Origin of the sequence: Enterobacter genomosp. O (assembly GCF_001022965.1) — a bacterium.
Classification (GTDB): Bacteria; Pseudomonadota; Gammaproteobacteria; order Enterobacterales; family Enterobacteriaceae; genus Enterobacter; species Enterobacter cloacae_L.
On the sequence record NZ_LECZ01000026.1, the window covers coordinates 283,846 to 340,694 of the forward strand.

Here is a 56,849-nt window from a genome sequence, read left to right on the forward strand (position 1 = left end):
GAAGGTTTTGATGATGACTTCACCCGTCTGGTATTCGTACTCCCCTGCAATCTCGGCCGTGGTCATCAGGCGCGTGCAGGGAATTGGCCCGTAGAAATAGTCGGCGTGCGTAGTGCCCCACGCCGGTAAATCCAGCCCCGCCTGCGACCAGATGGTGGCGTGGCGGGAATGGGTGTGTACGATGCCGCCAATCTCCGGGTAACGGCGGTACAGCGCAAGGTGGGTCGGCGTGTCTGACGAGGGTTTCTTGCTGCCTTCGACCACCTCACCGGTGGCGATATTCACCACCACCATATCCTTTGCCGTCATCACCTCGTATTCCACGCCGGAGGGCTTGATGACCATCATGCCGCTTTCCCGGTCGACCGCGCTGACGTTGCCCCAGGTAAACGTCACCAGCTGGTGGGCAGGCAGCGCCAGGTTTGCCGTCAGCACCTCGTCTTTGAGTTCTTCTAACATGCCATGCCTCCTTCCTGCATACGGGCTTCAATCCAGCGGCGCGCCTGGATGATTTCCAGCACCGGCTCTTTTGCTTTTTCAGTCCACATTTCAATCAGAAACGCGCCGCGATAGTTCAGTTGATTGAGCGTGTTAAACACGCCAACAAAATCGACGCAGCCCTCGCCAAACGGCACATCGCGGAATTGGCCGGGGCTTTGCTCGGTCACGGGTTGGGTATCTTTCAGGTGGATCGCGGCGATGCGGTCAATGCCCAGCGTCAGCTCGGCGGCCACATCGTTGCCCCACGCGCTCAGGTTGCCGACGTCCGGGTAAACGCTGAACCACGGCGAGGCGAGCATGTCGTCCCACTTTTTCCATTTGCTGATGGAGTTCATAAACGCCGTGTCCATTATCTCCACCGCCAGCATCACCTGCGCGGCAGCGGCTTGCTCTACGGCCCACGCCAGCCCTTCGGCAAAGCGCTGCTGCGTGCCCTCGTCGTGCTCTTCGTAGTACACGTCATAACCCGCAAGCTGAATGGTGCGAATACCTAAGTCACGCGCCAGCTTAATGGCCTTCGTCATGATCTCGCGGGCGCGTTCGCGCACGGTTTCATCGCGGCTGCCAAACGGGAAGCGACGGTGAGCAGACAAACACATGGAGGGGATCGCCACCCCGGTTTCCAGCATCGCTTCAACCAGGGAGGCGCGCTGCGTGGTGCTCCACTCAAGGCGCGATAAGCGTTCGTCGGTCTCGTCGACAGACATCTCAACAAAATCGAACCCGCAGCTTTTCGCCAGAACCAGGCGCTCGGGCCAGGAGAGATCTTTCGGCAGCGCTTTTTCGTAGATACCTAACGGATGCTGACGCATGATTACGCTCCCCAGATGTCGCAGATTTGCGCGTGGAATGCCTGTGCCACCTGCGGTGGATTGGCGGCTCCTGCCAGCGCGCGCCCGGCAATGAGGGCCTTAACGTTGATCTGCTTAAACAGCGGCAGGTCGGCGGGAGTGATGCCACCGGTCACCGAGAGCTGCAAACCGATGTCGGAGAGCGCTTTCATTTTCGCGAGATCCGCTTCACCCCACTGCTGACCGCTGGCCTGCGCGTCACGCCCGCGGTGATAAATGGCCTGCTTCACGCCGATGCGGTGCCAGGCGCGCGCGTCGTCCAGCGTCCAGTTGCCAAAGAGCTCCATCTGGATTTCCCCCCCGCAGCGCAGCGCCACCTCGTGGCCTCGTTCAACGGTGGCCAGCGGCGCGGCGCAGATGATGGTCATCCAGTTCGCGCCCGCGCCAAATGCCTGTTCAGCCAGCGTTTCTCCGGCGTCGGCGACTTTCCAGTCCGCCACGACGATCTTATCCGGGCACTGCTCGCGCAGGGCGCGCACGGCGTTCAGCCCTTCGGTCAGGCACAAAATGGTGCCCGCTTCGACGATATCGACGTGTTCTGAAAGCGTCGCGACATCGCGCTGGGCGGCCTGAAGCGAGGTGTGGTCGAGCGCCAGCTGCAGTAATGGTCGGCTCATAGGTCGTACTCCTTAATTCGGGCGTGGTAGCCCTGTAATGCTGAAATCAGTAACTGGTAGCGGTGATATTTGCGCTGGTAGGCCGCATGGGCGCGCATGTCGGGCTCGATGACCCGGATCTCATGCTTAAGCGCACGCTGCGCCGCGTGGAAGTCGGTGAAAACGCCGGTGCCAACCATCGCGGCCAGCGCGGCGCCGGAACAGCCGGTCTCTTCCACCTGCGGCAGCTCAATCGCCAGCCCGCTGACGTCGGCGAGCATTTGCATCCACACGTCAGAATGGGTTGGGCCACCCGTCACGCGCAGGGCATGAACGTGGGTAAAACGTTCAAGCATGCGGTTGAGGTGGGTCATGTGGCTAAATACCACGCCCTCATAAACCGCCTGCAGCAGGTGCGCGCGGGTATGCAGCGCCTGCATGCCGTAGAAACCGCTGGTCATCTCCAGCCCGGCGTTGCTGCCGTAGAGGAACGGTAGGAAGAGCAGATCGCTTTCGGCTTTCGGCTGGCTGGCCACGGCATGGTTGATCTCATCGAATGACATGTCGCCCCATTGCGCGGTCAGCCACTCAAGGTTGCCGGATGAGGTGGGGCTGGCTTCGTGAACGATGTACTGCTGCGGGTGAACGTAACGTCCATAGACATACGGAAACGGTTCGTTGTCCCGAAGCGCATTGGCAATCCCGCTGGTGACGGCCCAGGTGCCCATCACGGCGTTCAGCGTGTGTTCGTCGTGCAGTCCGGCACAGATCGCGGTGGAAACCACATCAAACAGTCCGCCAACGACAGGCGTTCCCGCCGCGAGACCGGTAAGCGCGGCTGCCTGATCGGTGATTTCCCCGCAGATTTCTGATGAACCGACAATCGGCGGCAGAGCGCCGTCAATTTCGCTGATACCGAGCCAGCGCGTAAGCTGCGGGTCATACTTGCCGGTATTCATGTTGTAGAGATTGGACTCGGAGATGTTGCTCTCTTCGCAGCCTTTCACGCCGGTCAGACACCAGCGCAGATAGTCGTGCGCCATCATCACGCAGCCAATGTGCTGATACCGCTGCGGCTCGTTCTCTTTGACCCAGCGCAGAAGCGAGGCCGGATGCCCGGTCCACAGCGTCTGGCGCGTGTGCGGGTAGAGTTTTTCGGGGATACCGTCCTGCTGCCAGCGCTGCACAATGTCCAGTGCCCGGCGGTCAGAGGAGAGGATGGCATTGCCCAGCGGTTCGTCCTGTTTATCGAGCAGAAACAGTCCTTTGCCCTGAGCAGAAATACCGACACCTTTGATCTGTTTTCCATTCACCCCTGAATTTTTGAGCAGCAAGGCGACGGTCGCGTGGCAGTGCTGCCATAGCTGATGCATATCCCGCTCGGCGTAGCCCGCTCGCGGGCTGAGCGTGGCAACGGAGCGGCGTTCGATACTGACCTCTTTGCCCTGGCTGTTGTATAAACCGGCTTTCAGATAAGTACCGCCACAATCGATACCCAGCCAGTAGGGCTCTTTTTCACTCATCTTCATCTCACTTATTCGCCGGGTGGCGCTTCGCTTACCCGGCCTACGGTTCGGTGCGCTTACTTGCCGGGTGGCGTGTTGCTTACCCGGCCTACGGTTCGGTTTTCTCCCTCTCCCCGTGGGAGAGGGCTGGGGTGAGGGCATCAGGCCGCACGCTTGTGTGGAGTCACCGTGGGATTAGGCTCTGCGCCGGCATCGCATTTCGCCGGCAACAGCAGGGCCAGCAGCGACGCCAGCGCCAGAGAAACCGCCAGGCAGTAAACACCCGCATCTTTGCTGTACAGGGTGATCAGCACGCCTACGGCATAAGGACCACAGAACCCACCGAGGTTCCCCAGGGCGTTGATCACGCCACGCGCGCCGCCCGCCATTTCGGCACTGAACAGACGCGCCGGAATGGTCCAGAACACACCTGCGGCGGACTGCAGAAAGAAGCCGCAGCCCACCAGTGCGGCATAGGCCAGCCAGGTGTTGGCTTTCAGCGCCACGGAGAGGAACATGCAGAGCGCGAAGCCAATCAACGGCAGGGAGACAAACAGCTTGCGCTTGCCGGTGCGGTCAGAGAGCGTGGAGAACAGGAACATGCCCGCAATAGCGCCGATGTAAGGCAGAATGGCGAGCATCCCCACCTGGCCGATGCTGGTGTGCGTCAGCTCCTTCAGAATGGTGGGCAGCCAAAGGGTGTAACCGTAAATGCCGGTCTGATAGAAGAAGTTCAGGGCGATCAGCTGCCACATGGTTTTGTCAGACAGCACCGCGCTGAGCGAGGCATTTTTCACCTCTTTTCCGGCGATGGCCTGCTGTTCCGCCGCCAGCGTTTGCACCAGATAGTTTTTCTCGGCGTCTGAGATCCAGCGGGCTTCCTGCGGACGGTCGTAAACGGTGAACGCCCAGAGCACCAGCACCACAACGGACATCAGCCCTTCAATAATGAACAGCCAGCGCCAGTCGAGTGCGGTAATAATCCAGCCCGACAGCGGGGCGGTGATGATCCCGGCGATGGGCACAAACATGATCACGATGGCGTTGGCGCGGCCGCGCTCGGCGTCCGGGAACCAGTTGCTGATCATCGTGAGCACAACGGGCAGCATCCCGCCTTCCGCCACGCCGAGCAAGAAGCGCAGCACCAGAAGCTGATACTGGTTAGTGACAAGCCCGGTCAGAACCGAGATCACCGCCCAGGCGACCAGCGACCAGCCGATAAACTTCTTGCCGCTGCCGTGCACGGCAATCTTGCCGCCGGGAACCTGCAGGAAAAGATAGCCAATAAAGAATATCCCACCCGCCAGGCCTGCCATCGTCGCGGTAATACCTAATTCCTCATCCATACCACCCGGCATCGCAAACGCGATATTCACGCGGTCCATATATGAAATAATGCAGGCGATAAGAATGGGAGGAATGATTCTTAGCCAGCGCTGACGCGGAATATCCGCATGTAGGGCTTGAGTAGACGTATTCATATTTAATCTCTCAGTGTGTTAACCGGAATAAGATTTTTTTATTGTTATTGTGTTGCTTTTTTCATGGCGCTAATGCCGTCGCGCAAAATAGCGATGCGGTGGCTGACGTCAGCATTAGCATTTATTTCCAGTAACTTAATACCGGAGAATTTCAATGTTGCGGCGCTCGCCGCAGTAAAGAGTGATTTTGCGTGTTCAGTGGACATCAAACTGTCAGTGCAGAACGAAGAAAACGGCGCGTGCAGATCCTGCCATTCTCCGTACTCGCCGCTGGTGGTCGTACCGGAGAACATCAAGGCCCCCAGTTTCCCGGCATCGAGCGCGGCCTGAACATGTTCAAGCGGTAGGGTCGTATTACGGCCTTCAATGGCCGAGCGCGCCCAGTTGATACAGACGCTGATATCCGTTCCTTTCACCACCTCCAGCACCTGCTCCAGGGGTAAAAATCCCTTGCGCGGTGCGGGTCCCGTCATGGCGTCGCAGTGTTCCAGTACCAGATCGCAGGACCAGTCCCAGCCCGCGATTTCACGGATGGACCGGGCGAACGCCTCGGTAGCTTGCTCAACTGAAGCATTGCCCGCCTGCGGCGCGGCCTGCATCTCCAGGGCAATGACTTTCCCGGGAAAACGGGCGTTAACGGCAGCAATCTTCTGATGCAGATGCCGGTAAAATTCGACGCTGGCTTTACGCTGATCTTCATCGGCGGAGGCCAGGCCAAACGCACCGTTTGTGCCACGGCGGCGCATGGTTTCCATCACGGCGGTCACCACGATTTGCCATTCACCCGGTGTATGGCGGAACAACCATTCATCCCCATAAGGATGGAGATGTTCAAGGCAGGGTTGTTCCAGCCCGCGAATGTGAGGTGTGTCAGAAAGTTCCCGCCAGAAGGTTTGTTCTTCTTGTTCCCCTTTCTGGTGAAACGAGGGTGCGCAGGGGTACGCACCAATAATAAAACCGGTATTGGTCATTTGGCGTTCCTGTATTTATCAGAAAATTAATCTAATTCGCTGATTGCCACTTTCACCACAATTTTACGAATTGCAGTTTCCTTGTTTTTAATACAGGCAGGACGGTGTACATCCTGCGGGAAAAATATGGCATAACTGCCGGGTATCATTTCGATAAACGATTCGCGTTCGCTGTCGTGATAAAAAATAATATCCCGCTGTTCCAGTAATGATTCGCTGATTTCGTTATTGCCGGTATCAATGGCGATACCGATTTTCTCTTCACCCCAGGCCAGGAACTGTATATCCAGATAACGGCGATGCACTTCCGGGCGATTCTCGTGCTGTTCCCGGGTGGTGAGATCCAGCACCTGGGCAAAGATATTGCGTCCCTCAATTTCAACGACACCCGGCTTGAGCATGCTGAAATCCGTGGTACGCAGAAAATCTAACGCTTTTTCAATCGCCCGCGGCAGGCGACACGGATTTGGCTGTGAAATATGTCCGAATATCATGGTCCACTCCTTACAGAGACTGGATTTTTGCCCACACGCTGTCGTCAACCGTGATGCCGTTGCGGCGGTTCTCTTCAAGTAAACGGGTGAATTCATGCCCCGGCAGGCGAACGGCGACATTGTCATCAGCGCGTTCGGCGGTGGTGATGAAGTCCATGATGCGCTGCAGCTTGGCATCGCGGGTCGGGGCATCGATCAGGCGATCGACCTCGATGGCGATAAAGATCTGAGACACGCCGTATTCGTCACTGTTGTCCTGCGTGACTTCCGCAACGGAAGCGCCGTTGGAGAGCAGGGTGGCGATCATGTCGAGCACGATGGATAAGCCTGAACCTTTCCAGTAACCCATTGGCAGAATCCGGCGGTTTTTCTCAATCACGCCGGGCTCTCTGGTGAGATTGCCTTCGTCGTCAAAGCCGCCGTCTACCGGCAGCTCGCGCCCGGCCAGGCGATTCACTTCCAGCATGCCGTAGGAGAACATCGACATCGACATATCGACCATGGTGATCGGGCTGGTGGGAATGGCGACGATCAGCGGGTTGGTGCCGATGCAGCACTCTTTTGATCCCCACGCGGGCATGACGGCAATGGAGTTGGTCCAGCAAATGCCGATGTAGCCCTTCTCCGCCGCCTGCCAGCCGTAGCTGCCGCCGCGCATCCAGTGGTTAGCGTTACGCAGTGCTACCAGCCCAATGCCGTGATCGGAGGCCAGTTCGGTGGCGCGGTCCATCATCTTTTTCGCCGTCAGGTTGCCAATGGATCGCTGGGCGTCCCACTGTTCGATAGCCCCTAATGTCGTCACCCGTTTGGGCTGGGCGTCGGGAATGATATCGCCGGCATCAAGCTGCTGAATAAAGCGCGGGAAGCGGTTGACGCCATGTGAATAGACGCCGGATTCCGTGGTGCGGGCAAACATTTCCGCGCAGGCATCTGCAGTATCCGCGTTGACACCGCGATCGAGCAGAACCCGATTGAATGCCGCTTTCAACTCTTCGAAGGTCACTTTCATCCCTGTTCTCCTGTTCTTTTAAGGGCAAGTGCGAGTGCTTTTTTATCGCTAAATTTCACTATGCGAAATCTGATTTCAAATATAGCGATCAAATTTTGCCAGATCAACGACATTCATGTTTTTCAAAATCGATTAAAATCAATCAGTTGTGTTTTTTCTGTTGAGATCGTGAACTGAACCACACTTTGCGCTACCATCAGGGCGCGATAAAAAGGAGCCATTTAATGAGCATGAAAGAGAGCGAAATGACGCAAGAAAAAGAGAGGCCAGCAGGTAGCCAGAGCTTGTTTCGTGGCCTGATGCTGATTGAGATCCTCAGTAACTATCCGAACGGGTGTCCGCTTGCGCATTTATCGGAACTGGCGGGGCTGAATAAGAGCACCGTGCACCGGCTGTTGCAGGGATTGCAGTCGTGCGGGTACGTTACGCCGGCACCCGCGGCGGGTAGCTATCGCCTGACCACCAAATTTATCGCCGTCGGGCAAAAGGCGCTGTCGTCGCTCAATATCATCCACGTGGCGGCGCCGCACCTTGAAGCGCTGAATATTGCCACTGGCGAAACGGTGAACTTTTCCAGCCGGGAAGACGACCACGCGATCCTGATTTATAAGCTTGAACCGACAACCGGTATGCTGCGCACGCGTGCTTATATCGGTCAGCATATGCCGCTCTACTGCTCTGCGATGGGCAAAATTTACATGGCGTTTGGTCATCAGGATTATGTGGCGAGCTACTGGGAAAGCCATCAGGAACAGATCCAACCTTTGACGCGCAACACCATCACCGAACTGAGTGCCATGTACGATGAGCTAGCGGAAATTCGCGATCGCAGCATGGCGATGGACAAAGAAGAGAACGAGCTGGGCGTCTCCTGCATTGCCGTGCCGGTGTTTGATATCCACGGCCGCGTCCCGTACGCGATCTCTATATCGCTATCGACGTCGCGCATGAAGCAGGTGGGTGAGAAGAACTTACTCAAGCCGCTGCGCGAAACGGCAGAGGCTATCTCAAAAGAGCTGGGTTTTAACGTGCGCGAGGCGTAACACATGAACCGATTTATCACGGCGGATGCGGAAAAATGCATAGGGTGCCGCACCTGTGAAGTGGCCTGTGCGGTGTCGCATCAGGACGCCGTCTTCGCAAATGCCTTTACACCCCGCATTCGGGTGGTTAAGGGAAGTTCATACACGACGGCAGTGGGTTGCCATCAGTGTGAGGACGCGCCGTGTGCCAACGTCTGCCCAACCCATGCCATTCGCCGCACGGCAGGGGCCTGGCTCGTTGAGCAGACGCGCTGTATTGGGTGCAAAAGCTGTGTGGTGGCGTGTCCGTTTGGGGCGATGCAGGTTCGGCTGGAGGGAAACAGGGCGCAAGCGCTGAAATGTGATTTGTGCATGCATCGCGAAGGCGGACCGGCCTGCGTGGAGGCCTGTCCAACCCACGCGCTGCGCAGTGTTGATCCCGCCAGACTACGCGTCGAGCGGCAACGTCATCTGGCGTAAGGCTTTACTAACCGTCTTCACGCCAGGCTTTCTCGATTTCTTCAGCCAGAATTTTGACGCCCGCTTCGATTTTTTCCGGATCGGGCACGTAGTTCATGCGCATGCACTGGTGTGTATGCGGCCACGGCTTGTCCAGACCCGGGAAGAAGTAGTCGCCCGGCACCATCAGCACGCCGCGCTTTTTCAGGCGCTGGTAGAGCAGTTCGGTGGTGATAGGCAAATCCTTAAACCACAGCCACAGGAAAATCGCCCCTTCAGGTTTGTGGATCAGGCAGCGTTCTTCCGGTAAGTAGCGGCGAAGTGTCGCAATCGTCTCCTGAACGCGCTGGTAATAGAACGGTTTAATCACGTCATTCGACAGACGCAGCAGGTCGTTGCGTTTGATCATTTCGCACATCATCGCCGGGCCAATGCCGCCCGGTGAAAGGCTGATAATGCCGTTCATGTTGGTAATCGCGGTAATGATTTTCTCATTGGCGATGATGATGCCGCAGCGGCTGCCCGGCAGACCCAGCTTAGAAAGGCTCATGCACAGGACAATGTTCGGGTTCCACAGCGGGCGTGCTTCGCTAAAAATAATGCCCGGGAACGGCACGCCGTAGGCGTTATCGATCACCAGAGGAATGCCGTGCTGATTCGCCAGCGCATCCAGCTTCATCAGCTCGTCGTCGGTGATCACGTTGCCCGTTGGGTTCGTCGGGCGTGATACGCAGATCATGCCCGTCTCTTCACCAATATGCAGGTGTTCAAAATCGACGTGATATTTGAACTGGCCTTCCGGCAGCAGCTCAATGTTCGGGCGCGCGGAGACGAACAGATCCTCTTCCAGGCCGGAATCGGCATAGCCGATATACTCCGGTGCCAGCGGGAACAGCACTTTTTTGGTGGTGCCGTCGGCGCGACGTCCAGCGAACAGATTAAACAAGTAGAAAAACGCGCTCTGGCTGCCGTTTGTTAGTGCAATATTCTGTGGTTCGATATCCCAGCCCAGCTCTTTACGCAGCATTTCGGCGAGGAGTGCCAGCAGTTCGGTTTTACCCTGCGGGCCGTCGTAATTGCAAAGCGCATCGGTTGCTTTGCCGCTTTCCAGCATCTGAGCGAGCAGGGTCTGGAAATAGGTATTCATCTCCGGGATTTGAGCCGGGTTTCCGCCGCCGAGCATGATTGCGCCCGGTGTGCGCAGCCCGTCGTTGAGGTCCTCCATCAGGCGAGTAATGCCTGAATGGCGGGTAAATTTGTCGCCGAAAAGTGAAAACGTCATAGCAGGTGATCTGTCGAGCTTATTTTGAAAGTGGGTAACCATAACGCTAGCACCGTGTTGGTGCAAATCGGGTGGTGTGGTCGGATTTGTTGTTTTATAGGGTGGGCAAGGGTTTATTCAGTGAATTGTTCTGGTGTATTTTCTCCTCACCCTAACCCTCTCCCCACAGGGGAGAGGGGACCGCACTGAGCCGTCTTTTCTCCCTCGCCCCTTTGGGGTGTACGGCCCGGGGTGAGGGGTGTGGTCTACTGATTACCTGCCCATACCACCATCACCTTATCGCCATTGTGCTCGCGCACGAAGCCATACCCTTCTTTCAGCGACAGCGTAGTTTGTTTGCCTTCACCTATTGCGGGATGTCGGGCGCGGAACTGACCTAGCGTCTGCCAGTGGGCGACGGTTAATGCCTGTTTGCCCGTCACGTCCTGCCAGTTCATATCCGAGCGGGTGCCCTGAAGCGGGTCGGAACCCGTCGGGCCGAACGGACGTTCAGATTCATCCCCGTAAAAGATTTGTACGCTACCCGGCGCTAACAGAAGCAGCTCGGCCGCGCGCTGGCCGCCTTCACGGAACAGGCGCGTGTCATGTGAAGAGAGATAGCTCAGAACGTTGAAGCTTTGCAGCTTTTCCGCCATCTGCTGCCACGTGAGGTCAATATCGGCCAGGCAATTGACCGCTTTTGCCGCCTGCTCCTGATAGTCAAAGTTGATCATCGCATCAAAACCGTGGCGGTAATAATCGCTCTGCATGACCCCGTGGCCCCAGGATTCGCCGGTCATCCAGAATGGCGCGTTGTCGAGCTTTTTGTCCGGATTCGCGCCTTTCCAGGCGGCCAGCGCCTGGCTTGCCTGGTCTTTCAGCTGCTGCCAGGCCGCAAGCTCAACGTGCTTCGCGGTATCTACCCGGAAACCGTCGATGCCATAGTCACGTACCCACTGGCTGAGCCAGTGGGTCAGGTAGTCGCGCGGGGTATATCCCGGAATGGCTTTCGCATGGGTATCAGGCTTGTGTTGATAGAAGTTGGGTAGCCCGGAAGACGCGGTGGATTCCGTTTTGAGGTCGGGTAAGAATGCCAGCGACATGGTTAAATCATCAAAGCCCGGGTTGTCGTAATCGCCAATGTCGGTGCGGATCCACTTTTTACCCCACCATTTTTCCCATGCGGCTTTGTCGCTAAAGTTAATGTAGTCGTTAAAGCTGTGCCAGCTTTGGCCCGTGCCCGGCTTCCAGTCCGTCCAGCGTTCTCCCAGCGTTTTTTTAAGCTCATCGCCCTGCAGGTACAAGGCGCCAAACTGATACTCCTGCATGTCCGCAAGCGTTGCGTAGCCCGTGTGGTTCATCACGATGTCAAACAGGATGCGGATGCCGCGTTTATGCGCTTCGTCAACAAGATGGCGTAAATCCGCTTCGGTCCCCATATTGGCGTCGAGCGTCGTCCAGTCCTGAGTGTAGTAGCCGTGATAGGCGTAGTGCGGGAAATCACCTTTGGTTCCACCACCAACCCAGCCGTGGATCTGCTCAAGCGGAGAGCTTATCCAGAGGGCGTTCACGCCCAGCTGCTGTAAATAATCGAGCTTGCCGGTAAGTCCCTTAAGGTCGCCACCGTGGAATGTGCCGATCTCCTGCATGCCATCTTTATGACGGCCATAGCTGTTGTCGTTGCCAGGATCGCCATTGACATAACGGTCGGTCAGCACGAAATAGACAGTGGCGTTTTGCCAGCTAAACGGCGCAGGTTTGTCGGTTTCGGCGCGTTCAAGCAGCAGCAGGCCGTTACTGTTGGCGGCTGGCTGCAGGGTGATTTTTCCATTCTGCACCGTCGCCGTCTGTTTACTGTAGTAGTCGCGCACCGCGGAGCCTTCCGGGAAGGTATGGCTGACGTCCAGCGTCAGCGGTTTACCGTCCCATTTCGGGCACTGGCGGATAACGTTTGCTACCGGCTGTTCTGTGGCGCTCTGGATGGTCAGCAGCAGGGTGGGCGTGCCGGATCGCGTATCAATCCGCATCTGGTATTCGCCGTCGCGGAACAGGCGCCACTGCGGCGGCGTGCCGTCACAGGGTTTAAGCGACAGCATCTCATTGAGTTTTATCGCTTCTGAGGGCTGCCAGCACGTGTTGTCAAAACTCACGGTCAAAGGACGCGTACCCTTCGCAAGCTTTGCCTGGCTGGTGAAAATCCCTGTGCCTTCGGGGCTGAATGCAGTAAATCCTGGTGATGACCAGTCTGCATGTGCCAGTGCGGGTAACATCAGAAAGGCTATTGCGGTGCGTTTCATTCCATTTTCCTGTCGCGGCATTTTTAACCAGTGTGCCATCAGGCGAAGGTTAAAAACTCATCCCCCATCGCTTTCCGCCAGGAGGATGCGTGAGGATGAGTGATCTCGCGCAAAATTAAGCAGTTAACTGCGATACCGCACACATTTTTTCGGAAATGGTGTTTTTGTGAGCAAGTTTTAGATGACATAGTTTCGGAATTGGACTATTTCTATACGTGCTCTTGAAGTCTATTTTTGTTATGATTTGAGATTCCGCTCTCAAATTTGTGAAAAAAATAAGGTGTTGGGATGATTACATCCGACCAGGAGACCTAATGATATCGACTCCCATTCGACGATATGGGGCTGCGATACTCATGTTACTCACCACGGCATTTTCGGGTGAGGTGCTTGCGAAGACGCACACGGATACAACGAGTAAGAAAGCCCACGTAATAAAGACGACAAGTAGTAAGGTTAGCAGTAAACAAGAGTATTCTCGCAATAGTGCAAAGAGTAGTTCACTTCCTGATTTGCGAAAATACCCTTCCGGAACACCAAGGAAAAAAGCGTTTCTCCGGACGGTAATGCCTTACATCACGAGTCAAAATGCCGCGATTACTGCGGATCGTAACTGGCTGATTTCCAAACAGTACGATAGCCGCTGGTCGCCGTCAGAACGCGCACGTCTGAAAGATATCACGAAGCGCTACAAGCTGAGCTGGAACGGTAACACGCGTCGTGTGCCGTGGAATTCTCTCCTCGAGCGTGTGGATATCATCCCGGGTAGCATGGTTGCGACCATGGCTGCTGCCGAAAGCGGCTGGGGTACTTCAAAGCTGGCGCGCAGCAACAACAACCTTTTCGGTATGAAGTGTGGGAAAGGTCGTTGTAATAATGCGCCTGGCAAGGTGAAAGGCTATTCTCAGTTTGAATCAGTGAAAGATTCCGTGAGTGCCTACGTGGTGAACCTGAACACGCACCCGGCCTACTCCTCATTCCGTAAATCACGCGCGCAGTTGCGTAAAGCGGATCAGGAAGTGACGGCCAGCACGATGATCCACAAGCTGAAAGGTTATTCGACGAAGGGACAGAGCTATAACAACTATCTGTTCGCCATGTACCAGGATAACCAGCGCTTAATTGCCGCCCACATGTAATCTCAAAAAAACGCCTTCCTTCGGAAGGCGTTTTCTTTTCTATATCAGCACCTCGCTGTGGCGATCCCGGTACTCTTTTGGCGTGGTGTCATACTCTTTGCGAAACACCGAATAAAAATATTGCAGGGACGGGTAACCGCACATCTGAGAGATTTCGTTGATCGACAGTGACGTGGAGATGAGCAGGCTGCGGGCTTTTTCCAGCTTCTCAGCGTGGATGACGGCATGAATGGTTTCGCCCACTTCTTCTTTGAACCGTTTCTCAAGATTCGAACGCGAAATGCCTACCGAATCCAGAACCTGATCGACCTTAATCCCTTTGCAGGCGTGGTTGCGAATATAGTGCATGGCCTGAATGACGGCAGGATCGCTTAAGGAGCGATAGTCGGTTGAGCGACGTTCTACGACGCGGACAGGGGGCACGAGCAGGCGCTGAAGCGCCAGGGATTCTTTATCCAGCAGACGATGCAGCAGCTTCGCGGCCTGGTAGCCCATCTGACGCGTTCCTTGCGCTACGGAGGAGAGCGCCACGCGAGACAGATAGCGGGTCAATTCTTCGTTATCAATGCCAATCACGCACAGTTTTTCAGGCACCGGGATGTGTAAATGTTCGCAGACCTGCAGCACGTGACGCGCTCGGGCATCCGTCACGGCGATAATTCCGGTTTGCGGCGGCAGCGTTTGCAGCCAGTCCGCCAGGCGGTTTTGCGCGTGCTGCCAGTTTTCCGGCGCGGTTTCCAGCCCCTGATAGACCACGCCGCGATACTTCTCCTGGGCGACCAGCTGGCAAAACGCGTGTTCGCGCTCCACGGCCCAGCGCTTGCCGCTGGTGGCGGGTAGGCCATAAAACGCGAAGCGATGAACGCCTTTCTCTTTTAAATGGAGAAAGGCGGCCTCGACCAGGGCATGGTTATCGGTGGCTATATAGTGGACCGGCGGGTAGTTTTCGGGCGAATGGTAGGAGCCGCCGACGCCCACTATCGGCACATCGACGTCGGTCAGCAGTTGCTCAATGACGGGATCGTCATAGTCGGCGATGACGCCATCGCCCAGCCAGTCTTTGATGTTCTCCAGACGGGTGCGGAAATCTTCTTCAATAAAGATATCCCACTCGGATTGCGACGCCTGCAAATATTCACCAACGCCCTCCACCACCTGACGGTCGTAGGCTTTATTGGCATTGAATAACAACGTAATGCGGTGACGCTTTTCAAACATGGCTCACTTCCCAATTAGTCACAATACCGTTATCAGGCCCGTCGCTTGGTTGCCGAGTCCATCCAGACTGCCAGTAAAAGAATGGCCCCCTTGACGATATACTGCCAAAACGTCGGGACGTCCATCATACTCATCCCGTTATCCAGCGAAGCCATAATAAACGCCCCCATGACCGCTCCCGCCACGCTGCCGATACCGCCTGCAAGGCTGGTGCCGCCAATCACGCAGGCGGCGATAGCATCCAGTTCGGCAATGTTACCGGCGGAAGGCGAACCGGCTCCCAGACGCGAGCTGAGGATCAACCCGGCGATGGCGACCATCAGGCCGTTAATGGCAAAGACCGCGAGTTTGGTGCGTTCGACGTTGATACCCGACAGACGGGCAGCCTCAAGGTTGCCGCCAATCGCATAAATACGTCGGCCAAACGCGGTGCGCGTGGCCATAAACATGCCGCCCAGCAGCAGAAGCGCCAGCAGCAGCACGGGTGTCGGGACGCCGCGATAGTCGTTAAGAAGCCAGATTGCGCCCAGCACAATGACTGCCGTGAGCGCCTGACGACCCACCACCGACGTTGATGCCGGAGAAGCCAGCCCCAGCGTCTGACGGCGCATACGGCCACGCCACTGCCACGCGACAAACGCCAGCAACCCAATCACACCGATCGTAAAGCCTATGCTATCTGAGAGGTAACTCTGACCAATCTGCGACATGGCCGCGCTGGTGGGGGAGACGGTGGTACCGTTGGTGATGCCGATTAAGATCCCACGGAAGGCCAGCATCCCCGCCAGGGTGACAATGAACGACGGCACTTTACGGTAGGCGACCCACCAGCCGTTCCAGGCTCCCAGGACCAACCCCAAAACCAGCGTGACTGCCACGGTCAGCGGCAGCGGCCAGCCGAGCCAGACGTCAAAAATGGCCGCCACGCCGCCGAGTAGCCCCATCATCGAACCGACCGACAGGTCGATTTCCGCAGAGATAATCACGAACACCATGCCCACGGCCAGAATGCCGGTGATAGCAGTCTGGCGGAGCAGGTTAGAGACGTTACGCGCGCTTAGGTAAGAGCCATCGGTCATCCAGGTAAAGAACAGCATGATGACGATAATTGCGGCGATCATCACGAAAACCTGCAGGTTCAGCGCTTTTAACCCCGCGAACGCACCGGGCGTCGGAACAGCGACTTTGATATCAGACGGATTGCTTTTCGACATGACGTTCGCTCCTTAAAGCGGCTTCCATCACCTGCTCCTGCGTCAGGTTCTGGTTAATCAGGTTGGCTTTGAGTTTTCCCTCGTGCATGACCAGCACGCGGTCGCTCAGGCCGAGCACTTCGGGTAACTCAGACGAGATGACAATGACGGCAATCCCTTGCTGTACAAGCTGATTAATCAGTTTGTAGATTTCATATTTGGCACCGATATCGATCCCGCGCGTTGGCTCATCAAGGATTAATATGCGTGGATTAATAAGCAGGCAGCGCGCCAGAATCGCCTTCTGCTGGTTGCCGCCGCTCAGACGGCCAATGGCCAGTTCCGGTGAGGATGTTTTTACCTTCAGTCTGGCAAGCGACTGAAGAATGCACTGCTGCTCTGCGGCATCGTCCAGGCTGCTCAGCGCGCCGGAGAACCGATCGAGTGCCGCAAGCGTAATGTTTTTACCTACCGCCATGACCGGCACGATGCCGTCTTTTTTACGATCTTCCGGCACCATGGCAATGCCGCGGGCTATTGCCTGCTGGCAGCTGTCGATTTTCACCGGCTGGCCGTCGATATAAATCGTGCCCTCCCAGCGCCCCGGCCACACGCCAAACAGGCACTGTACGGCTTCGGTACGCCCGGCGCCGACGAGTCCAGCAATGCCGAGGATTTCGCCGCTGTGAAGAGAAAACGAGACGTTATTGACGCGCTTGATGTGGCGGTTAACGGGGTGCCACGCCGTCAGGTTTTCCACGCGTAATACTTCATCACCCGTTTCGTGGGGCTCATTCGGGTAGAGCGCCGTCAGCTCGCGGCCTACCATCATGGTGATGATGTCATCTTCACTCATGCCTGCGGCTTCACGCGTGCCGATATGCTGCCCATCGCGGATCACGCAAATGGTGTCCGAAATGGCTTTAACCTCGTTCAGCTTGTGCGAAATGTAGATGCAGGCGATACCGTGGTTTTGCAGGTCGCGGATGATATTGAGCAGAACCGCGGTTTCCTGTTCGGTGAGCGAGGCCGTTGGCTCGTCAAGGATCAGCAGCCTGACCTGTTTATTAAGCGCTTTCGCTATTTCGACCAGCTGCTGTTGCCCGAGGCCCAGATCCCCCACGCGGGTATCCGGTGAAATGTTGAGGCTCACCTGCGCCAGCAGCTTTTCACAGCGGAGCGTCATGGTGTCGTAATCCAGTACGCCATGGCGGGAAATTTCGGCACCAAGGAAGATGTTTTCCAGCACGGTGAGATGCTTTACCAACGCCAGCTCCTGGTGGATGATGGCGATGCCTTTGCGTTCAGTATCGCGAATGTGTGTCGCCTGGATAACTTCACCGGCAAAGACGATTTCGCCTTCGTAGCTGCCGTGTGGGTAGATCCCGCACAGCACTTTCATCAGCGTTGACTTGCCCGAACCGTTTTCGCCACACAGCGAAACTACTTCGCCGGGGTTCAGCCGGAGACTGACGTTGTCGACGGCTTTCACCGTACCGAAGCGCTTGGTGATGCTTTTCATTTCAAGTAAATAAGGCATAACTGCTCCACATAACCCGAGGGAAGAACAGTACAACGTGATGCGCCCCCGCATTGCAGGGGCCGCGCCGGATTACAGTTCGCTCTTCTTGTGGAAACCATCTTTGATGACGGTGGCGTCAATGTTCTCTTTATTGACTTCAATTGGCGTGAGCAGGCGAGCCGGAACGTCTTTAAGCCCGTTATTCAGCGTCGCGTCTGCTTTAGGTTGCTTACCATTGCCCAGCTCCACGGCGATTTCCGCCGCCGTATTGGCAAGCTGGGTAATCGGTTTGTAGACCGTCATGGTTTGGGTGCCTGCAATGATGCGTTTTACCCCGGCCAGATCGGCGTCCTGCCCTGAGATGGCGACTTTCCCGGCCAGCCCCTGGGCGCTCAGAGCCTGAATCGCGCCGCCAGCGGTGGCATCGTTGGAGGCCACGACCGCATCAATTTTGTTGTTGTTGGCCGTCAGCGCGTTTTCCATAATCTTCAGCGCATTTTCTGGCAGCCAGCCGTCGGCCCATTGATCGCCAACCACTTTAATTTTCCCATTGTCGATGTACGGCTTAAGGACTTTCATTTGCCCTTCGCGGAACAGCTTGGCGTTGTTATCCACCGGCGAACCGCCCATCAGGAAATAATTGCCCTGAGGCACTTTGTCGATCAGGCTTTGCGCCTGTAATTCCCCAACTTTTTCATTGTCGAACGAAATATAATAATCAATATCCGCATTATTTATCATGCGGTCATAGGCCAGAACTTTTATGCCTTCTTGTTTGGCTTCTTTCACCACGTTACTTAATACCTGGCCGTTGTAGGGGATAATGACCAGAACATCAACGCCGCGGTTGATCATATTCTCAATTTGCGACATTTGTGTTTCTTCGTTGCCGTTAGCCGACTGAACAAACACGCTTGCGCCAAGTGATTCTGCTTTTTTAACAAAAATATCGCGATCTTTTTGCCAGCGCTCCAGGCGAAGGTCGTCAATCGCCATGCCAATTTTGACCTCTTTGGCATGACCGGCAAAACTGGCAAGGAGGAGCGTAGTGCAGAGCGTTAGGGTCAGGTTCTTTATCTTCATAATTATTAGGCCTTTTGTAGGGGTATGTGTTGCTGAGATAAAAGAAACATTCACTGCTGAGACGCAGCAAATTTTTAACGCGGAAAGGCGGGCTGGCAATTACAGATTTTTATCTTCCCATTATGATATTTGGTTTATTTCTGAATTTATGACCGCGATCGGATTTTAAAATACGTAACGTCTTAATTACATTTGATTCTGGAATGTACACCGAAAAATAGTTTGTCTGCGCATTATTTTGCGAGCCAGCGCACAGTTGCGCATTCTCTCAATAGCAGTGTGAAATAACGTAATTGAGCAACCCAAAATGTCTATTCACTATTACTCCTGTATCAACGACTCGCCGCATACCCTGATTATGGAGCTCAATATGCAAGCTTATTTCGACCAACTCGATCGTGTTCGTTACGAAGGTCCAAAAACGACCAATCCTTTAGCATTTCGTCACTACAACCCGGATGAGCTGGTGCTGGGTAAGCGCATGGAAGATCATTTGCGCTTTGCCGCCTGTTACTGGCATACCTTCTGCTGGAACGGCGCCGATATGTTCGGCGTGGGTTCCTTTGACCGTCCGTGGCAACAGCCGGGTGAGGCCATCGAGCTGGCGAAACGTAAAGCCGATGTTGCGTTTGAGTTCTTCCACAAGCTGAACGTGCCGTACTACTGCTTCCATGACGTTGACGTGTCGCCAGAAGGCGCGTCGCTGAAAGAGTACCTGAACAATTTCGCGCAGATGGTGGATGTGCTGGCGGCGAAACAGCAGCAGAGCGGCGTGAAGCTGCTGTGGGGCACGGCAAACTGCTTCACGAACCCTCGCTACGGCGCGGGAGCGGCAACCAACCCGGATCCAGAAGTGTTTAGCTGGGCGGCCACGCAGGTGGTGACGGCTATGAACGCCACGCATCAGCTGGGCGGCGAAAACTATGTCCTGTGGGGCGGCCGTGAAGGCTATGAAACCCTGCTGAACACCGACCTGCGTCAGGAGCGCGAGCAGATTGGCCGCTTTATGCAGATGGTTGTCGACCATAAGCACAAAATCGGTTTCCGCGGCACGCTGCTGATTGAGCCGAAACCGCAGGAACCGACGAAGCACCAGTATGATTACGACGTTGCGACGGTGTATGGCTTCCTGAAGCAGTTCGGCCTGGAAAAAGAGATTAAAGTTAACATTGAAGCCAACCACGCCACTCTGGCAGGCCACTCTTTCCATCACGAGATTGCGTCTGCGATTGCGCTGGGTATCTTCGGCTCCGTCGATGCTAACCGTGGTGATGCGCAGCTGGGCTGGGATACAGACCAGTTCCCGAACAGCGTGGAAGAGAATGCGCTGGTGATGTACGAAATCATCAAAGCGGGCGGCTTCACCACCGGCGGCCTGAACTTTGATGCCAAAGTGCGTCGCCAGAGCACCGATAAATACGATCTGTTCTACGGCCACATTGGCGCGATGGACACGATGGCGCTGGCGCTGAAAGTGGCCGCGCGCATGATTGAAGACGGTGAGCTGGATAAACGCGTAGCGAAGCGTTATAGCGGCTGGAACAGTGAGCTGGGCCAGCAAATCCTGAAAGGGCAGTTATCGCTGGCGGAAATTGCGAAGTACGCTGAACAACATCAGCTGGCACCGCAGCACCAGAGCGGGCACCAGGAACTGCTGGAAAATCTGGTCAATCACTACCTGTTCGATAAATAACGGCATGTAGGCCCGGTAAGCGCAGCGCCACCGGGCATTATCAGTTAAGGAATCCACTATATGTACATCGGGATCGATCTTGGCACATCGGGTGTGAAAGCCATCCTGTTAAGCGAGCAGGGCGACGTGTTAGCAACGCAGACGGAAAAGCTGCAGGTTTCACGTCCGCATCCGCTGTGGTCGGAACAGGATCCGGAACAGTGGTGGCAGGCGACGGATCGTGCAATACAGGCCTTAGGTGAACAACACAGCCTGCGTGGCGTTAAAGCGCTCGGGATTGCCGGCCAAATGCACGGCGCTACGCTGCTGGACAGTCAGTATCGTGTGCTGCGTCCCGCTATTCTCTGGAATGACGGCCGCTGTGCAGAAGAGTGTGCGCTGCTTGAGGCGCGTGTTCCTGCTTCTCGCGAGATTACCGGCAACCTGATGATGCCCGGCTTTACAGCGCCTAAATTACTGTGGGTTCAGCGCCACGAACCGGACATTTTCCGTCAGGTGGCGAAAGTCTTGCTGCCAAAAGATTATCTGCGTTTTCGCATGACGGGCGATTTTGCCAGTGATATGTCGGATGCCGCCGGCACGATGTGGCTGGACGTGGCGAAGCGTGACTGGAGCGAGGCAATGCTGGATGCCTGCCATCTGACCCGTGAGCATATGCCCGCGCTGTTCGAAGGCAGTGAGGTGACGGGCACATTGCTGCCGGCGGTTGCCGAACGCTGGAATATGCCTGCCGTACCGGTGGTTGCCGGGGGCGGTGACAACGCGGCGGGGGCTGTTGGTGTCGGCATGGTTGAGGCAGGGCAGGCCATGCTTTCGCTGGGAACGTCTGGCGTCTATTTCGCCGTTAGCGACGGGTATCGCAGCAATCCTGAAAGCGCCGTGCACAGCTTCTGTCATGCCCTTCCGGGGAAATGGCATTTGATGTCGGTGATGCTCAGCGCGGCGTCCTGCCTGGACTGGGCGGCAAAGCTCACCGGCATGGCTGACGTTCCGGCGCTCATTTCCGCGGCTCAGCAGGCGGATGACGATGCGGGTACCGTCTGGTTTTTACCGTATCTTTCTGGCGAGCGTACGCCGCATAACAACCCGGAAGCGAAAGGGGTGTTCTTTGGCTTAACCCATCAGCATGGCCCGGCAGAACTGGCGCGTGCGGTTCTGGAAGGCGTGGGGTATGCGCTGGCCGACGGGATGGACGTGGTGCATGACTGCGGCCTGAAACCGGCAAGCGTCACCCTGATTGGCGGCGGCGCGCGAAGCCCGTACTGGCGGCAGATGCTGGCCGATATCAGCGGATTGCAGCTGGATTTTCGCACCGGTGGCGATGTTGGGCCCGCGCTCGGCGCAGCGCGACTGGCGCAGATAGCCATGAACCCGGAACAACCGCTTTCGCAACTGTTGCCGCAGCTTACGCTTGAACAGGCGCATTTGCCTGACGCGGCACGCCATGCGCGTTACGCGGAAAGGCGCGACGTGTTCCGCAAAATCTATCAGCAGCTGCTGCCGCTGATGTCGTAAATACCCTTGTCCGACAGAGGCACGATGATGTCCTTTTTTGGTCTGTGCGTGCCTTCGTTTCCTTGCCAGTATGGTGTCACACCCACTGGCGAGGAGATCCATCATGTCACGCATTGCATTAATCAATATCGATACTCAGCAGTCATTTCATCATCGCAATTACTGGCAGGAAGACGATATTCCAGCCTTTCAGCAGGCAATGCTGGGGCTGATTGAAGGCTGCAAAGCGCGCGGTATTCCGGTTGTTGATATTTTTCATGTTGATGAAGATGGCCCTTTCACGCTGCAAAGCGGCTATGTCAAACCGATGGCCTTTTTGCGTCATCAGCCGGATGTGGTTTTCCAGAAACACGTCCATAATGCCTTCACGGATACCGGGCTTGATCGCTGGCTGCGCGAGCGTGATATCAACCAGCTGATCGTGTGCGGCATTCGCACTGAACAATGCTGTGAAACCACCGCACGGGTAGCATCCGATTTGGGTTATGCTGTGACCTTTGTGAGCGAGGCAACGCTGACGTTTCCCATGACGTACAAGGGCATTACCCTTAGCGCAGCGGAAATTCGCCACCGTACCGAAACAGTACTGGCCGGGCGTTTTGCCGAGATTAAAACGGTAGCGGAGACGCTGGAGTCATTGTAATGCGCATCGACGTCTGGTTCGTGATGTTGCCCGGGGTGCTGTCGTTAGATTTGACCGGCCCGGCAGAGACCTTTGTGCTGGCAGGCGACGCGTTTCGTCTGCACTACATTGGCCCGCAGCCTGAGGTTCCGACGTCGATAGGCCTGACGATGAGCGGCATTAAGCCGCTGCCAGAAAGCCTGCCTCCCGGCAGCCTGCTGGTGCTGCCGGGAGTGAGCGACTCCCGCTGTCAATTCTCCACGCCGCAGGCGCAGCAGATTCAGCACTGGCTGATGCGCCTGCAGCCGCAGATCCAGCGCCAGGATATCACCGTGATGTGCGTCTGTTCTGGGGCGCTGCTGGCGGCGAACTCGGGCCTGCTGAACAACAGACAGTGCACAACCCACCATGACGTTATTAGCCGTCTGCGCACCGCGGCTCCCACGGCGACGATTAAAGAAAACCGGATATTTGTGCAGGATGAGAATATCTGGACCAGCGCCGGGATCACGTCGGGCATCGATCTGGCGCTGCATATGATTAACCGCCTGTGCGGCCCCGAAAAGGCGCTGACCGTGGCGCGTGAGATGGTGGTCTGGTTCCGCCGTTCCGGTGACGATCCTCAGCTATCTCCGTGGCTACGCTATCGCAATCATCTTCATCCGGCCATCCATCGGGCGCAGGATGCGCTTACCGCCGAGCCGCAAAAAGCCTGGAGCGTGCCAGATATCGCCTCACTGGCGCACGTCAGCCCGCGTCATCTTACCCGGCTTTTCCAGCTACATTTAGGGATTAGCGTTCGCGATTACCTGGAGCAGCTGCGTCTGGCGGTGGCGGAGCAGTGGCTTTTGCAGGGGCGCGGCGTGGAACAGGCTTCACTGGCGGCAGGGTTTTCCTCCCCGCGCCAGTACCATCGCGCCCGGCAGCGAAGCGTTAGCTGACGAAGCGGCGCGTGTCTATTTTTTGCAGCAGCATCGACAGCAGCAGGCTGATAACCAGCGTGGCGGCAAAAATCCAGATGATATCCAGCACCGGCCAGCTTTTTAACTCAACGCCCCTCGTCCGTAGGACGTGGATCACCAGCGCGTGAAAACCGTAAATCCCGAGAGAGTGCCGCGAGATCATACTCAGTACGGGCAGGGGACGCGCGTTCAGGGTGTTTTTGGCGAGCGTGAGCAGCGAAACGGCACAGATAAAGACCATCGGCCCGCAATACAGATACCAGGTATCGGCAAAATTGCCTCGCCACTGCAGCTCATGCAGCGTCCCGCGCGCTATCACCGCCACGCCAGCGATAAACAGCGCCGCGCAGAGCCAGTTCAGACCGCGTTTTTGCGTGTCCATCATGCCGATGGCGCGCCCCAGCATGCCGTAAAGCACGTAGTAAAAGGTATCGCCGTTGATATAAAGGTTAACCGGCAACCATTCAAATCCGTCGATTTTCTGCGAGACCGTATTCGGGTTGGCAACAATGCCAATCACCACCATCAGGGCCAAAAGCATTTTTCCGCTGACGTTTTTCACCTGGATGAGGGGGGAGACCAGATAGATAACGATAATGGCGAAGAAGAACCACAGGTGATAGAACACCGGTTTTTGCAGCACGTATTTCAGCGATAGCCCGGCGTTAATTGAGGTGAACAGGGTAATATAGAGTAAAGCAATGGCGCTGTAGAATCCCAGGCAGGCCGCGATGCGAATGAAGTGCCTCGGCTGCGCGCTACGCTCGCCAAAAAAGAGAAAGCCGGAAATCATAAAGAACAGCGGCACGCTGACGCGTGAAGCAGAGTTGAGAATATTGGCGATATCCCAGTTAACGGGGCTGATGCTGTGCGCATTGGTGATATACCAGGTCGTCGTGTGGATCATGACCACCATCAGACACGCTATTCCTCGCAGGTTATCAATCCAGTTAATTTTTGACTGCATCAGATCCTCGTATTCCCTGTAAATTGAGTGTGACTACCATTGTCCAAAAGTCTTCGTTTGGAAAATTCTGAGTTTTATTCAGCAGGCTTGTAGGGAGGCCGCGAGATTCGCAGAATGCCGGACCTTAATCTATAAAAGCTTTGATACTAAAAATAACAGCCACTGACCAGGGCGGTAATAAAAATGATGATGAAGCGTGCGGCGTCACTCTTTCTGCTGGTAATCCTCGCGGGATGCAGTGCCCCACAAGAAGCCCCTGTGCAAAAAGCGCAGCAGGGTAAAATGAGCCCTGAACGTTCACTGAATATGGAAGCGCTCTGCAAAGATCGGGCTGCCCGACGCTATAACTCAGACGTTCAGAACATTGATGTCACCGGGTTTGTGCGTTTTCAGGGAAGCTATGAGCTGCGGGGCCATACGTCGCGTAAAGAGGGCTTTGTCTGCTCGTTTGATGCGGACGGCCAGTTTTTACACCTCTCCATGCGCTAGCCTGCTCGTATAATCAACAGCCAGACGCCCACAACGTTCTGGCTTAACTGCTTATTTCCCAATTTTCCCTAAACAACCCCGTTTCGTACTGTATATCTTGCAGCCAGCGGGTATACTGGTCCCTTCCATTTAAAACCACACGTATCCAGCACGAAATACTATGCAAAAGTTTGATACCAAGACCTTCCAGGGCCTGATCCTGACCTTACAGGATTACTGGGCTCGTCAGGGCTGTACCATTGTTCAACCTTTGGACATGGAAGTCGGCGCCGGCACTTCACACCCGATGACCAGCTTACGCGCGTTGGGGCCAGAGCCAATGGCGACCGCGTATGTGCAGCCTTCCCGTCGTCCGACCGATGGTCGTTACGGTGAGAACCCGAACCGTCTGCAGCACTACTATCAGTTCCAGGTGGTAATTAAGCCATCACCAGACAATATTCAGGAACTGTACCTCGGGTCGCTGAAAGAGCTGGGTATGGATCCAACCATTCACGACATCCGTTTCGTGGAAGATAACTGGGAAAACCCAACGCTGGGTGCCTGGGGTCTGGGTTGGGAAGTGTGGCTGAACGGAATGGAAGTGACCCAGTTCACTTACTTCCAACAGGTTGGCGGTCTGGAATGTAAACCGATCACGGGTGAAATCACCTACGGTCTGGAACGTCTGGCCATGTACATTCAGGGCGTAGACAGCGTTTACGACCTGGTCTGGAGCGACGGCCCGCTGGGTAAAACCACCTACGGCGACGTGTTCCATCAGAACGAAGTGGAGCAATCCACCTATAACTTCGAATACGCGGACGTGGACTTCCTGTTCACCTGCTTCGAGCAGTACGAGAAAGAAGCGCAGCAGCTGCTGGCGCTGGAGACTCCGCTGCCGCTGCCTGCTTACGAGCGTATTCTGAAGGCCGCCCACAGCTTCAACCTGCTGGACGCCCGCAAAGCCATCTCCGTGACTGAACGTCAGCGCTACATTCTGCGTATTCGTACCCTGACCAAAGCCGTTGCAGAAGCTTACTATGCGTCCCGTGAAGCCCTTGGCTTCCCGATGTGCAACCGAAACAAATAAGAGGCGGCCATGTCTGAGAAAACTTTCCTGGTGGAAATCGGCACCGAAGAGCTGCCACCAAAAGCCCTGCGCAGCCTGGCTGAATCTTTCGCTGCGAACGTGACTGCCGAGCTGGATAACGCTGGCCTGGCACACGGTAAAATTGAGTGGTTTGCCGCCCCGCGTCGTCTGGCGCTGAAAGTGGCAAATCTGGCGGCGTCTCAGCCGGATCGTGAAGTCGAAAAACGAGGCCCGGCGATTGCCCAGGCGTTCGACGCGGAAGGCAAGCCGAGTAAAGCGGCTGAAGGCTGGGCGCGCGGTTGCGGCATCACCGTTGACCAGGCTGAGCGTCTGACCACCGACAAAGGCGAGTGGCTGCTGTATCGCGCCCATGTGAAAGGCGAGAGTGCAGAAGCGCTGCTGCCAAACATGATCGCAACCTCGCTGGCTAAGCTGCCAATTCCTAAGCTGATGCGCTGGGGCGCGTCCGACGTGCACTTCGTGCGTCCGGTTCACACCGTGACCCTGCTGCTGGGCGATACCGTTATTCCGGCAACCATCCTGGGCGTGGCGTCCGATCGCGTGATCCGCGGCCATCGCTTCATGGGCGAACCCGAGTTCACCATCGACAATGCTGACCAGTACCCGCAAATCCTGCTGGAGCGCGGTAAAGTTATTGCCGACTACGAGCAGCGTAAAGCCAAAATCAAAGCGGACGCTGAAGAAGCGGCGCGCAAGATTGGCGGTAATGCCGATCTGAGCGACAGCCTGCTGGAAGAAGTGACCTCGCTGGTGGAATGGCCGGTCGTGCTGACCGCGAAGTTCGAAGAGAAATTCCTGGCCGTTCCGGCTGAAGCGCTGGTGTACACCATGAAGGGTGACCAGAAGTACTTCCCGGTTTACGCTAACGACGGCAAACTGCTGCCAAACTTCATCTTCGTGGCGAACATCGAATCGAAAGATCCGATCCAGATTATCTCCGGTAACGAAAAAGTGGTGCGCCCGCGTCTGGCGGATGCCGAGTTCTTCTTCAACACCGACCGTAAAAAACGTCTGGAAGATCATCTCCCGCGCCTGCAGACCGTGCTGTTCCAGCAGCAGCTGGGAACGCTGCGCGACAAGACCGACCGCATCGCGGAGCTGTCCGGCTGGATCGCCCGTGAAATCGGCGCGGACGTCAACCACGCGACGCGTGCGGGCCTGCTGTCCAAGTGCGACCTGATGACCAATATGGTGTTCGAATTTACCGACACCCAGGGCGTGATGGGCATGCACTACGCGCGTCACGATGGCGAAGCGGAAGATGTGGCCGTGGCCCTGAACGAGCAGTATCAGCCGCGCTTTGCGGGTGACGAACTGCCGTCCAACCCGGTTGCCTGTGCGGTAGCGATTGCCGATAAGATGGACACCCTGGCGGGTATCTTTGGTATTGGCCAGCATCCAAAAGGCGACAAAGACCCGTTTGCACTGCGTCGTGCTGCGCTGGGCGTGCTGCGTATCATCGTTGAGAAGAACCTGAACCTGGATCTGCAGACCCTGACCGAAGAAGCGGTGCGTCTGTACGGCGATAAGCTGACCAACGCGAACGTTGTGGATGACGTGATCGACTTTATGCTCGGTCGTTTCCGCGCGTGGTATCAGGACGAAGGTTACACCGTTGACACCATTCAGGCGGTGCTGGCGCGTCGTCCGACCCGTCCGGCTGACTTCGATGCGCGCATGAAGGCGGTTTCCCACTTCCGCACGCTGGAAGCGGCATCTGCCCTGGCTGCGGCCAACAAGCGTGTATCCAACATCCTGGCGAAGTCTGATGAAACGCTGAACGAGCGCGTGAACGCCGCGACCCTGAAAGAGCCGGAAGAGATTGCTCTCGCGATGCAGGTTGTGGTGCTGCGCGACAAGCTCGAGCCGTTCTTCGCGGAAGGTCGCTACCAGGAGGCGCTGGTGGAGCTGGCTGAACTGCGTGACGTTATCGACGCCTTCTTCGAGAAAGTGATGGTGAACGTCGAAGATAAAGAGCTGCGTATTAACCGTCTCTCTATGCTCGAGAAACTGCGCGAGCTGTTCCTGCGCGTGGCGGATATTTCGCTGCTGCAGTAACGTGCCCATTGCCCGGCGGCGCTTCGCGTGCACGGGCCCGGAAATGCTAAAAACCCGCTTCGGCGGGTTTTTTTATATCGCATCGATGAAAATTTAACCTTGAAACGTGCAACACATTACCGCTATCCTTATCCGCGTTAACTTTCTCGCTCTGGAGCGCCCCCCAAAAATGAACAAACACGACTGATGAATTTCGATCCTTGCTAAACGCCACCGCGTCGGCAGGGGATGTTTTGATTTCATTCAGGAGTGCTTATGGCTCATTTTGCGCAGTCCCCTTCTTTTATTTTGCATCAGGTCACCTGTCAGTTTTCGACGGGCGATATCCTTTTTGGTCCGCTGAATCTTACGCTGGAACCCTCCCTGTGCGCGCTGGTTGGCCGCAACGGCAGCGGGAAAACGCGTCTGCTGCGCTTGCTGGCGGGGCTGGATCAACCGGCTACCGGTCATATTGAATGCTTTGGCTCGCATTTCTATGTGGCACAGCAGCACGCCATTTCTCCGCAGACCACGGTTGCGGAACTGCTCGGGTACGACGCGATATTTGCGGCGCGTAAACGCATTGATAGCGGCGATTACCAGCCTGACGATTTGGACACGCTCGACGGCCATTGGGATGTCGCCGAGCGTCTGAGCGAGACGTTTATCAATGCCCAACTGCCACCGTTTGATCCGGATAAGCCTGCCGCTGAGCTCAGCGGCGGCGAGCGCATCCGCGCCCTGCTGTGCGGGGCGTTTACGGCGGACGCGGACTTTCTACTGCTGGACGAACCCACTAACCATCTGGACCGGCAGGGCCGGGCGTGGTTCTACGACCAGCTTAGACGGTATCAGGGCGGCGTGCTGGTGGCCTCCCATGACCGCGAACTACTGGAGCAAGTGCCGCGCATTCTTGAACTAAGCCCCTCGGGCCTGCGCAGCTACGGCGGGAATTATGCGGATTATCAAACCCAGCGCGATGCTGAGCAGCAGGCTGCCCGTGCGGCGCTGGAGCATGCAGCAACCGAGCGCAAACGTACTCGGGCACGGATGCAAAAAGAGCATGACGATAGCCAGCGGAGGTCGGCAAAGACATTACGCACCGTCGATACCCTGAACATCGCCTCGTTTGAGCGGGTCAAATACAAAGGCGCGGCAAAGGAACGGATCGGCGCCTGGAAAAAACAGCACAGCGATCAAAATGAAGCCCTGAACGCCGCGGTCAACAAGGCTCGTGAACGGGTTGAAGAAGATAACCCGGTGATGTTTACCCTGCCGGGAAATCAGATCCCGGAAGGTAAACAGGTGCTGGTACTGGAGGATCTGGTATTGCCGCATGTGCCTGTTACCCCTATAACGTGGCGCATGGACGGACCGATGCGCGTGGCGTTAAAGGGACCAAACGGCTGCGGGAAATCGACGCTGTTAAAAACTATCCTCGGTGAGATCGCCCCTCGTTCAGGTACCTGTAAGGTTTCCGTCAGCTGTGCCTATCTCGACCAGCATTTGTCACAGCTCGATCTTTCACAATCGGTCATGACGCATCTCAATTTGAGCCATACGCCTCTGGAAGAGGGGGTATTGCGAACCCGTTTAGCGCAGCTGCAGTTGGGTGCCGACAAAGTCACGCTCCCGCTGGCGGAACTCAGCGGCGGCGAGCGTCTTAAGGCGGCGCTGGCCTGCGTGTTATGGCGCGCTGAAGCTACGCAGCTTCTGCTGCTGGATGAACCGACCAATCATCTTGATCTGGCTTCGGTACAGGCAATTGAAGCGGCGCTGGCCGGTTTCCCCGGAGCGCTGCTGGTGGTATCACACGATGAGGCTTTTTTAAGAGGCTTAACGTTAACGCATGAATGGGTATGGGAAGAGGCGGGCTGGCGTTGTGATAGCCTTTAAAACACAAGCCCCCGCAAAGGCGGGGGCATTCAAACTTCACTACGCTATCTGTTTGCTGAGTGCAGGGTTGGCCTGAATCAGGCGCATCAGCCTTAACTCGGTTGGGGTGGGTTTTTCACGTTTTGACTCCCACTCCTGCACCATAGCCACGCTGACACCCATCGCTCTGGCGAATTCTTCGGTTTTCAGTCCTGTCCCTTTGCGCAATTGCTCATATTCTGTAAAGGGATTGGATTTTTGTTGCAGGGTAATCGTCTGCGGTACATCTTTAAAAATGATCTGTTCCAGGCTGCTCAGCAGCTCAAACTCAGGATCTTTATATTCCATTGAGGACTCCTCTTAAATCTCACATCGTGATCAAGAACATCAGAGAGCCAGTTAAGAATAGTCCCTAATACCAACCCAGGATCGTCACGGTTGTGATTAATCGTGCGGTAACGATCGCTTTACGCGATTCAGCGATATGGATAGTTATGCTAATTACCTGATTAGTCATATGTCGGCTTCGCCAGGTATTTTTTTGTAAATGGTAAGAAATAAATCGGCAATAGCCGTTTTGCATGAAAAGAGTATCTTGCAAGGCTGACCTGGACTATCCTTGTCAGCGTCGGGCACGCGTGTGCCGGTGTGCGCTTTTTTGGGTGAAAGGAGTAATAAAATGGCGACAGGAAAGTCCTGCTCTCGCTGGTTTGCGCCTATTGCGGCGTTGTTGATGGTTGTTAGCCTGAGTGGGTGTTTTGATAAAGAAGGCGATCAGCGCAAAGCGTTTATCGATTTTCTGCAGAATACAGTGATGCGCAGCGGCGAACGGTTGCCGACGTTGACTGCGGATCAGAAAAAACAGTTTGGCCCCTTCGTGTCCGATTACGCCATTCTTTATGGTTATTCACAGCAGGTGAGCCAGGCGATGGATTCCGGTATCCGTCCCGTGGTGGATAGCGTGAACGCCATCCGCGTTCCACAGGATTATGTGACGCAGCGTGAACCGCTACGCCAGTCTAACGGTGCGCTTGGCGTGCTGAGCCAGCAGCTGCAAAATGCGAAAATGCAGGCTGATGCGTCACGTTCTGCACTGAAGCAGGGCGACGATCTCAAACCGGTCTTCGACAAAGTGTATGAGAAAGTGGTGACCAAACCTTCTGAAGCACTGCAACCGCTGATTCCGGCCGCGCAAATCTTCACGCAGCAGCTGGTTCAGGTGGGGGACTTTATCGCCCAGCAGGAGACTCAGGTGAGCTTTGTTGCCAATGGCATTCAGTTCCCGACCTCGCAGCAGGCAAGCCAGTACAATACGCTGATTGGGCCGCTGGCCTCCCAGCATCAGGCCTTTAGCCAGGCCTGGAGTGCCGCAGTCACGGCCACAGAATAAACCGAAAAAACCCCGCTCCTGGCGGGGTTTTTTATGCATATCGAAAATAACGCTTGTTATTCTTCTACCACATCGGTATAACTATCCCCGTCGGTTTGTTACACAGACCTAAAGCAGTTTAGTAAAGCAGTCCAGATTGTTATCCATAGATACCCTTCGTTGTGACCCTTCCTTCATCGCTTAGAAATCTGTAACGCAATCCATCAAGCCGGAAGGCTCAATATATTTTTAATAAGGTAATTTCTATGTCTGGTAAAATGACTGGTCTGGTAAAATGGTTCAACGCTGATAAAGGTTTCGGCTTCATCACTCCTGACGATGGCTCTAAAGATGTGTTCGTACACTTCTCTGCTATCCAGAACGATGGCTACAAATCTCTGGACGAAGGTCAGAAAGTGTCCTTCACCATCGAAAGCGGCGCTAAAGGCCCAGCAGCTGGTAACGTTGTAAGCCTGTAAGCTTCCAACCCAGTAGCACAAAATTCAAAAACCCGCCTTCAGGCGGGTTTTTTCGTTTCTATCGTTGCACTTGCGGGTTCACGCAGTTTATCTTTACCTTGCCGCTGAGGGCAGCGATGAGGTTGTCTACCGCCGTGGCCGCCATGTTGTAGCGCGTCTCATGGGTGGCTGAGCCGATGTGGGGCAGGGCGACCACGTTGGGTAGCGTTAGCAGCGGAGAATCTACCGGCAGCGGCTCCTGCTCGAATACGTCCAGACCTGCGGCGTGGATCTCACCGTTTTGCAGGGCTTCAATTAGCGCCTTCTCATCCACTACCGGGCCACGACCCGCGTTGATGAAAATGGCTGACTTCTTCATTTTCTCAAACGCCTCTTTACCAATCAGATGACGCGTTTCGTCCGTCAGCGGCAGGACCAGGCAGACAAAATCGGCTTCCTGCAGCAGGGTATCCAGCTCGCAGTAACGGGCGTTGAAGCGCTCTTCGGCTTCACTGTGATGACGACGCGCGTTGTACAGAATCGGCATGTTAAAACCAAAATGCGCGCGCTGTGCCAGCGCCAGCCCGATACGCCCCATACCCACAATGCCCAGCGTTTTACCGTGAACGTCCACGCCGAACCAGTCCGGGCCAATGCTTTTTGTCCATTCGCCCGCTTTGACGCGTTCAGCCACTTCCACCACGCGACGGGCCGTTGTAAGCATCAGCGCCATCAGCGTGTCGGCCACGGTTTCCGTCAGGGCATGTGGCGTGTGCATCAGCAGGATCTTGCGGGCGTTAAGGGCATCTACATCGAAGTTGTCATAACCTACGGAAACGGTAGAAGTAGCACGAAGCTTCGGCATTTTCTCCAGCAGGGCGACATCCACTTTTTCGCTTGAACCCAGCAGGCCTTCGGCGCTGGCGAACGCCTCGGCGTGCTGTGCCACGGTCTCCGGGCTCAGGTTCTTCACCTGCGTGACGGTGAAGTGTTCTTCCAGGCGTTTCTGCAGATCTTCCGGCAGGGCTTTATACAAAATGACGGACGGCTTCATGCTAATCTCCGTTGATTTTTAAGGATTCAGGCGTGGCGAGCGCCGACAGGGTGTTGTTGATTATTAGCAGGCTTAACAATCAGAGTAAGCCACACGGAAGCGAAAAGCGCCACCCCCATAAAGATGTACGAGGCTGACGGACTGCCGGTAGCACCGTTCAGGTAACCGACGAACCAGGAGCCGCAGAACGAACCCAGCGCGCCCATACTGTTAATCAGCGCCATCGCGCCACCTGCCACGTTACGCGGCAGCATTTCAGGGATGATGGCAAAGAACGGACCATATGGAGCGTACATAGCGGCACCGGCAATGACCAACAGGGCGTAAGAGGCCCAGAAGTGGTTAGCGCCCACGGCCCAGGAGCCAATGAACGCAAAGGCAGCGATCAGCAGCAGCGGCCAGACAAACAGCTTACGGTTCTGCAGCTTGTCCGATGCCCACGATGCGACGATCATTGCGATGGTTGCCGCCAGATACGGTACGGAAGAGAGCCAGCCTACCTGTACCATACCGAGGTTTTCGCCGCCGCTGCGGATAATGGACGGCAGCCACAGCACAAAGCCGTACACGCCAATGCTCCAGGTAAAGTACTGCGCGCAGAGCAGAATCACGTTGCGGGAGCGGAAGGCTTCGCCGTAGTTGCGTACCGCCTTCAGGCCTTGCTGTTCTTTATCCAGCTGCGCCTGCAGCGCCGCTTTTTCATCTTCGGAAAGCCATTTCGCCTGTGCCGGTTTATCTTTCACCAGCACCCACCAGCAGAATGCCCAGATCACTGCCGGCACCCCTTCGATGATAAACATTTCGCGCCAGCCGAAGGACTGGATCAGGTAGCCAGACACCACCGACATCCACAGTACCGTGACCGGGTTACCGAGGATCAGGAAGGTATTCGCGCGCGAGCGTTCAGATTTGGTAAACCAGTTGCTGATGTAGATCAGCATCGCGGGCATGACCGCCGCCTCAACAACGCCAAGAATAAAGCGAATGGCGGCTAGGGCAGGAATATTGTTCACCACGCCGGTCAGTGACGCGCAGGCGCCCCACAGGATCAGGCAGATGAAGATCAGCTTACGCACGCTGCGGCGTTCCGCATAGATAGCGCCGGGGATCTGGAAGAAGAAGTAGCCCAGGAAGAAAAGGGCACCCAGCAGGGAGGAGATACCTTTGGTGATCCCAAGGTCTTCGGTGATCCCTGCCGCGGACGCGAAGCTGAAGTTGGCACGATCAAGATACGCCAGGCTGTACGTGATAAACACGATTGGCATGATGTACCACCAGCGTTTTACTGCATTGGTCGAACTGTTCATAGGCTTGCCTCTGTTGTTGAGGTTGTTACCGCCGTTGTCTGTAGGGTACACGGTGGTTTAATTATGTGGTGCGGCTTGCTGCCCTCACCCTGGCCCACTCCCACAGGGAGAGGGAATTTAAACGCCGAGCTCTGCTCGCGTTGGTAATCCTTCGCTATCGCCCTGCACCTGAATGGCCAGCGAGCCAATCTTGTTGCCTCGCGCCACGGCCTGCTGCAGCGTTTTGCCTTCCAGCAGGGCGCTAATGACCCCCACGGCAAAACCATCGCCCGCGCCGACGGTGTCGACAACGTTTTCAACCTTCACCGCAGCGACCGCGCCCTGTTCGCCGTCTGCCGTTTTAAACCATGCGCCATCGGCACCGGTTTTTAGCACCACGGCTTTTACTCCTTTGTTCAGGTAAAAGTCGGCAATGCCCTCCGGCGTATTTTCACCGGTGAGAATCATCCCTTCTTTCAGGCCCGGCAGAACCCAGTCCGCTCTGAACGCCAGACGGTTGAGCTTCTCGACCATTTCCGCTTCGCTTTTCCACAGCACCGGGCGCAGGTTAGGATCGAAAGAGATCGTTTTGCCCTGGGCCTTCATTGTCGTTGCGGCATGATCCAGCAGTTCATACGAGCTGGCAGAGAGCGCTGCCGCCACGCCGCTCAGGTGCAGATGGCGCGCGGAGGCAAAATAGTCGGTGTGGTAATCCGCCACGGAGAGATGGCTCGCTGCCGATCCTTTACGGAAATACTCCACAATGGGATCGGTTCCATTTTCGACCTTCGATTTAAGCTGAAAGCCGGTAGGGAAGCGCCCGTCGAGGGTAACGCCTGCGGCATCAATACCCTCTTTTTTCAGCGAGTCGAGAACGAAGTGGCCAAAGCTGTCGTCCCCCACGCGGCTGACCCAGCCGACGTTCAGACCAAGGCGCGCAAGTCCCGTCGCGACGTTCAGCTCTGCGCCTGCCACGCGTTTGATAAAGTGTTCCACCGCGCTCAGCTCGCCCGTTTCGGTGGCGACAAACATCGCCATGGCCTCGCCGATTGTGATGACATCCAGCGTCTTGTGCATGGTTTACTCCTCACGCAGCAGGTTGACGTAATGGCGGGTAACGGCGGTTAAATCCGCCCCTTCCAGCGGGAATTCGATACCGCGCGGGGCATCGGCTGGCAGCTGGCTGAGCAGATCCAGCCAGCGCGCATCGGCGCGGTCCGGTGCGACGGCGCGGAAGTTATCTTTATGCGGCACCGCGGCTTTCACGTGAATATAGCTCACGGCAGGGGCCAGATGGCGGGCCGCTTCTTCGGGGGAGTCACCAACCCACAGCCAGTTACCCATGTCGAAGGTCAGCGTGACGGGGAGCGCCATTTCCCGACAGGCAGTCTGGAAGCGCTGCATAGGCGCGAGCTGACCGCAGTCGGTCTGATCGTTCTCCACGACGAGCGCCATGCCGCTTGCATTCAGTAGCGTACGCATCGCTTCGAGAGGCTGCGCATCGCTAAAATAGCCCAGGGAAACCTTGAGCCACAGCGCGTTCAGGGTGTTGGCCTCAGAGAGGTAGCGGGGCAGGTCCGGGTTGAGGGTGCCGTCCGGCATAAACAGGGCCGCAGGGGCGGAGTAGCACGCCAGCAGGCCCAGCAGCTCAATGGATTCCCCCAGCGCAGGCAGTGCCAGCAGCTCTTCGCTGTTAAACAGTTCGCGGCGGATCTCCACGCCGTCTGCCCCTGCGCCGGCAATAACGGGAAGCATCGCCCGCTGACCGCCTGCCTGTCGCACCTGTTCCGCACCATACGCGGCGGTGACCACCATAATTTTCCTGTCCATCTTCGGACTCCATCGCAACATATCAATACTATTACGCTAGATGGAACCGGTTCCAAAGAAAAGGTCAGGATGTCGAATTTATGATCGGTATCACAAGGGAAAATTAACGCGCGGTGGAGCCGCGAACGATCAGCTCGCCGGAGAAGACCTGCTCGCGAACGGCATCGCTGGTGCCTTCAATGCGACGAACCACTTGTTCTACAGCAGCATAGCCAATTTGCCAGGTGGGTTGTTTGAGGGTGGTAATGCCGACGCCGGCCAGCTCCGCCCACTCCAGCTCATCAAACCCCAGCAGACCGATGTCGCTGCCCCAGTGCAGGCCAATGCGCTTGAGCGAGCGGGCGACCTGAAGGGTCAGCGCCCCGTTGGCGGAGATAACGGCTTTGCGCATCCCGCGATGGCGAGTGTGGAACTGACGCAGGGTGTTATCGAGCTGCCCGGCTTCGTGAAGCGGGGTTTCGGCATTTTCGGCGATCACGCCGGGATAACGCTCCAGCGTGGCGCGAAACGCGCCCAGGCGTTCGCGACGGGTGTTGACCATGCCTAACGGCTCGCTCAGAAAGAGAATCGCTTCGAAGCCTTGTTCAATCAGATGTTCGGTGGCGGTTGTGGCTGCCTGAACGTTATCCAGCCCGACCACATCGCAGGCAAATTCCGGAATTTTACGGTCGATGAGGACCATAGGCAGGGAGGACTGCTGCAGGCGGTTTAAACCCTCTTCACGCATGCCCACCGCGTTAACCACAATCCCTTCTACCTGGTAGCTGCGCAGCAGATCGAGGTAATGCAGCTCCTGGTCGACTTCGTTATTGGTGTTACAGACCAGCGGCGTGAAGCCCTTCTCGCGACAGGCCGCTTCGATACCGCTGAGCACGTTAACGGAATAGGGATTGGTGATATCGGCGATGATAAGACCGATAAGGCGGGTGCGTCCGCGTTTGAGCCCGCGCGCCATGAGGCTGGGACGGTAGTCGAGATCGGCAATCGCCTGTTCAATACGCGCCAGCAATGCATCGGACAACAGGTGTTTCTCGCCGTTAAGGTAGCGCGAAATACTGGTTTTACCGGTTTTGGCGGCTTTCGCCACGTCGCTGATGGTGGCCCGGGCTGGTTTGCTCATCGCTGATTTCCCTGAATTTAGTGAGAATACCTTAGCGGGAAAATCAACGATGGCAAGTAATTTGCCCGGTGGCGCTGCGCTTACCGGAGGTTGCGGTCTGATGCCCTCACCCCAACCCTCTCCCACGGGAGAGGGCGCAAACACTAAAAACGGCAACGGGGTTGCCGTTTTGCTTTTACCTACTGAATTGGACTTAACGTAATTTCAACGCGACGGTTCTGCGCTTTGCCTTCCGCCGTACTGTTGCTGGCGATAGGGTTGGCAGGGCCCATGCCGTTGGTGCGGATGCGGCTCGCTTCAACGCCCTGGGTGATCAGCGAGCTGGCTACGGAATCTGCGCGCTGCTGGGACAGACGCATGTTCAGGTCCTGGCTGCCGGTGCTGTCGGTATAGCCAGTCACGTTCACGGCGGTCTTGTTGTACTCTTTGAGCACCATCGCCACGCCGGTCAGGGTGTTCGCGCCGGCCGGTTTCAGCGTCGCGCTGCTGCTGTCAAAGGTCACGTTGTTTGGCATGTTCAGGATGATGTTATCGCCGCTGCGCGTCACGCTTACGCCGGTGCCCTTCATTTTGTCGCGCAGTTTCGCTTCCTGCACGTCCATGTAATAACCCACGCCGCCGCCCAGCGCTGCGCCTGCCGCTGCGCCAATCAGCGCACCTTTGCCGCGGTCTTTTTTGGAGGAGGAGAGCGCCCCAACGCCTGCGCCTACCAGCGAGCCGATACCTGCGCCGATACCGGATTTACCCGCTTCGCGTTCGCCGGTGTAAGGGTTGGTTGTGCAGCCAGAAACAGCCAGTGCACCGCTCACCAGAGCGGCAATAACGAGTACGCGTTTTTTCATCTTCTTTCCTTAATCCTTTTTATTCTTTGCCACGGCGAGCGTGGCAGTTGATTATGACGTCCAGATACGGAGAAAATTCCGGGTATAACTCTGAAATTTGTGACAAACCATAAACTGCCTCAATAAGAAGGCCGTAAAACCTGCACGCAACCAGGAGCGCACGCTTGAGCACCTCAACGAAAACCATTCTGACCGCCGCCCACTGGGGGCCGATGCTGGTCGAAACCGACGGCGAAAATGTCCTGTCGTCTCGCGGGGCATTGCCAACCCAACATCCCAACTCTTTACAGACCGTCGTTCGCGATCAGGTGCACAGCAAAACGCGCGTGCGCTGGCCGATGGTGCGTAAAGGTTTTCTGGCTTCGCCGGACAAGCCGCAGGGTATTCGTGGTCAGGATGAGTTTGTTCGCGTGAGCTGGGACGACGCGCTGGCGCTGATCCACGCCCAGCACAAGCGCATCCGCGATACCTGGGGACCGTCCTCCATTTTCGCCGGGTCCTACGGCTGGCGTTCTAACGGCGTGCTGCACAAGGCCTCGACGCTGCTGCAGCGCTATATGAGCCTGGCGGGAGGCTATACCGGTCATCTGGGGGATTACTCCACGGGGGCGGCGCAGGCGATCATGCCGTACGTGGTGGGGGGGAACGAAGTGTACCAGCAGCAGACTAGCTGGCCGCTGGTGCTGGAGCATACCGACGTGGTGGTGCTGTGGAGCGCTAATCCCCTTAACACATTGAAAATTGCCTGGAACGCCAGCGACGAGCAGGGCATTCCCTATTTCGACGCGCTGCGCAAAAGCGGTAAGCGCATCATCTGCATTGACCCGATGCGTTCTGAAACCATGGAGTTCTTCGGCGACAGCGCCGAGTGGATTGCCCCGCATATGGGCACCGACGTGGCGATGATGCTGGGTATCGCCCATACGCTGGTCGAAAACGGCTGGCATGATGTCGAATTTCTTACGCGCTGTACCACCGGTTTCGATAAATTCGCTGAATATCTGACGGGGCAATCCGATGGGGTGGCGAAAACAGCAGAGTGGGCGGCCGGTATTTGCGGCGTTCCTGCGGACAAACTCCGCGAACTGGCGGCGTTGTTCCATAAAAATACCACGATGTTAATGTCCGGCTGGGGGATGCAGCGCCAGCAGTTTGGCGAGCAAAAACACTGGATGCTGGTGACGCTTGCCGCGATGCTTGGGCAAGTCGGTACGCCGGGCGGGGGTTTTGGGCTGTCCTATCACTTCGCGAACGGCGGTAACCCCACTCGTAAAGCCGCCGTGCTGGCTTCTCTGCAAGGTTCGGTGCAGGGAGGCGTGGATGCCGTGGATAAAATCCCGGTGGCGCGTATTGTTGAAGCTCTGGAAAACCCGGGTGGTTTTTATCAGCACAATGGTATGGACCGCCACTTCCCGGATATTAAGTTTGTCTGGTGGGCGGGCGGGTCGAACTTCACCCACCATCAGGATACCAATCGCCTGATCCGTGCCTGGCAAAAGCCGGAGCTGGTGGTGATCTCAGAGTGCTTCTGGACCGGCTCGGCTAAGCATGCAGATATTGTGCTGCCGGCGACCACCTCGTTTGAGCGTAACGATCTCACCATGACCGGCGACTACAGCAACCAGCATATGGTCCCGATGAAGCGCGTCGTGGCGCCGCGTGATGAAGCGCGTGATGATTTCGACGTGTTTGCTGAACTGAGCGAGCTGTGGGAAGCGGGCGGCCGCGAGCGTTTCACCGAGGGGAAAACTGACCTCGAATGGCTGGAAACCTTCTATCAGATTGCCGGGCAGCGCGGTGCGGCGCAGGGCGTGACGCTTCCGCCATTCGCTGAGTTCTGGGAGGCGAACCAGATCGTCGAGATGCCGGAGAGCGAGCAGAACGCGCAGTTTGTCCGTTTTGCCGATTTCCGCCGCGACCCGGAGAATCACCCGCTGAAAACCGAGAGCGGAAAGATGGTGATCTACAGCGAGCGCATTGCCAGCTTTGGCTATGCCGACTGCCCGCCGCATCCGATGTGGCTCGAGCCGGACGAGTGGCACGGTAACGCCCAGCCGGAGCAGCTGCAGGTGTTGTCAGCCCATCCCGCGCATCGTCTGCACAGCCAGCTTAACTACACGTCACTGCGTGAGCAGTATGCGGTAGCAGGGCGAGAGCCGATTACGCTAAATACCCTCGATGCAAAAGCCCGCGGCATTGTCGACGGTGACGTGGTGCGTGTATGGAATCAGCGTGGACAGGTGCTGGCAGGGGCGGTGGTCAGCGACGGGATTAAACCGGGTGTGATCTGTATTCACCAGGGCGCGTGGCCTGACCTGGAGCCCACCGAAGGCGGGATCTGTAAAAACGGGGCGGTTAACGTGCTGACCAAAGACCTCCCCAGCTCGAAGCTGGGGAATGGTTGCGCAGGGAATACGGCGCTGGCCTGGGTTGAGAAATATGAGGGGCCCGAGCTTACCTTAACGGCGTTTGATCCGCCTGCCAGCTCATGATCCAGGTCGGGTGCTGAGTGTCATCCTGCCAGGCGCTGTCTTCAATACGAAAGCCCTGAGCATGGTAGAAATTCACCGCCCGGATATTTTTCTGATATACCTCCAGGCTTAAGTGCGGGAAGCGCTGTTGAACGTGGTTCAGCAGCGCGCGCCCGATGCCTTTGCCGATATACGCCGGTGCGACAAACAGTGCGCCGACAAACTGCGACTGCATCACGCTGATAAACCCGCAAGGTTCGCCATCCTGTTCCCAGACCCAGGTTTCAGCTGACGGCAGGTAAACATCGCGCACCATCGCCTCATTCTCTTTCCAGTAGCTCGCCTCAATAAACGGATGCGCTTCGGCGGTGCTTTCAAGCCATAAGCTCAGAAGCTGCGCGGTATTCTCACTTTGCCATTTGCGGATCATGGTGGTCTCCCGGATGACAGAAGCAGCCGGTAACATGGTCGTTGACCAGGCCACAGGCCTGCATAAAGGCGTAGCAGATGGTGGAGCCGACAAACTTAAAGCCGCGTTTTTTGAGCGCTTTCGAGAGCGCATCCGAGGCCGGGGTGGAGGCGGGAATTTCCGCGAGCGTGGCGGCCTGCGTGATTTGCGGATCGTTATTCACAAACGTCCAGACAAAGTCTGAGAACGGTTCGCCGTTTTGTTCCATCGCCAGGTAAGCGCGTGCGTTACCGATGATGGCCTGGATCTTACCGCGATGGCGGATGATGCCGGCATCCTGCACCAGTCGTTCCACGTCCTCATCGGTCATGGCGGCGACGGCGACAGGATCGAACTGGTGAAAGGCGTTGCGATAGTTTTCGCGTTTCTTCAGTACCGTAATCCATGACAAACCCGCCTGCTGGCCCTCCAGGCAGATCATCTCAAAGAGTTTTTTGCCATCGGTTTCCGGCACGCCCCATTCCCGATCATGATAGTCGATATAAAGCTGATCCTGGCTTACCCAACCGCAACGTTCCATCCGTAATCTCCCTTATTGATACTGATTTCGCAAAATTCTCATCCTGACTGGCTTGACGTGTTTACTATAAAGACAATAGTTAATACAGGGCTATAAGCTCTTCCTGAATAACGACAAATATCGCCGAATTCGGCTCTCTCTGGGGTCGCGTTGATGATGATAAAAAAAATCAGTGGTCGCCATGCTGTTTCTGGCCTGGTGGGGATTTCAGCCTGCCTGTTTATGTGTAATACAGCGTCTGCCTGGCAACAGGAATATATCGTTTCAGACGCACAAAATAATACGGCGGAACGCTATACATGGGACGCGGATCACCAACCGCGTTATGAGGATATTCTTGCGGAGCGTATTCAGTCTTCACAAAATGCGCCAGGCCTTGCCCTGAATGTACCGTCTGGCACAACGATGGACGGTGCGATGAGCGTGGGCTGGAACTTCCCGGTTTCAGCGCGTATCACCACCGGCCCGGTGGTGGCGTGGCGTTATGACGGCACGGCTCCCATGATGATCAACGAGTTTGGTGATAGCGTGACGACGCAAGCGCTCACCGACCCGCTCTGGCATGCCAGCGTCAGCACGCTGGGCTGGCGAATGAATACCCAGTACGGCGATCTCCGTCCCTGGGCGCAGATTAGCTACAACCAGCAGTTTGGTGAAAACCAGTGGAAATCGCAGTTTGGCATGCCGCAAACGCCAGCCCCTGCGCAAAACGGTAGCTGGATGGATGTGACCGTTGGAACGGATATGCCGTTTACCACCCATGTTGCGGCTTATGCGTCGCTCGCTCAGGGGGAACATGCCGCCACCGGTGAGGAGTTTTTGTATACCCTGGGCGTCAGTGCGAATTTTTAGAGTTGTTACTTTTTTAAACGTTACGATAACATCCTGAATACAACAACCGCAGGGGTTACAGCGATAGCGGACACTAACACACTGTCGCTTTATTCCCGCGCCAGGTCATTCATTCCCGATTCCAGGCATTTCATTCCGTTCCGCCTGCATTTCATGCCGTTTTACCCCAGGCGTATTAAGGTTTTGTTTATCGTTGTCCTCAGCGAATTTCCTTAATTTCTCTTGCAGGACAACTGCCATGAACACATCAACTTATAACCGCACGCGCTGGCTTACGCTCTTTGGCACCATCGTCACCCAGTTTGCGCTGGGTTCGGTCTATACCTGGAGCCTGTTTAACAGTGCGCTTTCCGACAAACTCGGCGCACCGGTCAGCCAGGTCGCGTTCTCCTTTGGTCTGCTGAGCCTGGGCCTGGCGATTTCGTCTTCCATTGCGGGCAAGCTGCAGGAGCGTTTTGGCGTGAAGCGTGTGACCATGGCGTCCGGCATTCTGCTGGGCGTAGGCTTTTTCCTGACGGCGCACTCCAGCAACTTGATGATGCTGTGGCTGAGCGCCGGCGTGCTGGTGGGGCTGGCCGATGGTGCAGGTTACCTGCTGACCCTGTCGAACTGCGTGAAGTGGTTCCCGGAGCGTAAAGGCCTGATCTCCGCGTTTGCCATCGGTTCTTATGGTCTGGGCAGCCTCGGCTTCAAATTTATCGACTCCCACCTGCTGGCGTCCGTTGGCCTCGAAAAAACCTTTATGATCTGGGGCGCAATTGTTCTGGTGATGATCCTGTTCGGCGCCACGCTGATGAAAGATGCGCCTCAGCAGGAGGTCAAGTCCGTGAACGGTGTGGTTGAGAACGACTTCACCCTTGCGCAGTCCATGCGTAAACCGCAGTACTGGATGCTGGCGGTGATGTTCCTGACGGCCTGCATGAGCGGTCTGTATGTCATCGGCGTGGCGAAGGATATCGCCCAGGGGATGGTGAAACTGGATGCGGCCACGGCGGCCAATGCGGTGACCGTGATTTCCATTGCCAACCTCTCCGGTCGTCTGGTGCTCGGTATTCTCTCTGACAAAATCGCCCGCATCCGTGTGATTACGATTGGGCAGGTGGTTTCGCTGGTCGGTATGGCGGCTCTCCTGTTTGCCCCGCTGAACGAAGCGACCTTCTTTGCGGCGATTGCCTGCGTGGCCTTTAACTTCGGCGGCACCATTACCGTCTTCCCGTCACTGGTGAGCGAGTTCTTTGGCCTGAACAACCTGGCGAAAAACTACGGCGTTATCTATCTGGGCTTCGGGATTGGCAGTATCTGCGGTTCGCTGATTGCTTCCCTGTTCGGTGGGTTCTATGTCACTTTCTGCGTGATATTTGCCTTGCTGATTATCTCTCTGGCGCTCTCTACCACGATTCGCCAGCCGCAACGCGAAGTTTTCAAAGAAGTTCATGCATAATGACGACGAGAAAGGCCGGTAATCCGGCCTTTTTATTTTGTGAAGAGGGGAAATAAAGCAATATTGTCTGTTTTAGGAATTGCTTTTTTGTAAATAACTGTACCGATCACACACTCTGCTGCCACTTTTTCCCTTCCCTGTGGTCTACTTACCACGCCTGTAGACGTTTCATTGAACGATCCCCTGAGCGTATGTCTAATCTGCCCACTTTTTAATCGAGGTGGGTGGCGGTACTGTCCCTTTTTCCGGGTAGCTTGCATGAAATACATTAAATCGATGGCGCAACAAAAGCTCTGCTTTTTGCTGGCGTTGTACATCGGCCTGTTTATGAATGGCGCAGTTTTTTTCCGTCGGTTTGACGGTTATGCGCAAGATTTTACCGTCTGGAAAGGAATTGCAGCGGTTGTCGAATTGGTCGCCGCGGTACTGGTCACCTTCTTTTTATTCCGTATTCTTACTCTGTTTGGCCGTCGCGTGTGGCGAGTGCTGGCAACGTTTATCGTGCTGTGCTCGGCGGGGGCCAGCTATTACATGACCTTTATGAACGTTGTCATTGGCTACGGCATTATTGCCTCGGTGATGACCACGGATATCGATCTCTCTAAAGAGGTCGTGGGGTTGCACTTTATTCTCTGGGTGGTGGCGGTCAGCGCTTTACCGCTGCTGCTCATCTGGAGTAACCGTTGCCGGTACACGCTGGTTCACCAGATCCGAACGCCGGGTAAACGTTTCAGAAGCGTCGCGGTGGTACTGCTGGCCGGTCTGATGGTCTGGGGGCCAATTCGTCTGCTGGAGGTGAAGCAGAAGAATGATGAGCGCACCTCCGGCGTGGATATGCCAAGCTACGGCGGCGTGGTTGCCAACTCGTATTTACCGTCTAACTGGATCTCCGCGCTGGGGCTGTATGCATGGGCGCAGGTGGATGAGTCTTCTGATAATAAATCGCTGATGAACCCGGCGAAGAAGTTTACCTATGTTCCGCCAAAAGATATCGACGATACCTACATCGTCTTTATTATCGGGGAAACTACGCGCTGGGATCATATGGGTATTCTTGGCTACGACCGCGATACAACGCCAAAGCTGGCGCAAGAGAAAAACCTGATTGCCTATCGCGGCTACTCCTGTGATACCGCCACCAAGCTCTCCTTACGCTGCATGTTCGTACGTGAAGGGGGGGCGAGCGATAACCCACAGCGTACGCTGAAAGAGCAAAACGTCTTCTCGGTGCTTCATCAGCTTGGATTTACGTCTGACCTGTATGCGATGCAGAGCGAGATGTGGTTCTACAGCAACACCATGGCGCAGAACATCGCATACCGCGAGCAGATTGGCGCAGAGGCGCGTAACCGCGGTAAGCCTGTCGATGACATGCTGCTGATTGATGAGATGAAATTGTCTCTCAACGGTAACCCGGATGGTAAGCACATGATCATCCTGCATACCAAAGGGTCGCACTTTAACTACACGCAACGCTACCCGCGTAGCTTTGCGAAATGGACGCCGGAATGTGTCGGAGTGGATAAAGATTGCACCAAAGAGCAACTGATTAACTCCTACGATAACTCCGTGACGTATGTGGATCACTTTATTGATTCGGTGATTGATCAGGTTCGTGATAAGAAAGCGATTGTGTTCTATGCGGCAGACCATGGGGAATCCATCAATGAATTCGAGCATTTGCACGGTACCCCACGTAAGATGGCGCCACCGGAGCAGTTCCGTGTCCCTATGATGGTGTGGATGTCTGACAAGTATCTGGAAGACCCTGAGAAAGCGAAGATGTTTGCTCACCTGAAGAAAGAGGCGGATATGAAGGTGCCGCGTCGTCACGTTGAGCTGTACGACACCATTTTAGGCTGCCTGGGCTATACCTCTCCGGACGGTGGTCTTAACGAAAATAACAACTGGTGCAAACTTCCTGAAAGCAGCCAGAAAGCCGCGCAATAGCTCGCCTGGCGAGAATATCGCCAGTTGAATGGCTTTTTGAAAATAAGGGATTGACGGGGGCGCACCCCAGCAGTAAGATGCGCTCCGCATTCGGCGAGTAGCGCAGCTTGGTAGCGCAACTGGTTTGGGACCAGTGGGTCGGAGGTTCGAATCCTCTCTCGCCGACCACATTCTGAAAAGGGCTAACCGCAAGGTTAGCCCTTTTTGCATTATGACCTTAGCCCGCCAGAGTCATCAAAATACCCCTTAGACCTGCTTCACCCTGCCTGTTAACGATTTTGTGACATAATCCATTGTATTTTTTTATATATAGATTGATCTTTTTTCGCGTTGCTTATGGATAACCTCAGCATTTTTCGCTGTGCGCTTTAACGTTCGCGGTATTTAGTGCTCAGATAATCACCATTCTGCAAGAAAATTTACCCATTCTGAATAAAAGTTAATCACTGATTGTTGCGAAATATGAAGGGGTTTGTGCTGCAAGATGGCGAGTAGCATAAATTTCCCTGCTGAAAACTGGCGTACATAGTTTTTTTAATCTTTGTTTGCGGTTTCTCACACTCAGCGTAAATCCCCGTCACCTGTATTGACGTTTTCACATTCTGTTGACAGATTGTAGGGCATGAGGGGCATTTCAGGGACGATCTGCGCTGCAACTCAAACGCTCTTCTGAAAGGATTCTCCATCCCTTTAAAGCCTTCGGGCATCACCGACCGGACCGGGTAAAAAATAAATAAAGGTCTGGCGGCGTAACACAACAAAGCAAAACATCACATTGGAGCAGAATAATGAGTATTTCCTTGAAGAAGTCAGGGATGCTGAAGCTTGGTCTGAGCCTGGTGGCTATGACCGTGGCAGCAAGCGTACAGGCAAAAACCCTGGTTTACTGTTCTGAAGGCTCGCCGGAAGGCTTTAACCCACAGCTCTTTACCTCTGGTACGACTTACGACGCAAGCTCTGTACCGATCTATAACCGTCTGGTTGAATTCAAAACCGGTACCACGGAAGTGATTCCGGGTCTGGCCGAGAAGTGGGAAGTCAGCGAAGACGGTAAAACCTATACCTTCCACCTGCGCCAGGGCGTGAAGTGGCAGGACAACAAAGAATTCAAACCAACGCGCGACCTTAACGCCGACGACGTTGTGTTCTCCTTCGATCGTCAGAAAAATGCCCAGAACCCGTACCACAAAGTGTCTGGCGGCAGCTATGAATACTTCGAAGGGATGGGTCTGCCTGATCTGATCTCTGAAGTGAAAAAAGTTGACGATAAAACCGTTCAGTTCGTACTGACTCGCCCGGAAGCGCCATTCCTGGCTGACCTGGCCATGGACTTCGCCTCTATTCTGTCCAAAGAGTACGCGGACAACATGCTGAAAGCCGGTACGCCGGAGAAAGTCGACCTGAACCCAATCGGTACCGGTCCATTCCAGCTGCTGCAGTACCAGAAAGACTCCCGTATTCTGTACAAAGCGTTCGAAGGCTTCTGGGGCACCAAACCGAAGATCGACCGTCTGGTCTTCTCCATCACGCCTGATGCGTCAGTGCGTTATGCAAAACTGCAGAAAAATGAATGCCAGGTTATGCCATACCCGAACCCGGCTGACATCGCTCGCATGAAGCAGGATAAGAACATCAACCTGCTGGAGCAGGCGGGTCTGAACGTGGGCTACCTCTCCTTCAACACCGAGAAGAAACCGTTTGATGACGTAAAAGTGCGTCAGGCTCTGACCTACGCGGTGAACAAAGAAGCGATCATCAAGGCGGTATATCAGGGCGCTGGCGTTGCAGCTAAAAACCTGATCCCACCAACCATGTGGGGCTATAACGACGACGTTAAAGACTACAGCTACGATCCTGAGAAAGCGAAAGCGCTGCTGAAAGAAGCGGGTCAGGATAAAGGCTTTACCGTTGAGCTGTGGGCGATGCCTGTTCAGCGTCCGTACAACCCGAACGCACGCCGTATGGCAGAAATGGTTCAGGCTGACTGGGCTAAGATTGGCGTTCAGGCCAAGATTGTGACCTACGAGTGGGGCGAGTATCTGAAGCGTGCCAAAGCGGGTGAACACCAGGCGGTAATGATGGGCTGGACCGGTGATAACGGGGATCCGGACAACTTCTTCGCCACCCTGTTCAGCTGTGCTGCTGCGAAAGACGGTTCTAACTACTCTCGCTGGTGCTACAAGCCGTTTGAAGACCTGATCCAGCCGGCGCGTGCAACCGACGATCACAACAAACGTATTGAACTGTACAAGCAGGCTCAGGTTGTTATGCACGATCAGGCTCCGGCGCTGATTGTTGCTCACTCCACCGTGTACGAGCCAGTGCGTAAAGAAGTGAAGGGCTACGTGGTTGATCCACTGGGCAAACACCACTTCGAAAACGTATCTGTTGAATAATCAGTAAGGTGTTCTCCCTCTCCCTGTGGGAGAGGGCAGGGGTGAGGGCCGTGCATGCATCCCCTCACCCTAACCCTCTCCCTCAAGGGAGAGGGAATTTACATTTGTGAGCAATACAGACGCCACGCCATTGGTTGTGCGTCATCAGAGAGAATCCGGGTTATGTTGCAGTTCATCCTCCGACGTCTGGGACTTGTTATCCCCACGTTTATCGGTATCACCCTTCTCACTTTTGCCTTCGTCCATATGATCCCCGGCGACCCGGTAATGATTATGGCGGGTGAGCGTGGTATTTCCCCTGAGCGCCATGCACAGCTGCTGGCTGAACTCGGCCTCGATAAGCCGATGTGGCAGCAGTACCTCCATTATATTTGGGGCGTCATGCACGGCGACTTAGGCATTTCGTTGAAAAGCCGTCTTCCGGTGTGGGACGAGTTCGTGCCGCGTTTTAAAGCGACACTGGAGCTTGGCGTCTGCGCCATGATTTTCGCCACTGCGGTGGGTATTCCTGTTGGGGTGCTGGCTGCCGTTAAGCGTGGCTCTATTTTTGACCATACTGCGGTGGGCCTGGCGCTGACCGGCTACTCCATGCCTATCTTCTGGTGGGGCATGATGCTGATCATGCTGGTCTCGGTGCAGCTTAACCTGACACCGGTCTCCGGGCGCGTCAGCGATATGGTCTTCCTGGATGATTCCAACCCGCTCACCGGATTTATGCTGATTGATACGGCTATCTGGGGTGAAGAGGGCAACTTCATTGATGCCGTCGCGCATATGATCCTGCCTGCCATGGTGCTGGGTACTATTCCTCTGGCGGTGATCGTGCGTATGACCCGTTCTTCCATGCTGGAAGTGCTGGGCGAGGATTATATCCGTACCGCGCGCGCCAAGGGCCTGACCCGTATGCGCGTCATCATCGTTCATGCGCTGCGTAACGCCATGCTGCCGGTGGTGACCGTTATTGGTCTGCAGGTGGGGACTCTGCTGGCGGGGGCGATCCTGACCGAAACCATCTTCTCCTGGCCGGGCCTGGGTCGCTGGCTGATTGACGCGCTGCAACGCCGTGATTATCCGGTTGTGCAGGGTGGTGTACTGCTGGTCGCGACGATGATTATTCTCGTCAACCTGCTGGTCGATTTGCTTTACGGCGTGGTGAACCCGCGTATTCGTCATAAGAAGTAAGGGGCCATCATGTCACAAGTAACTCAAAATAAAGTGGTCGCAGCACCGGTGCCAATGACGCCGCTGCAGGAATTCTGGCACTACTTCAAACGCAATAAAGGTGCGGTAGTCGGGCTGGTATATGTCGTCATCATGATTCTGATCGCGGTGTTTGCGAACGTCCTGGCGCCGTATAACCCGGCGGATCAGTTCCGCGATGCGCTGCTGGCCCCCCCTGCCTGGCAGGACGGCGGTAGCCTGACGCACCTGTTAGGTACCGATGATGTGGGTCGCGATGTGCTGTCGCGTCTAATGTACGGCGCGCGTCTGTCTCTGCTGGTCGGCTGCCTGGTGGTGGTGTTGTCCCTGATTATGGGGATCGTGCTCGGTCTGGTTGCCGGTTACTTCGGCGGTATCGTTGATAACATCATCATGCGTATCGTCGATATCATGCTGGCGCTGCCAAGCCTGCTTCTGGCGCTGGTGCTGGTGGCAATCTTCGGCCCGTCAATTGGTAACGCCGCGCTGGCGTTGACCTTCGTGGCGCTCCCTCACTATGTACGTTTAACCCGTGCGGCGGTGCTGGTAGAAGTAAACCGCGATTACGTCACGGCGTCTCGCGTGGCGGGTGCGGGCGCGATGCGCCAGATGTTCGTCAATATCTTCCCTAACTGCCTTGCGCCGCTGATTGTTCAGGCGTCGCTTGGTTTCTCTAACGCCATTCTTGATATGGCCGCTCTTGGCTTCCTGGGCATGGGTGCGCAACCGCCAACACCGGAGTGGGGCACCATGCTCTCCGACGTGTTGCAGTTCGCACAAAGCGCCTGGTGGGTTGTCACCTTCCCGGGCCTGGCAATCCTGCTGACGGTGCTGGCATTTAACCTGATGGGTGATGGTCTGCGTGATGCACTTGATCCCAAACTGAAGCAGTAAGAGGCACGAGATGGCGTTATTAAATGTAGATAAATTATCGGTGCACTTCGGGGATGAAGGCACTCCGTTTCGCGCCGTGGACCGCATCAGCTACAGCGTCAATCAGGGCGAAGTAGTTGGCATTGTCGGGGAGTCCGGTTCCGGTAAATCGGTCAGTTCACTGGCGATCATGGGGCTGATTGATTACCCGGGCCGCGTGATGGCGGAAAACCTGAAGTTCAACGGTCAGGATCTGAAGCGCATTTCTGAAAAACAGCGCCGCCAGCTGGTGGGTGCGGAAGTGGCGATGATTTTCCAGGATCCGATGACCAGCCTGAACCCTTGTTACACCGTTGGGTTCCAGATTATGGAAGCGATTAAGGTGCATCAGGGCGGGAATAAGAAAACCCGTCGCCAGCGCGCTATCGATCTGCTGAACCAGGTGGGGATCCCTGACCCGGCATCGCGTCTGGACGTTTACCCGCATCAGCTTTCCGGTGGGATGAGCCAGCGCGTGATGATCGCGATGGCGATTGCCTGTCGACCAAAACTGCTGATTGCCGATGAGCCGACGACGGCGCTGGATGTGACCATTCAGGCGCAAATCATCGAACTGCTGCTGGAGCTGCAGCAGAAAGAGAATATGGCGCTGGTGCTGATTACGCACGACCTGGCGCTGGTGGCTGAAGCGGCGCACAAAATTATCGTGATGTATGCCGGCCAGGTGGTCGAGACCGGAAGTTCGCACGATATCTTCCGCGCGCCGCGCCATCCGTATACCCAGGCGCTTTTACGTGCGCTGCCGGAGTTTGCCCAGGACAAAGCGCGTCTGGCGTCGCTGCCGGGCGTGGTACCGGGTAAATATGACCGTCCGCAGGGCTGTCTGCTTAACCCACGCTGTCCGTATGCGACAGATAAATGCCGGGCAGAAGAGCCAGAGCTGAATCAGCTTGCTGACGGCCGTCAGTCGAAATGCCACTACCCACTCGATGATGCCGGGAGGCCAACACTATGAGTACGCAACAGGCCACCACGCAACAGCCGCTGTTGCAGGCTATCGACCTGAAAAAATACTACCCGGTGAAGAAGGGGCTGTTTGCCCCTGAGCGCCTGGTGAAAGCGCTGGACGGCGTCTCCTTTAATCTCGAACGCGGTAAAACGCTGGCGGTGGTGGGGGAGTCAGGCTGCGGTAAATCCACGCTGGGCCGCCTGCTGACGATGATTGAAGTGCCGACCGGCGGGGAGCTCTATTACCAGGGGCAGGATCTGCTCAAGCACGATCCGCAGGCGCAGAAGCTGCGTCGCCAGAAAATCCAGATTGTGTTCCAGAACCCGTATGGTTCTTTGAACCCGCGTAAAAAAGTGGGGCAGATTCTGGAAGAGCCGCTGCTGATTAACAGCAATCTGAGCAAAGAGCAGCGCCGTGAAAAAGCCCTGGCGATGATGGCGAAGGTCGGCCTTAAAACCGAGCATTATGACCGCTATCCGCATATGTTCTCCGGCGGACAGCGTCAGCGTATTGCTATCGCGCGTGGACTGATGCTCGATCCGGACGTTGTGATTGCCGATGAGCCGGTTTCGGCGCTTGACGTTTCCGTCCGTGCGCAGGTGCTGAACCTGATGATGGATCTGCAGCAGGAGCTGGGGCTGTCTTATGTGTTCATTTCCCACGACCTGTCGGTGGTGGAGCATATTGCCGATGAGGTGATGGTGATGTATCTGGGGCGGTGCGTGGAGAAGGGGAGCAAAGATCAGATCTTTAATAATCCTCGTCACCCGTATACCCAGGCGCTGCTGTCTGCGACGCCGCGACTGAACCCTGACGATCGTCGTGAGCGCATTAAGCTGACGGGTGAGCTGCCAAGCCCGCTGAATCCACCTCCGGGGTGTGCATTCAACGCCCGCTGCAGTCGCCGCTTTGGTCCTTGCACCCAGCTACAGCCTCAGCTGAAGGATTATGGTGGTCAACTGGTCGCCTGCTTCGCGGTCGATCAGGATGAAAATGGCGAGAAGCCACAGGCATAAAGTAAAAAACCGGCGCTAAGCCGGTTTTTTTATGTCTGCGTTGTTATTTCCGCAAGCGAATCTGGTCCACGGCATGCTTCTCGCTCTTGGTGAGGATCAGGCTCGCGCGCTCGCGCGTCGGCAGGATGTTCTCTTTGAGGTTCACGTAGTTGATCTCATTCCAGAGTCCCGTCGCCACGTTAATCGCTTCTTCTTCAGAAAGCTGAGCATAGTGATGGAAATAGGAATCCGGGTCAGTGAACGCCCCTTCGCGGAACTTCAGGAAACGGTTGATGTACCAGTTTTGCAGCAGGTCTTCCGGCGCATCGACATAAATAGAGAAATCGACGAAATCCGAGACGAATACGTGATGCGGGTCGTGAGGATAGTCCATCCCGCTTTGCAGGACGTTCAACCCTTCCAGAATCAGGATATCCGGCTGGACTACCGTTTTATCCCCATCCGGGATGCGATCGTAAATCAGATGCGAATAAACCGGCGCGGTAACGTGAGGCACGCCAGATTTCAGATCGGAGACAAATTTCACCAGACGGTGCATATCATAAGAAAGCGGGAAGCCCTTCTTCTTCATCAGCCCGCGTTCTTTTAATACTTCGTTTGGATGCAGGAAGCCGTCGGTGGTGATCAGTTCCACGCTGCGGTGTTCCGGCCAGCGGCTCAACAGCGCCTGCAGGACACGCGCGGTGGTGCTTTTACCCACGGCCACGCTGCCGGCAATACTAATAATATAAGGAATGCGTTGACCGTTCGTCCCGAGGAACTGCTCCAGCACAGCCTGACGGCGCAGGTTAGAGCTGATATAGAAGTTAAGCAAGCGAGAGAGGGGGAGATAAATCTCTGCCACCTCTTCCAGGGACAGATCTTCGTTTATCCCTTTTAACCGTGCGATTTCACCTTCCGTCAGCGTCATAGGGACGGAATCACGCAGGGCAGCCCACTGGCTGCGGTTAAAGTGAAGATAAGGCGTCATTAACGTTTGCTCTTTTTTGCTCATAAGCATGCTTCAGTGAGCCAGCATCACACTGCCGGATCGTGGCTCATCACACAGTTAATTTTGGACAATGGGCAGGAGGTTAACACCAGATGACAGGAATAATAAGAAAAAAGATGGATAGCGCTGCGTTACGCGGAAGCCGTCACGCTACGGTGTATACGGTGCAAATGGCGCTAATATGTTGAATATTTGACCGTGGGTGACTACTTTTACAGCGTCCGGCACGTTGTTCGCATAAAATGTGAGCGAAAGAACGTTTTATGCAAATTTTTAGTTGCATGACCGCGCAGGTATCCATAGAATGCGCGCTACTTGATGCCGACTTAGCTCAGTAGGTAGAGCAACTGACTTGTAATCAGTAGGTCACCAGTTCGATTCCGGTAGTCGGCACCATCAAGTCCGGTGGGGTTCCCGAGCGGCCAAAGGGAGCAGACTGTAAATCTGCCGTCACAGACTTCGAAGGTTCGAATCCTTCCCCCACCACCACTTTCTGGCAGCGTAAATGCCGCCGGAGCTGGTTGGAAAAATTAGCCAGCTCAAACTGAAAAAGAGAGAAATCTCTTTTTTTGTTACAGAAAGAACTGGGTAGCCGAGTTTCAGGATGCGGGCATCGTATAATGGCTATTACCTCAGCCTTCCAAGCTGATGATGCGGGTTCGATTCCCGCTGCCCGCTCCAATACGTGCTGATATGGCTCAGTTGGTAGAGCGCACCCTTGGTAAGGGTGAGGTCCCCAGTTCGACTCTGGGTATCAGCACCACTTTATACTTAGGTTAAAGTTCGGCAAGAAGTAAAAGAATTTGTCTGGCGGCTTTAGCGCGGTGGTCCCACCTGACCCCATGCCGAACTCAGAAGTGAAACGCCGTAGCGCCGATGGTAGTGTGGGGTCTCCCCATGTGAGAGTAGGGAACTGCCAGACATCAAATAAGAAGAACCCCGTACCGTAAGGTGCGGGGTTTTTTGCTTTGTGCGGTCTGAAAAGTCGGGTGGCGGCTTCGCCTTACCCGACCTACATAGCCCGGAGGCCCGGTAGGCAACGCGCCACCGGGCAAAAAAGCAGATTAATGAATCACCTGCGACAAGAAGGCTCGCGTACGTTCTGACTTCGGATGCGCAAAAAACTCATCCGGTGGCGCCTGCTCAACAATCTCCCCGCGGTCCATGAAGATCACCCGGTCTGCCACGGTTCTCGCGAATCCCATTTCATGCGTCACACACAGCATGGTCATGCCGGATTGAGCCAGCCCAATCATGGTGTCCAGAACCTCCTTCACCATCTCTGGATCGAGGGCAGATGTCGGTTCATCAAACAGCATAATTTTAGGTTTCATACACAGCGAGCGGGCGATAGCCACACGCTGCTGTTGGCCACCCGATATCTGGCCAGGAAATTTATTGGCATGCTCTGCAATGCGGACGCGTTCCAGGTAATGCATTGCCAGCGCCTCCGCTTCCTTTTTCGGCATCTTTCGAACCCAAATTGGCGCAAGCGTACAGTTCTGCAGAACGGTCAGGTGCGGAAACAGATTAAAGTGCTGAAAAACCATTCCCACTTCCTGACGCACGCGTTCGATGTTGCGGATATCTTCATTTAGCTCAATACCATCAACCACAATGCGTCCTTGCTGATGTTCTTCAAGATGGTTAATACAGCGAATGGTGGTGGATTTCCCGGATCCGGAAGGGCCGCAAAGGACGATGCGTTCTCCCTGCTTTACCTTGAGATTGATGTCTTTCAGAACATGAAACTGTCCGTACCATTTATTCACGTTTTCCAGCGTAATCATCGCGTCGGCAGGTGTCATAGTAATTTGGCTCATAATTTCCTCAGTGCGGTGTACGCCCGGTGTTAAAGCGCTTTTCCAGGTGCTGGCTGTAGCGCGACATGCTAAAACAAAAGATCCAGTAGATCAGAGCTGCAAAGACATATCCCTCGGTGGACATACCCAGCCAGACAGGGTCAACGGTTGCCTGTTGCACGCTGCTAAAGAGATCGAACAATCCGATGATGATCACCAGACTGGTATCTTTGAAGAGGGCAATGATCGTGTTGACCAGTCCCGGAATGACCAGCTTGAGTGCCTGGGGAAGAATGACCAGCCCCTGCGTTTTCCAGTAGCCGAGCGCCAGTGATTCCGCCGCTTCGTACTGGCCTTTAGGTAACGCCTGCAAACCACCTCGCACAACTTCAGCGACATAGGCGGACTGGAAGAGAATCACCCCGACCAGGGCACGGATCAGCTTGTCGATCGTTGTACCTTCTGCCATAAACAGCGGCAGCATGACCGAAGACATAAACAGAACGGTGATAAGCGGTACGCCGCGCCAGAACTCAATGAAGATAACCGAGAGTACGCGTACGATCGGCATTTTTGAGCGCCGTCCCAGGGCAAGTAAAATCCCCCACGGTAAAGCGCCGGCTATCCCCACTGAAGCGATAATCAACGTCAGCGTCAGACCGCCCCACTGGCGCGTTTCTACCCGTTCCAGCCCCAGAAAACCGCCATACAACAGCACCCAGACAATAACGGGATAAACCACTGCCCAGCCGGCAATGTAGCGTCCACGATGAGGCAGCTTTTTCCAGAGCATGACCGCGACAGAGAGCAGGCCGATAACCAGCGCCAGGTTTATCCGCCAGCGCTGTTCGTGCGGATACAACCCATACATGAACTGACCGAAGCGCTCATGAATAAACACCCAGCAAGCGCCCGCTTTTGTACAGTCTGCTCGGGTAGAACCGACCCAGTTGGCCTGCAGAAACGCCCAGTTTAAAAGGGGCGGGATCAATTCCCACATTAGCCACAGACAGACAATCGTCAGCAGGCTGTTACTCCAGCTGGAGAAGAGATTCTTACGCGCCCAGAGAATAAAACGTCCACCTGTCGAGTTGGCAGGGCGCGAGGAGTGCGACAGTATCGCTTTTGTCATCATAGATCCTTAGCGCTCGACCAGTGCTATACGACGGTTATAAAGGTTCATCAGCAATGAAATCACCAGGCTGATGATCAGATAGACAGACATCGTGATGGCGATAGTTTCAATGGCTTGCCCGGTCTGGTTAAGCACGGTTCCGGCGAAGAGTGACACCATATCGGGGTAACCAATGGCAGCGGCCAGCGACGAGTTTTTGACGATGTTGAGATACTGGCTGGTCAGGGGCGGAATGATGACCCGTAAAGCCTGCGGAATGATGACCTGGCGAAGCGTCACGGTATGGGGCAATCCCAGAGAGCGCGCCGCCTCGTGCTGTCCGTACGGAACGGCCTGGATCCCCGCACGGATAATCTCAGCGATAAACGCGGACGTATAAATCGACAGCGCCAGCGTCAGGGCTGCCAGCTCGGGAATTAATACCATTCCGCCCTGAAAGTTAAAGCCACGCAGATGCGGAATGTCCCAGTGCAGCGCGGCCCCAAACAGCCAGTGTGCCACTAGCGGCAGGCTAACGATCAGGACGACAGCCGTCGGCCAGGTTCTGCGAAGCTGACCGGTTTTGACCTGATGCTTGCGGTTAAAACGAAATACCCCCGCAGAGAGGACAAGCGCTATCACAATCGCGGCGATGAACGCATACGCCCCTTCTCCAGGCTGAGGAGAAGGAATGGACAGCCCACGATTGCTCAGGAAAAACAGCTCAAATGCGTCAACGGCCTGACGAGGGCCGGGAAGGTTACGCAATACGGCGAAATACCAGAAGAAGATCTGCAGCAGCGGTGGGATGTTGCGGAACGTCTCGATATAAATAGTAGACAGTTTCCGCAGGAGCCAGTTTTCAGAAAGACGCGCCAGGCCAATGAAGAAGCCCAGTATCGATGCGAAGACAATACAAAGCGCCGATACC

General features: G+C 55.6%; 50 protein-coding genes, 5 tRNA genes and 1 rRNA gene (2 of these 56 only partly in view). 28 read left to right on the forward strand and 28 right to left on the reverse strand.

Features of this window, described 5'->3' with window-relative positions:
- The 8 genes from araD to yiaK form a co-directional block, all read right to left on the reverse strand.
- Positions 1 to 459: the 5' portion of an L-ribulose-5-phosphate 4-epimerase gene (gene araD / locus ABR39_RS15170; protein ID WP_047347611.1), read on the reverse strand. It extends 237 nt beyond the left edge of the window; 459 of the gene's 696 nt are visible here — the first part of the coding sequence; the start codon lies at positions 457 to 459; its stop codon lies beyond the left edge, outside the window.
- Positions 453 to 1,313, reverse strand: a complete 861-nt coding sequence (locus ABR39_RS15175) for an L-ribulose-5-phosphate 3-epimerase (RefSeq protein ID WP_047347612.1) — start codon at positions 1,311 to 1,313, stop codon at positions 453 to 455. Before ABR39_RS15175 ends, araD begins: the two co-directional genes overlap by 7 nt.
- 2 nt (positions 1,314 to 1,315) lie before the next feature.
- Entirely contained in the window at positions 1,316 to 1,969 is a 654-nt protein-coding gene (ulaD, locus tag ABR39_RS15180; RefSeq protein ID WP_047347613.1) for a 3-keto-L-gulonate-6-phosphate decarboxylase UlaD, read from the reverse strand.
- A complete protein-coding gene (locus ABR39_RS15185; RefSeq protein WP_047348172.1) occupies positions 1,966 to 3,471 on the reverse strand; it encodes an FGGY-family carbohydrate kinase in 1,506 nt (501 codons plus the stop codon). Before ABR39_RS15185 ends, ulaD begins: the two co-directional genes overlap by 4 nt.
- Before the next feature lie 143 nt (positions 3,472 to 3,614).
- Complete coding sequence (locus ABR39_RS15190; RefSeq protein ID WP_047347614.1) at positions 3,615 to 4,934, reverse strand: MFS transporter; 1,320 nt, start codon at positions 4,932 to 4,934, stop codon at positions 3,615 to 3,617.
- Between the two features lie 44 nt (positions 4,935 to 4,978).
- Complete coding sequence (locus ABR39_RS15195; protein ID WP_047347615.1) at positions 4,979 to 5,905, reverse strand: DUF4862 family protein; 927 nt, start codon at positions 5,903 to 5,905, stop codon at positions 4,979 to 4,981.
- 26 nt (positions 5,906 to 5,931) lie between these two features.
- Positions 5,932 to 6,399 (reverse strand): YhcH/YjgK/YiaL family protein, encoded by a 468-nt coding sequence (locus ABR39_RS15200; protein ID WP_047347616.1) that lies wholly within the window; start codon positions 6,397 to 6,399, stop codon positions 5,932 to 5,934.
- Between the two features lie 10 nt (positions 6,400 to 6,409).
- Positions 6,410 to 7,408 (reverse strand): 3-dehydro-L-gulonate 2-dehydrogenase, encoded by a 999-nt coding sequence (yiaK, locus tag ABR39_RS15205; RefSeq protein ID WP_047347617.1) that lies wholly within the window; start codon positions 7,406 to 7,408, stop codon positions 6,410 to 6,412.
- Between the two features lie 224 nt (positions 7,409 to 7,632).
- Here yiaK and yiaJ point away from each other — a divergent pair, with 224 nt between their 5' ends.
- Together yiaJ and ABR39_RS24910 are read left to right on the forward strand one after the other, a co-directional pair.
- Positions 7,633 to 8,451 (forward strand): IclR family transcriptional regulator YiaJ, encoded by an 819-nt coding sequence (gene yiaJ / locus ABR39_RS15210; protein ID WP_021242452.1) that lies wholly within the window; start codon positions 7,633 to 7,635, stop codon positions 8,449 to 8,451.
- Between the two features lie 3 nt (positions 8,452 to 8,454).
- Entirely contained in the window at positions 8,455 to 8,910 is a 456-nt protein-coding gene (locus ABR39_RS24910; protein ID WP_072059249.1) for a 4Fe-4S dicluster domain-containing protein, read from the forward strand.
- Positions 8,911 to 8,917: 7 nt separating this feature from the next.
- On the opposite strand, the gene avtA is transcribed toward ABR39_RS24910, so the two are convergent.
- Positions 8,918 to 10,171, reverse strand: a complete 1,254-nt coding sequence (avtA, locus tag ABR39_RS15215; protein WP_047347618.1) for a valine--pyruvate transaminase — start codon at positions 10,169 to 10,171, stop codon at positions 8,918 to 8,920.
- Between the two features lie 245 nt (positions 10,172 to 10,416).
- Positions 10,417 to 12,447 (reverse strand): alpha-amylase, encoded by a 2,031-nt coding sequence (locus ABR39_RS15220; RefSeq protein WP_047347619.1) that lies wholly within the window; start codon positions 12,445 to 12,447, stop codon positions 10,417 to 10,419.
- A gap of 314 nt (positions 12,448 to 12,761) precedes the next feature.
- On the opposite strand from ABR39_RS15220, the gene ABR39_RS15225 reads away from it, so the two are divergent.
- Positions 12,762 to 13,586 (forward strand): protein bax, encoded by an 825-nt coding sequence (locus tag ABR39_RS15225; RefSeq protein ID WP_047347620.1) that lies wholly within the window; start codon positions 12,762 to 12,764, stop codon positions 13,584 to 13,586.
- A gap of 39 nt (positions 13,587 to 13,625) precedes the next feature.
- Here ABR39_RS15225 and xylR read toward each other — a convergent pair whose 3' ends face one another.
- The 4 genes from xylR to xylF form a co-directional block, all read right to left on the reverse strand.
- On the reverse strand, positions 13,626 to 14,804 hold the full coding sequence (gene xylR, locus ABR39_RS15230; protein WP_047347621.1) for a D-xylose utilization transcriptional activator XylR: 1,179 nt from the start codon (positions 14,802 to 14,804) through the stop codon (positions 13,626 to 13,628).
- A 32-nt stretch (positions 14,805 to 14,836) separates the two neighbouring features.
- Positions 14,837 to 16,018, reverse strand: coding sequence for a xylose ABC transporter permease XylH (gene xylH / locus ABR39_RS15235; protein WP_047347622.1), 1,182 nt, complete (start codon positions 16,016 to 16,018; stop codon positions 14,837 to 14,839).
- Entirely contained in the window at positions 15,996 to 17,537 is a 1,542-nt protein-coding gene (locus tag ABR39_RS15240; RefSeq protein WP_047347623.1) for a xylose ABC transporter ATP-binding protein, read from the reverse strand. Before ABR39_RS15240 ends, xylH begins: the two co-directional genes overlap by 23 nt.
- A gap of 72 nt (positions 17,538 to 17,609) precedes the next feature.
- Positions 17,610 to 18,602: a D-xylose ABC transporter substrate-binding protein gene (gene xylF, locus ABR39_RS15245; protein ID WP_047347624.1), complete on the reverse strand. Its 993-nt coding sequence runs from the start codon at positions 18,600 to 18,602 to the stop codon at positions 17,610 to 17,612.
- 370 nt (positions 18,603 to 18,972) lie between these two features.
- Between xylF and xylA the strand changes: the two genes are divergently transcribed.
- From xylA to ABR39_RS15265, 4 genes are all read left to right on the forward strand, one after another.
- Positions 18,973 to 20,295 (forward strand): xylose isomerase, encoded by a 1,323-nt coding sequence (gene xylA / locus ABR39_RS15250; protein ID WP_123138914.1) that lies wholly within the window; start codon positions 18,973 to 18,975, stop codon positions 20,293 to 20,295.
- Between the two features lie 60 nt (positions 20,296 to 20,355).
- The gene (xylB, locus tag ABR39_RS15255; RefSeq protein WP_047347625.1) at positions 20,356 to 21,810 is read left to right on the forward strand and encodes a xylulokinase; all 1,455 of its coding nucleotides are present in this window, start codon (positions 20,356 to 20,358) and stop codon (positions 21,808 to 21,810) included.
- A 103-nt stretch (positions 21,811 to 21,913) separates the two neighbouring features.
- Positions 21,914 to 22,453 carry an isochorismatase family protein gene (locus ABR39_RS15260; RefSeq protein WP_047347626.1) on the forward strand — a complete coding sequence of 180 codons (540 nt, stop codon included), beginning with the start codon at positions 21,914 to 21,916 and terminating at the stop codon, positions 22,451 to 22,453.
- Positions 22,453 to 23,373 (forward strand): GlxA family transcriptional regulator, encoded by a 921-nt coding sequence (locus ABR39_RS15265; protein ID WP_047347627.1) that lies wholly within the window; start codon positions 22,453 to 22,455, stop codon positions 23,371 to 23,373. The genes ABR39_RS15260 and ABR39_RS15265 overlap by 1 nt, the downstream gene beginning before the upstream one ends.
- On the opposite strand, the gene ABR39_RS15270 is transcribed toward ABR39_RS15265, so the two are convergent.
- Positions 23,366 to 24,361, reverse strand: a complete 996-nt coding sequence (locus tag ABR39_RS15270; RefSeq protein WP_047347628.1) for an acyltransferase — start codon at positions 24,359 to 24,361, stop codon at positions 23,366 to 23,368. The two genes, ABR39_RS15265 and ABR39_RS15270, sit on opposite strands and share 8 nt — an antisense overlap.
- A gap of 183 nt (positions 24,362 to 24,544) precedes the next feature.
- Here ABR39_RS15270 and ABR39_RS15275 point away from each other — a divergent pair, with 183 nt between their 5' ends.
- From ABR39_RS15275 to ABR39_RS15290, 4 genes are all read left to right on the forward strand, one after another.
- Positions 24,545 to 24,850 carry a YsaB family lipoprotein gene (locus ABR39_RS15275; RefSeq protein ID WP_047347629.1) on the forward strand — a complete coding sequence of 102 codons (306 nt, stop codon included), beginning with the start codon at positions 24,545 to 24,547 and terminating at the stop codon, positions 24,848 to 24,850.
- Positions 24,851 to 25,010: 160 nt separating this feature from the next.
- Positions 25,011 to 25,922 carry a glycine--tRNA ligase subunit alpha gene (gene glyQ / locus ABR39_RS15280; protein WP_003860141.1) on the forward strand — a complete coding sequence of 304 codons (912 nt, stop codon included), beginning with the start codon at positions 25,011 to 25,013 and terminating at the stop codon, positions 25,920 to 25,922.
- Between the two features lie 9 nt (positions 25,923 to 25,931).
- Complete coding sequence (gene glyS, locus ABR39_RS15285) at positions 25,932 to 28,001, forward strand: glycine--tRNA ligase subunit beta (protein WP_047347630.1); 2,070 nt, start codon at positions 25,932 to 25,934, stop codon at positions 27,999 to 28,001.
- Between the two features lie 255 nt (positions 28,002 to 28,256).
- Positions 28,257 to 29,876 carry an ABC-F family ATP-binding cassette domain-containing protein gene (locus tag ABR39_RS15290; protein WP_047347631.1) on the forward strand — a complete coding sequence of 540 codons (1,620 nt, stop codon included), beginning with the start codon at positions 28,257 to 28,259 and terminating at the stop codon, positions 29,874 to 29,876.
- 39 nt (positions 29,877 to 29,915) lie between these two features.
- Here ABR39_RS15290 and ABR39_RS15295 read toward each other — a convergent pair whose 3' ends face one another.
- Positions 29,916 to 30,203, reverse strand: coding sequence for an HTH-type transcriptional regulator (locus tag ABR39_RS15295; RefSeq protein WP_008502755.1), 288 nt, complete (start codon positions 30,201 to 30,203; stop codon positions 29,916 to 29,918).
- Positions 30,204 to 30,534: 331 nt separating this feature from the next.
- Here ABR39_RS15295 and ABR39_RS15300 point away from each other — a divergent pair, with 331 nt between their 5' ends.
- The gene (locus tag ABR39_RS15300) at positions 30,535 to 31,245 is read left to right on the forward strand and encodes a DUF3053 domain-containing protein (RefSeq protein ID WP_047347632.1); all 711 of its coding nucleotides are present in this window, start codon (positions 30,535 to 30,537) and stop codon (positions 31,243 to 31,245) included.
- Positions 31,246 to 31,490: 245 nt separating this feature from the next.
- Positions 31,491 to 31,703, forward strand: a complete 213-nt coding sequence (gene cspE / locus ABR39_RS15305) for a transcription antiterminator/RNA stability regulator CspE (RefSeq protein ID WP_032615822.1) — start codon at positions 31,491 to 31,493, stop codon at positions 31,701 to 31,703.
- A 58-nt stretch (positions 31,704 to 31,761) separates the two neighbouring features.
- On the opposite strand, the gene ghrB is transcribed toward cspE, so the two are convergent.
- The 6 genes from ghrB to ABR39_RS15335 form a co-directional block, all read right to left on the reverse strand.
- Positions 31,762 to 32,736, reverse strand: a complete 975-nt coding sequence (ghrB, locus tag ABR39_RS15310) for a glyoxylate/hydroxypyruvate reductase GhrB (protein WP_047347633.1) — start codon at positions 32,734 to 32,736, stop codon at positions 31,762 to 31,764.
- A 26-nt stretch (positions 32,737 to 32,762) separates the two neighbouring features.
- Positions 32,763 to 34,043, reverse strand: a complete 1,281-nt coding sequence (locus tag ABR39_RS15315) for an MFS transporter (RefSeq protein ID WP_047347634.1) — start codon at positions 34,041 to 34,043, stop codon at positions 32,763 to 32,765.
- A 117-nt stretch (positions 34,044 to 34,160) separates the two neighbouring features.
- Entirely contained in the window at positions 34,161 to 35,099 is a 939-nt protein-coding gene (locus ABR39_RS15320) for a sugar kinase (RefSeq protein ID WP_047347635.1), read from the reverse strand.
- Positions 35,100 to 35,102: 3 nt separating this feature from the next.
- Positions 35,103 to 35,852 carry a sugar phosphate isomerase/epimerase family protein gene (locus ABR39_RS15325; RefSeq protein WP_047347636.1) on the reverse strand — a complete coding sequence of 250 codons (750 nt, stop codon included), beginning with the start codon at positions 35,850 to 35,852 and terminating at the stop codon, positions 35,103 to 35,105.
- 103 nt (positions 35,853 to 35,955) lie between these two features.
- Positions 35,956 to 36,972 (reverse strand): LacI family DNA-binding transcriptional regulator, encoded by a 1,017-nt coding sequence (locus tag ABR39_RS15330; protein ID WP_047347637.1) that lies wholly within the window; start codon positions 36,970 to 36,972, stop codon positions 35,956 to 35,958.
- A gap of 179 nt (positions 36,973 to 37,151) precedes the next feature.
- The gene (locus ABR39_RS15335; RefSeq protein ID WP_047347638.1) at positions 37,152 to 37,814 is read right to left on the reverse strand and encodes an OmpA family lipoprotein; all 663 of its coding nucleotides are present in this window, start codon (positions 37,812 to 37,814) and stop codon (positions 37,152 to 37,154) included.
- A gap of 212 nt (positions 37,815 to 38,026) precedes the next feature.
- On the opposite strand from ABR39_RS15335, the gene ABR39_RS15340 reads away from it, so the two are divergent.
- A complete protein-coding gene (locus ABR39_RS15340; RefSeq protein ID WP_047348174.1) occupies positions 38,027 to 40,306 on the forward strand; it encodes a molybdopterin guanine dinucleotide-containing S/N-oxide reductase in 2,280 nt (759 codons plus the stop codon).
- On the opposite strand, the gene ABR39_RS15345 is transcribed toward ABR39_RS15340, so the two are convergent.
- Both ABR39_RS15345 and tag read right to left on the reverse strand, forming a co-directional pair.
- On the reverse strand, positions 40,269 to 40,715 hold the full coding sequence (locus tag ABR39_RS15345) for an N-acetyltransferase (protein WP_047347639.1): 447 nt from the start codon (positions 40,713 to 40,715) through the stop codon (positions 40,269 to 40,271). The genes ABR39_RS15340 and ABR39_RS15345 overlap by 38 nt on opposite strands.
- Positions 40,693 to 41,274: a DNA-3-methyladenine glycosylase I gene (gene tag / locus ABR39_RS15350; RefSeq protein ID WP_047347640.1), complete on the reverse strand. Its 582-nt coding sequence runs from the start codon at positions 41,272 to 41,274 to the stop codon at positions 40,693 to 40,695. Before tag ends, ABR39_RS15345 begins: the two co-directional genes overlap by 23 nt.
- A gap of 153 nt (positions 41,275 to 41,427) precedes the next feature.
- Between tag and ABR39_RS15355 the strand changes: the two genes are divergently transcribed.
- From ABR39_RS15355 to dppF, 9 genes are all read left to right on the forward strand, one after another.
- Positions 41,428 to 42,126, forward strand: a complete 699-nt coding sequence (locus ABR39_RS15355; protein WP_047347641.1) for an autotransporter domain-containing protein — start codon at positions 41,428 to 41,430, stop codon at positions 42,124 to 42,126.
- A gap of 238 nt (positions 42,127 to 42,364) precedes the next feature.
- Positions 42,365 to 43,567, forward strand: a complete 1,203-nt coding sequence (locus ABR39_RS15360; RefSeq protein WP_047347642.1) for an L-lactate MFS transporter — start codon at positions 42,365 to 42,367, stop codon at positions 43,565 to 43,567.
- A 258-nt stretch (positions 43,568 to 43,825) separates the two neighbouring features.
- Positions 43,826 to 45,517: a kdo(2)-lipid A phosphoethanolamine 7''-transferase gene (gene eptB, locus ABR39_RS15365; RefSeq protein WP_047347643.1), complete on the forward strand. Its 1,692-nt coding sequence runs from the start codon at positions 43,826 to 43,828 to the stop codon at positions 45,515 to 45,517.
- Positions 45,518 to 45,608: 91 nt separating this feature from the next.
- Positions 45,609 to 45,685: transfer RNA gene (locus ABR39_RS15370), tRNA-Pro, on the forward strand.
- Positions 45,686 to 46,305: 620 nt separating this feature from the next.
- Positions 46,306 to 47,913 carry a dipeptide ABC transporter periplasmic-binding protein DppA gene (dppA, locus tag ABR39_RS15375; protein WP_047347644.1) on the forward strand — a complete coding sequence of 536 codons (1,608 nt, stop codon included), beginning with the start codon at positions 46,306 to 46,308 and terminating at the stop codon, positions 47,911 to 47,913.
- A 162-nt stretch (positions 47,914 to 48,075) separates the two neighbouring features.
- Positions 48,076 to 49,095 (forward strand): dipeptide ABC transporter permease DppB, encoded by a 1,020-nt coding sequence (gene dppB, locus ABR39_RS15380; RefSeq protein ID WP_045285992.1) that lies wholly within the window; start codon positions 48,076 to 48,078, stop codon positions 49,093 to 49,095.
- Positions 49,096 to 49,104: 9 nt separating this feature from the next.
- Complete coding sequence (gene dppC, locus ABR39_RS15385; protein WP_047347645.1) at positions 49,105 to 50,007, forward strand: dipeptide ABC transporter permease DppC; 903 nt, start codon at positions 49,105 to 49,107, stop codon at positions 50,005 to 50,007.
- 10 nt (positions 50,008 to 50,017) lie between these two features.
- Positions 50,018 to 51,001 carry a dipeptide ABC transporter ATP-binding protein gene (gene dppD, locus ABR39_RS15390; RefSeq protein ID WP_047347646.1) on the forward strand — a complete coding sequence of 328 codons (984 nt, stop codon included), beginning with the start codon at positions 50,018 to 50,020 and terminating at the stop codon, positions 50,999 to 51,001.
- Positions 50,998 to 52,011 carry a dipeptide ABC transporter ATP-binding subunit DppF gene (gene dppF, locus ABR39_RS15395; protein ID WP_047347647.1) on the forward strand — a complete coding sequence of 338 codons (1,014 nt, stop codon included), beginning with the start codon at positions 50,998 to 51,000 and terminating at the stop codon, positions 52,009 to 52,011. Before dppD ends, dppF begins: the two co-directional genes overlap by 4 nt.
- A gap of 43 nt (positions 52,012 to 52,054) precedes the next feature.
- On the opposite strand, the gene coaA is transcribed toward dppF, so the two are convergent.
- Positions 52,055 to 53,005 carry a type I pantothenate kinase gene (coaA, locus tag ABR39_RS15400; protein WP_032654569.1) on the reverse strand — a complete coding sequence of 317 codons (951 nt, stop codon included), beginning with the start codon at positions 53,003 to 53,005 and terminating at the stop codon, positions 52,055 to 52,057.
- A gap of 317 nt (positions 53,006 to 53,322) precedes the next feature.
- Between coaA and ABR39_RS15405 the strand changes: the two genes are divergently transcribed.
- The 5 genes from ABR39_RS15405 to rrf all read left to right on the forward strand — a co-directional run bounded on the left by ABR39_RS15405 (position 53,323) and on the right by rrf (position 53,924).
- Positions 53,323 to 53,398, forward strand: a tRNA-Thr gene (locus ABR39_RS15405).
- A gap of 8 nt (positions 53,399 to 53,406) precedes the next feature.
- A tRNA-Tyr gene (locus tag ABR39_RS15410) sits at positions 53,407 to 53,491 on the forward strand.
- A gap of 117 nt (positions 53,492 to 53,608) precedes the next feature.
- Positions 53,609 to 53,683 (forward strand) — tRNA-Gly (locus ABR39_RS15415).
- A gap of 6 nt (positions 53,684 to 53,689) precedes the next feature.
- A tRNA-Thr gene (locus ABR39_RS15420) sits at positions 53,690 to 53,765 on the forward strand.
- Positions 53,766 to 53,808: 43 nt separating this feature from the next.
- Positions 53,809 to 53,924, forward strand: a 5S ribosomal RNA gene (gene rrf, locus ABR39_RS15425).
- 142 nt (positions 53,925 to 54,066) lie between these two features.
- Here the strand turns inward: rrf and ABR39_RS15430 are convergent.
- The 3 genes in view from ABR39_RS15430 to ABR39_RS15440 are tightly spaced (at most 9 nt apart) and all read right to left on the reverse strand, a layout consistent with a single transcriptional unit that may run on beyond the window.
- Positions 54,067 to 54,825 carry an amino acid ABC transporter ATP-binding protein gene (locus ABR39_RS15430; RefSeq protein WP_014171880.1) on the reverse strand — a complete coding sequence of 253 codons (759 nt, stop codon included), beginning with the start codon at positions 54,823 to 54,825 and terminating at the stop codon, positions 54,067 to 54,069.
- Positions 54,826 to 54,832: 7 nt separating this feature from the next.
- Positions 54,833 to 55,936, reverse strand: coding sequence for an amino acid ABC transporter permease (locus ABR39_RS15435; protein ID WP_047347648.1), 1,104 nt, complete (start codon positions 55,934 to 55,936; stop codon positions 54,833 to 54,835).
- Between the two features lie 9 nt (positions 55,937 to 55,945).
- On the reverse strand, positions 55,946 to 56,849 hold the 3' portion of the coding sequence (locus ABR39_RS15440; RefSeq protein WP_047347649.1) for an amino acid ABC transporter permease. The gene runs 278 nt beyond the window's last position; the window shows 904 of its 1,182 coding nt (coding positions 279–1,182); its start codon lies beyond the right edge, outside the window; its stop codon occupies positions 55,946 to 55,948.

Excerpts from the sequence above, each read along its gene's own strand:
- ABR39_RS15175 (WP_047347612.1), bottom strand. The coding sequence starts at position 1,313 with ATGCGTCAGCATCCGTTAGGTATCTACGAAAAAGCGCTGCCGAAAGAT.
- ulaD (WP_047347613.1), bottom strand. The coding sequence starts at position 1,969 with ATGAGCCGACCATTACTGCAGCTGGCGCTCGACCACACCTCGCTTCAG.
- ABR39_RS15185 (WP_047348172.1), bottom strand. The coding sequence starts at position 3,471 with ATGAGTGAAAAAGAGCCCTACTGGCTGGGTATCGATTGTGGCGGTACT.
- ABR39_RS15190 (WP_047347614.1), bottom strand. The coding sequence starts at position 4,934 with ATGAATACGTCTACTCAAGCCCTACATGCGGATATTCCGCGTCAGCGC.
- ABR39_RS15195 (WP_047347615.1), bottom strand. The coding sequence starts at position 5,905 with ATGACCAATACCGGTTTTATTATTGGTGCGTACCCCTGCGCACCCTCG.
- ABR39_RS15200 (WP_047347616.1), bottom strand. The coding sequence starts at position 6,399 with ATGATATTCGGACATATTTCACAGCCAAATCCGTGTCGCCTGCCGCGG.
- yiaK (WP_047347617.1), bottom strand. The coding sequence starts at position 7,408 with ATGAAAGTGACCTTCGAAGAGTTGAAAGCGGCATTCAATCGGGTTCTG.
- yiaJ (WP_021242452.1), top strand. The coding sequence starts at position 7,633 with ATGAGCATGAAAGAGAGCGAAATGACGCAAGAAAAAGAGAGGCCAGCA.
- ABR39_RS24910 (WP_072059249.1), top strand. The coding sequence starts at position 8,455 with ATGAACCGATTTATCACGGCGGATGCGGAAAAATGCATAGGGTGCCGC.
- avtA (WP_047347618.1), bottom strand. The coding sequence starts at position 10,171 with ATGACGTTTTCACTTTTCGGCGACAAATTTACCCGCCATTCAGGCATT.
- ABR39_RS15220 (WP_047347619.1), bottom strand. The coding sequence starts at position 12,447 with ATGAAACGCACCGCAATAGCCTTTCTGATGTTACCCGCACTGGCACAT.
- ABR39_RS15225 (WP_047347620.1), top strand. The coding sequence starts at position 12,762 with ATGATATCGACTCCCATTCGACGATATGGGGCTGCGATACTCATGTTA.
- xylR (WP_047347621.1), bottom strand. The coding sequence starts at position 14,804 with ATGTTTGAAAAGCGTCACCGCATTACGTTGTTATTCAATGCCAATAAA.
- xylH (WP_047347622.1), bottom strand. The coding sequence starts at position 16,018 with ATGTCGAAAAGCAATCCGTCTGATATCAAAGTCGCTGTTCCGACGCCC.
- ABR39_RS15240 (WP_047347623.1), bottom strand. The coding sequence starts at position 17,537 with ATGCCTTATTTACTTGAAATGAAAAGCATCACCAAGCGCTTCGGTACG.
- xylF (WP_047347624.1), bottom strand. The coding sequence starts at position 18,602 with ATGAAGATAAAGAACCTGACCCTAACGCTCTGCACTACGCTCCTCCTT.
- xylA (WP_123138914.1), top strand. The coding sequence starts at position 18,973 with ATGCAAGCTTATTTCGACCAACTCGATCGTGTTCGTTACGAAGGTCCA.
- xylB (WP_047347625.1), top strand. The coding sequence starts at position 20,356 with ATGTACATCGGGATCGATCTTGGCACATCGGGTGTGAAAGCCATCCTG.
- ABR39_RS15260 (WP_047347626.1), top strand. The coding sequence starts at position 21,914 with ATGTCACGCATTGCATTAATCAATATCGATACTCAGCAGTCATTTCAT.
- ABR39_RS15265 (WP_047347627.1), top strand. The coding sequence starts at position 22,453 with ATGCGCATCGACGTCTGGTTCGTGATGTTGCCCGGGGTGCTGTCGTTA.
- ABR39_RS15270 (WP_047347628.1), bottom strand. The coding sequence starts at position 24,361 with ATGCAGTCAAAAATTAACTGGATTGATAACCTGCGAGGAATAGCGTGT.
- ABR39_RS15275 (WP_047347629.1), top strand. The coding sequence starts at position 24,545 with ATGATGATGAAGCGTGCGGCGTCACTCTTTCTGCTGGTAATCCTCGCG.
- glyQ (WP_003860141.1), top strand. The coding sequence starts at position 25,011 with ATGCAAAAGTTTGATACCAAGACCTTCCAGGGCCTGATCCTGACCTTA.
- glyS (WP_047347630.1), top strand. The coding sequence starts at position 25,932 with ATGTCTGAGAAAACTTTCCTGGTGGAAATCGGCACCGAAGAGCTGCCA.
- ABR39_RS15290 (WP_047347631.1), top strand. The coding sequence starts at position 28,257 with ATGGCTCATTTTGCGCAGTCCCCTTCTTTTATTTTGCATCAGGTCACC.
- ABR39_RS15295 (WP_008502755.1), bottom strand. The coding sequence starts at position 30,203 with ATGGAATATAAAGATCCTGAGTTTGAGCTGCTGAGCAGCCTGGAACAG.
- ABR39_RS15300 (WP_047347632.1), top strand. The coding sequence starts at position 30,535 with ATGGCGACAGGAAAGTCCTGCTCTCGCTGGTTTGCGCCTATTGCGGCG.
- cspE (WP_032615822.1), top strand. The coding sequence starts at position 31,491 with ATGTCTGGTAAAATGACTGGTCTGGTAAAATGGTTCAACGCTGATAAA.
- ghrB (WP_047347633.1), bottom strand. The coding sequence starts at position 32,736 with ATGAAGCCGTCCGTCATTTTGTATAAAGCCCTGCCGGAAGATCTGCAG.
- ABR39_RS15315 (WP_047347634.1), bottom strand. The coding sequence starts at position 34,043 with ATGAACAGTTCGACCAATGCAGTAAAACGCTGGTGGTACATCATGCCA.
- ABR39_RS15320 (WP_047347635.1), bottom strand. The coding sequence starts at position 35,099 with ATGCACAAGACGCTGGATGTCATCACAATCGGCGAGGCCATGGCGATG.
- ABR39_RS15325 (WP_047347636.1), bottom strand. The coding sequence starts at position 35,852 with ATGGACAGGAAAATTATGGTGGTCACCGCCGCGTATGGTGCGGAACAG.
- ABR39_RS15330 (WP_047347637.1), bottom strand. The coding sequence starts at position 36,972 with ATGAGCAAACCAGCCCGGGCCACCATCAGCGACGTGGCGAAAGCCGCC.
- ABR39_RS15335 (WP_047347638.1), bottom strand. The coding sequence starts at position 37,814 with ATGAAAAAACGCGTACTCGTTATTGCCGCTCTGGTGAGCGGTGCACTG.
- ABR39_RS15340 (WP_047348174.1), top strand. The coding sequence starts at position 38,027 with ATGCTGGTCGAAACCGACGGCGAAAATGTCCTGTCGTCTCGCGGGGCA.
- ABR39_RS15345 (WP_047347639.1), bottom strand. The coding sequence starts at position 40,715 with ATGATCCGCAAATGGCAAAGTGAGAATACCGCGCAGCTTCTGAGCTTA.
- tag (WP_047347640.1), bottom strand. The coding sequence starts at position 41,274 with ATGGAACGTTGCGGTTGGGTAAGCCAGGATCAGCTTTATATCGACTAT.
- ABR39_RS15355 (WP_047347641.1), top strand. The coding sequence starts at position 41,428 with ATGATGATAAAAAAAATCAGTGGTCGCCATGCTGTTTCTGGCCTGGTG.
- ABR39_RS15360 (WP_047347642.1), top strand. The coding sequence starts at position 42,365 with ATGAACACATCAACTTATAACCGCACGCGCTGGCTTACGCTCTTTGGC.
- eptB (WP_047347643.1), top strand. The coding sequence starts at position 43,826 with ATGAAATACATTAAATCGATGGCGCAACAAAAGCTCTGCTTTTTGCTG.
- dppA (WP_047347644.1), top strand. The coding sequence starts at position 46,306 with ATGAGTATTTCCTTGAAGAAGTCAGGGATGCTGAAGCTTGGTCTGAGC.
- dppB (WP_045285992.1), top strand. The coding sequence starts at position 48,076 with ATGTTGCAGTTCATCCTCCGACGTCTGGGACTTGTTATCCCCACGTTT.
- dppC (WP_047347645.1), top strand. The coding sequence starts at position 49,105 with ATGTCACAAGTAACTCAAAATAAAGTGGTCGCAGCACCGGTGCCAATG.
- dppD (WP_047347646.1), top strand. The coding sequence starts at position 50,018 with ATGGCGTTATTAAATGTAGATAAATTATCGGTGCACTTCGGGGATGAA.
- dppF (WP_047347647.1), top strand. The coding sequence starts at position 50,998 with ATGAGTACGCAACAGGCCACCACGCAACAGCCGCTGTTGCAGGCTATC.
- coaA (WP_032654569.1), bottom strand. The coding sequence starts at position 53,005 with ATGAGCAAAAAAGAGCAAACGTTAATGACGCCTTATCTTCACTTTAAC.
- ABR39_RS15430 (WP_014171880.1), bottom strand. The coding sequence starts at position 54,825 with ATGAGCCAAATTACTATGACACCTGCCGACGCGATGATTACGCTGGAA.
- ABR39_RS15435 (WP_047347648.1), bottom strand. The coding sequence starts at position 55,936 with ATGACAAAAGCGATACTGTCGCACTCCTCGCGCCCTGCCAACTCGACA.